At 38.3% G+C, this 57,671-nt stretch carries 56 protein-coding genes and 1 pseudogene (1 of these 57 running past the window's edge); 18 read left to right on the top strand and 39 right to left on the bottom strand.

Annotated features, from left to right (window positions below; genetic code table 11):
- Positions 1-54 precede the first annotated feature (54 nt).
- The 19 genes from ACHFIZ_RS07170 to mnmE all read right to left on the bottom strand — a co-directional run bounded on the left by ACHFIZ_RS07170 (position 55) and on the right by mnmE (position 19,258).
- Positions 55-753: a M48 family metallopeptidase gene (locus ACHFIZ_RS07170; RefSeq protein WP_410884295.1), complete on the bottom strand. Its 699-nt coding sequence runs from the start codon at positions 751-753 to the stop codon at positions 55-57.
- On the bottom strand, positions 750-3,965 hold the full coding sequence (locus tag ACHFIZ_RS07175; RefSeq protein ID WP_410884297.1) for a type I restriction endonuclease subunit R: 3,216 nt from the start codon (positions 3,963-3,965) through the stop codon (positions 750-752). Before ACHFIZ_RS07175 ends, ACHFIZ_RS07170 begins: the two co-directional genes overlap by 4 nt.
- A 116-nt stretch (positions 3,966-4,081) precedes the next feature.
- A complete protein-coding gene (locus ACHFIZ_RS07180; protein ID WP_410884299.1) occupies positions 4,082-5,161 on the bottom strand; it encodes a Fic family protein in 1,080 nt (359 codons plus the stop codon).
- Positions 5,162-5,165: 4 nt separating this feature from the next.
- Positions 5,166-6,263, bottom strand: a complete 1,098-nt coding sequence (locus ACHFIZ_RS07185; protein ID WP_410884301.1) for a protein kinase domain-containing protein — start codon at positions 6,261-6,263, stop codon at positions 5,166-5,168.
- 7 nt (positions 6,264-6,270) lie between these two features.
- A complete protein-coding gene (locus ACHFIZ_RS07190) occupies positions 6,271-6,696 on the bottom strand; it encodes a DUF3010 family protein (RefSeq protein ID WP_410884303.1) in 426 nt (141 codons plus the stop codon).
- Positions 6,697-6,706: 10 nt separating this feature from the next.
- Entirely contained in the window at positions 6,707-7,834 is a 1,128-nt protein-coding gene (locus ACHFIZ_RS07195; RefSeq protein ID WP_410884305.1) for a restriction endonuclease subunit S, read from the bottom strand.
- Positions 7,835-7,896: 62 nt separating this feature from the next.
- Positions 7,897-9,462: a type I restriction-modification system subunit M gene (locus ACHFIZ_RS07200; protein WP_410884307.1), complete on the bottom strand. Its 1,566-nt coding sequence runs from the start codon at positions 9,460-9,462 to the stop codon at positions 7,897-7,899.
- Entirely contained in the window at positions 9,463-10,023 is a 561-nt protein-coding gene (locus tag ACHFIZ_RS07205) for a restriction endonuclease subunit S (protein ID WP_410884309.1), read from the bottom strand.
- 370 nt (positions 10,024-10,393) lie between these two features.
- Positions 10,394-10,567, bottom strand: a complete 174-nt coding sequence (locus ACHFIZ_RS07210) for a nucleotidyl transferase AbiEii/AbiGii toxin family protein (RefSeq protein ID WP_410884311.1) — start codon at positions 10,565-10,567, stop codon at positions 10,394-10,396.
- A 70-nt stretch (positions 10,568-10,637) separates the two neighbouring features.
- Positions 10,638-11,438: a type IV toxin-antitoxin system AbiEi family antitoxin domain-containing protein gene (locus tag ACHFIZ_RS07215; RefSeq protein ID WP_410884313.1), complete on the bottom strand. Its 801-nt coding sequence runs from the start codon at positions 11,436-11,438 to the stop codon at positions 10,638-10,640.
- A 100-nt stretch (positions 11,439-11,538) separates the two neighbouring features.
- The gene (locus tag ACHFIZ_RS07220) at positions 11,539-12,090 is read right to left on the bottom strand and encodes a hypothetical protein (protein ID WP_410884315.1); all 552 of its coding nucleotides are present in this window, start codon (positions 12,088-12,090) and stop codon (positions 11,539-11,541) included.
- A gap of 3 nt (positions 12,091-12,093) precedes the next feature.
- On the bottom strand, positions 12,094-13,107 hold the full coding sequence (locus ACHFIZ_RS07225) for a relaxase/mobilization nuclease domain-containing protein (RefSeq protein WP_410884317.1): 1,014 nt from the start codon (positions 13,105-13,107) through the stop codon (positions 12,094-12,096).
- Positions 13,104-13,481 (bottom strand): plasmid mobilization protein, encoded by a 378-nt coding sequence (locus ACHFIZ_RS07230; RefSeq protein WP_410884319.1) that lies wholly within the window; start codon positions 13,479-13,481, stop codon positions 13,104-13,106. The genes ACHFIZ_RS07225 and ACHFIZ_RS07230 overlap by 4 nt, the downstream gene beginning before the upstream one ends.
- A 113-nt stretch (positions 13,482-13,594) precedes the next feature.
- Positions 13,595-14,527 carry a CHC2 zinc finger domain-containing protein gene (locus tag ACHFIZ_RS07235; RefSeq protein WP_410884321.1) on the bottom strand — a complete coding sequence of 311 codons (933 nt, stop codon included), beginning with the start codon at positions 14,525-14,527 and terminating at the stop codon, positions 13,595-13,597.
- A gap of 9 nt (positions 14,528-14,536) precedes the next feature.
- Positions 14,537-14,896 (bottom strand): helix-turn-helix domain-containing protein, encoded by a 360-nt coding sequence (locus ACHFIZ_RS07240; protein ID WP_410884323.1) that lies wholly within the window; start codon positions 14,894-14,896, stop codon positions 14,537-14,539.
- An 89-nt stretch (positions 14,897-14,985) separates the two neighbouring features.
- Complete coding sequence (locus tag ACHFIZ_RS07245; protein ID WP_410884325.1) at positions 14,986-15,948, bottom strand: hypothetical protein; 963 nt, start codon at positions 15,946-15,948, stop codon at positions 14,986-14,988.
- An 11-nt stretch (positions 15,949-15,959) separates the two neighbouring features.
- Positions 15,960-17,075 (bottom strand): site-specific integrase, encoded by a 1,116-nt coding sequence (locus ACHFIZ_RS07250; RefSeq protein ID WP_410884327.1) that lies wholly within the window; start codon positions 17,073-17,075, stop codon positions 15,960-15,962.
- A 4-nt stretch (positions 17,076-17,079) separates the two neighbouring features.
- On the bottom strand, positions 17,080-17,649 hold the full coding sequence (locus ACHFIZ_RS07255; protein WP_410884329.1) for a helix-turn-helix domain-containing protein: 570 nt from the start codon (positions 17,647-17,649) through the stop codon (positions 17,080-17,082).
- A 238-nt stretch (positions 17,650-17,887) separates the two neighbouring features.
- On the bottom strand, positions 17,888-19,258 hold the full coding sequence (mnmE, locus tag ACHFIZ_RS07260) for a tRNA uridine-5-carboxymethylaminomethyl(34) synthesis GTPase MnmE (protein ID WP_410884331.1): 1,371 nt from the start codon (positions 19,256-19,258) through the stop codon (positions 17,888-17,890).
- Positions 19,259-19,348: 90 nt separating this feature from the next.
- Between mnmE and ACHFIZ_RS07265 the strand changes: the two genes are divergently transcribed.
- A complete protein-coding gene (locus tag ACHFIZ_RS07265; protein ID WP_410884333.1) occupies positions 19,349-20,479 on the top strand; it encodes an AI-2E family transporter in 1,131 nt (376 codons plus the stop codon).
- On the opposite strand, the gene argS is transcribed toward ACHFIZ_RS07265, so the two are convergent.
- Positions 20,480-22,249: an arginine--tRNA ligase gene (gene argS, locus ACHFIZ_RS07270; RefSeq protein WP_410884335.1), complete on the bottom strand. Its 1,770-nt coding sequence runs from the start codon at positions 22,247-22,249 to the stop codon at positions 20,480-20,482.
- Positions 22,250-22,331: 82 nt separating this feature from the next.
- Here argS and ACHFIZ_RS07275 point away from each other — a divergent pair, with 82 nt between their 5' ends.
- The 3 genes from ACHFIZ_RS07275 (at position 22,332) to ACHFIZ_RS07285 (ending at position 26,171) form a co-directional block, all read left to right on the top strand.
- Positions 22,332-23,777, top strand: a complete 1,446-nt coding sequence (locus ACHFIZ_RS07275) for an arginine deiminase family protein (RefSeq protein ID WP_410884337.1) — start codon at positions 22,332-22,334, stop codon at positions 23,775-23,777.
- Positions 23,777-24,688, top strand: a complete 912-nt coding sequence (gene ctlX / locus ACHFIZ_RS07280; protein WP_410884339.1) for a citrulline utilization hydrolase CtlX — start codon at positions 23,777-23,779, stop codon at positions 24,686-24,688. Before ACHFIZ_RS07275 ends, ctlX begins: the two co-directional genes overlap by 1 nt.
- A gap of 91 nt (positions 24,689-24,779) precedes the next feature.
- The gene (locus ACHFIZ_RS07285; protein WP_410884341.1) at positions 24,780-26,171 is read left to right on the top strand and encodes an arginine decarboxylase; all 1,392 of its coding nucleotides are present in this window, start codon (positions 24,780-24,782) and stop codon (positions 26,169-26,171) included.
- Between the two features lie 2 nt (positions 26,172-26,173).
- Here ACHFIZ_RS07285 and ACHFIZ_RS07290 read toward each other — a convergent pair whose 3' ends face one another.
- Together ACHFIZ_RS07290 and ACHFIZ_RS07295 are read right to left on the bottom strand one after the other, a co-directional pair.
- A complete protein-coding gene (locus ACHFIZ_RS07290; RefSeq protein ID WP_410884343.1) occupies positions 26,174-27,313 on the bottom strand; it encodes a hypothetical protein in 1,140 nt (379 codons plus the stop codon).
- 98 nt (positions 27,314-27,411) lie between these two features.
- Positions 27,412-27,843, bottom strand: a complete 432-nt coding sequence (locus tag ACHFIZ_RS07295) for an Hsp20/alpha crystallin family protein (protein WP_410884345.1) — start codon at positions 27,841-27,843, stop codon at positions 27,412-27,414.
- Between the two features lie 71 nt (positions 27,844-27,914).
- Between ACHFIZ_RS07295 and ACHFIZ_RS07300 the strand changes: the two genes are divergently transcribed.
- A complete protein-coding gene (locus ACHFIZ_RS07300; RefSeq protein ID WP_410884347.1) occupies positions 27,915-28,406 on the top strand; it encodes an acyl-CoA thioesterase in 492 nt (163 codons plus the stop codon).
- On the opposite strand, the gene ACHFIZ_RS07305 is transcribed toward ACHFIZ_RS07300, so the two are convergent.
- Complete coding sequence (locus ACHFIZ_RS07305; RefSeq protein WP_410884349.1) at positions 28,403-29,800, bottom strand: FAD-binding oxidoreductase; 1,398 nt, start codon at positions 29,798-29,800, stop codon at positions 28,403-28,405. The genes ACHFIZ_RS07300 and ACHFIZ_RS07305 overlap by 4 nt on opposite strands.
- A 33-nt stretch (positions 29,801-29,833) precedes the next feature.
- Positions 29,834-30,208, bottom strand: a complete 375-nt coding sequence (locus ACHFIZ_RS07310; RefSeq protein ID WP_410884351.1) for a dihydroneopterin aldolase — start codon at positions 30,206-30,208, stop codon at positions 29,834-29,836.
- A 99-nt stretch (positions 30,209-30,307) separates the two neighbouring features.
- Between ACHFIZ_RS07310 and ACHFIZ_RS07315 the strand changes: the two genes are divergently transcribed.
- Both ACHFIZ_RS07315 and ACHFIZ_RS07320 read left to right on the top strand, forming a co-directional pair.
- Positions 30,308-31,498: an acyl-CoA dehydrogenase family protein gene (locus ACHFIZ_RS07315; RefSeq protein WP_410884353.1), complete on the top strand. Its 1,191-nt coding sequence runs from the start codon at positions 30,308-30,310 to the stop codon at positions 31,496-31,498.
- Positions 31,499-31,514: 16 nt separating this feature from the next.
- Positions 31,515-31,898, top strand: coding sequence for an SRPBCC domain-containing protein (locus ACHFIZ_RS07320; protein ID WP_410884355.1), 384 nt, complete (start codon positions 31,515-31,517; stop codon positions 31,896-31,898).
- 122 nt (positions 31,899-32,020) lie between these two features.
- On the opposite strand, the gene lysA is transcribed toward ACHFIZ_RS07320, so the two are convergent.
- Positions 32,021-33,169, bottom strand: coding sequence for a diaminopimelate decarboxylase (lysA, locus tag ACHFIZ_RS07325; RefSeq protein ID WP_410884356.1), 1,149 nt, complete (start codon positions 33,167-33,169; stop codon positions 32,021-32,023).
- Positions 33,170-33,350: 181 nt separating this feature from the next.
- Positions 33,351-34,664, bottom strand: coding sequence for an aspartate kinase (locus tag ACHFIZ_RS07330; protein WP_410884358.1), 1,314 nt, complete (start codon positions 34,662-34,664; stop codon positions 33,351-33,353).
- Between the two features lie 118 nt (positions 34,665-34,782).
- On the opposite strand from ACHFIZ_RS07330, the gene ACHFIZ_RS07335 reads away from it, so the two are divergent.
- A complete protein-coding gene (locus ACHFIZ_RS07335; RefSeq protein WP_410884360.1) occupies positions 34,783-36,516 on the top strand; it encodes a phospho-sugar mutase in 1,734 nt (577 codons plus the stop codon).
- Between the two features lie 20 nt (positions 36,517-36,536).
- On the opposite strand, the gene ACHFIZ_RS07340 is transcribed toward ACHFIZ_RS07335, so the two are convergent.
- The 3 genes from ACHFIZ_RS07340 to ACHFIZ_RS07350 are packed head-to-tail and all read right to left on the bottom strand — an operon-like array spanning position 36,537 to position 41,312.
- Complete coding sequence (locus ACHFIZ_RS07340) at positions 36,537-37,784, bottom strand: glutamate-5-semialdehyde dehydrogenase (protein ID WP_410884362.1); 1,248 nt, start codon at positions 37,782-37,784, stop codon at positions 36,537-36,539.
- An 8-nt stretch (positions 37,785-37,792) separates the two neighbouring features.
- Positions 37,793-38,824, bottom strand: a complete 1,032-nt coding sequence (proB, locus tag ACHFIZ_RS07345; protein WP_410884364.1) for a glutamate 5-kinase — start codon at positions 38,822-38,824, stop codon at positions 37,793-37,795.
- A gap of 58 nt (positions 38,825-38,882) precedes the next feature.
- Complete coding sequence (locus ACHFIZ_RS07350) at positions 38,883-41,312, bottom strand: AsmA-like C-terminal region-containing protein (RefSeq protein ID WP_410884366.1); 2,430 nt, start codon at positions 41,310-41,312, stop codon at positions 38,883-38,885.
- A 104-nt stretch (positions 41,313-41,416) separates the two neighbouring features.
- On the opposite strand from ACHFIZ_RS07350, the gene ACHFIZ_RS07355 reads away from it, so the two are divergent.
- Entirely contained in the window at positions 41,417-41,626 is a 210-nt protein-coding gene (locus ACHFIZ_RS07355; protein ID WP_410884368.1) for a zinc ribbon domain-containing protein YjdM, read from the top strand.
- A gap of 251 nt (positions 41,627-41,877) precedes the next feature.
- Here ACHFIZ_RS07355 and ACHFIZ_RS07360 read toward each other — a convergent pair whose 3' ends face one another.
- The gene (locus ACHFIZ_RS07360; RefSeq protein ID WP_410884670.1) at positions 41,878-41,949 is read right to left on the bottom strand and encodes a hypothetical protein; all 72 of its coding nucleotides are present in this window, start codon (positions 41,947-41,949) and stop codon (positions 41,878-41,880) included.
- A 191-nt stretch (positions 41,950-42,140) separates the two neighbouring features.
- Here ACHFIZ_RS07360 and ACHFIZ_RS07365 point away from each other — a divergent pair, with 191 nt between their 5' ends.
- Entirely contained in the window at positions 42,141-42,602 is a 462-nt protein-coding gene (locus tag ACHFIZ_RS07365; protein ID WP_410884370.1) for a DinB family protein, read from the top strand.
- A 6-nt stretch (positions 42,603-42,608) separates the two neighbouring features.
- Here ACHFIZ_RS07365 and ACHFIZ_RS07370 read toward each other — a convergent pair whose 3' ends face one another.
- The gene (locus ACHFIZ_RS07370) at positions 42,609-44,192 is read right to left on the bottom strand and encodes a M1 family metallopeptidase (protein WP_410884372.1); all 1,584 of its coding nucleotides are present in this window, start codon (positions 44,190-44,192) and stop codon (positions 42,609-42,611) included.
- Positions 44,193-44,311: 119 nt separating this feature from the next.
- Between ACHFIZ_RS07370 and ACHFIZ_RS07375 the strand changes: the two genes are divergently transcribed.
- Positions 44,312-44,770: a ferritin-like domain-containing protein gene (locus tag ACHFIZ_RS07375; RefSeq protein WP_410884374.1), complete on the top strand. Its 459-nt coding sequence runs from the start codon at positions 44,312-44,314 to the stop codon at positions 44,768-44,770.
- A 263-nt stretch (positions 44,771-45,033) separates the two neighbouring features.
- Positions 45,034-45,678, top strand: a complete 645-nt coding sequence (locus ACHFIZ_RS07380; protein WP_410884376.1) for a hypothetical protein — start codon at positions 45,034-45,036, stop codon at positions 45,676-45,678.
- Here the strand turns inward: ACHFIZ_RS07380 and ACHFIZ_RS07385 are convergent.
- From ACHFIZ_RS07385 to ACHFIZ_RS07405, 5 genes are all read right to left on the bottom strand, one after another.
- Positions 45,675-46,163, bottom strand: coding sequence for a pyridoxamine 5'-phosphate oxidase family protein (locus ACHFIZ_RS07385; RefSeq protein ID WP_410884377.1), 489 nt, complete (start codon positions 46,161-46,163; stop codon positions 45,675-45,677). The genes ACHFIZ_RS07380 and ACHFIZ_RS07385 overlap by 4 nt on opposite strands.
- Before the next feature lie 63 nt (positions 46,164-46,226).
- Entirely contained in the window at positions 46,227-47,240 is a 1,014-nt protein-coding gene (locus ACHFIZ_RS07390) for a carbohydrate kinase family protein (protein WP_410884379.1), read from the bottom strand.
- Between the two features lie 3 nt (positions 47,241-47,243).
- Positions 47,244-47,816, bottom strand: a complete 573-nt coding sequence (locus ACHFIZ_RS07395; protein WP_410884381.1) for a D-lyxose/D-mannose family sugar isomerase — start codon at positions 47,814-47,816, stop codon at positions 47,244-47,246.
- Positions 47,817-47,825: 9 nt separating this feature from the next.
- Positions 47,826-48,962: a Gfo/Idh/MocA family protein gene (locus ACHFIZ_RS07400; protein WP_410884383.1), complete on the bottom strand. Its 1,137-nt coding sequence runs from the start codon at positions 48,960-48,962 to the stop codon at positions 47,826-47,828.
- 2 nt (positions 48,963-48,964) lie between these two features.
- Positions 48,965-49,792 carry a class I fructose-bisphosphate aldolase gene (locus tag ACHFIZ_RS07405; protein WP_410884385.1) on the bottom strand — a complete coding sequence of 276 codons (828 nt, stop codon included), beginning with the start codon at positions 49,790-49,792 and terminating at the stop codon, positions 48,965-48,967.
- 88 nt (positions 49,793-49,880) lie between these two features.
- On the opposite strand from ACHFIZ_RS07405, the gene ACHFIZ_RS07410 reads away from it, so the two are divergent.
- From ACHFIZ_RS07410 to ACHFIZ_RS07420, 3 genes are all read left to right on the top strand, one after another.
- Positions 49,881-50,597: a GntR family transcriptional regulator gene (locus tag ACHFIZ_RS07410; protein WP_410884387.1), complete on the top strand. Its 717-nt coding sequence runs from the start codon at positions 49,881-49,883 to the stop codon at positions 50,595-50,597.
- A 13-nt stretch (positions 50,598-50,610) separates the two neighbouring features.
- The gene (locus tag ACHFIZ_RS07415) at positions 50,611-51,933 is read left to right on the top strand and encodes a murein hydrolase activator EnvC family protein (protein ID WP_410884389.1); all 1,323 of its coding nucleotides are present in this window, start codon (positions 50,611-50,613) and stop codon (positions 51,931-51,933) included.
- 128 nt (positions 51,934-52,061) lie between these two features.
- Positions 52,062-52,685 carry a hypothetical protein gene (locus tag ACHFIZ_RS07420; protein ID WP_410884391.1) on the top strand — a complete coding sequence of 208 codons (624 nt, stop codon included), beginning with the start codon at positions 52,062-52,064 and terminating at the stop codon, positions 52,683-52,685.
- Here ACHFIZ_RS07420 and ACHFIZ_RS07425 read toward each other — a convergent pair.
- Both ACHFIZ_RS07425 and ACHFIZ_RS07430 read right to left on the bottom strand, forming a co-directional pair.
- A pseudogene (locus ACHFIZ_RS07425) lies at positions 52,682-53,263 on the bottom strand (chemotaxis protein CheB). The gene ACHFIZ_RS07420 and the pseudogene ACHFIZ_RS07425 overlap by 4 nt on opposite strands.
- 489 nt (positions 53,264-53,752) lie before the next feature.
- Entirely contained in the window at positions 53,753-53,890 is a 138-nt protein-coding gene (locus ACHFIZ_RS07430; protein WP_410884393.1) for an endonuclease/exonuclease/phosphatase family protein, read from the bottom strand.
- A gap of 69 nt (positions 53,891-53,959) precedes the next feature.
- Here ACHFIZ_RS07430 and ACHFIZ_RS07435 point away from each other — a divergent pair, with 69 nt between their 5' ends.
- On the top strand, positions 53,960-55,999 hold the full coding sequence (locus tag ACHFIZ_RS07435) for an ATP-binding protein (protein WP_410884395.1): 2,040 nt from the start codon (positions 53,960-53,962) through the stop codon (positions 55,997-55,999).
- A 149-nt stretch (positions 56,000-56,148) separates the two neighbouring features.
- Positions 56,149-56,730 (top strand): RNA polymerase sigma factor, encoded by a 582-nt coding sequence (locus ACHFIZ_RS07440; RefSeq protein WP_410884397.1) that lies wholly within the window; start codon positions 56,149-56,151, stop codon positions 56,728-56,730.
- A gap of 17 nt (positions 56,731-56,747) precedes the next feature.
- On the opposite strand, the gene ACHFIZ_RS07445 is transcribed toward ACHFIZ_RS07440, so the two are convergent.
- The gene (locus ACHFIZ_RS07445; protein WP_410884399.1) at positions 56,748-57,101 is read right to left on the bottom strand and encodes a hypothetical protein; all 354 of its coding nucleotides are present in this window, start codon (positions 57,099-57,101) and stop codon (positions 56,748-56,750) included.
- 91 nt (positions 57,102-57,192) lie between these two features.
- Here ACHFIZ_RS07445 and ACHFIZ_RS07450 point away from each other — a divergent pair, with 91 nt between their 5' ends.
- On the top strand, positions 57,193-57,671 hold the 5' portion of the coding sequence (locus ACHFIZ_RS07450; protein WP_410884401.1) for an AAA domain-containing protein. Its footprint extends 1,444 nt past the window's final position; only the first 479 of its 1,923 coding nucleotides appear in the window; it begins with the start codon at positions 57,193-57,195; its stop codon lies off the right edge, out of view.

A 57,671-nucleotide genomic window follows, 5' to 3' on the forward strand; every position in this document is an offset into this window, starting at 1 on the left:
GAATGCATGAACCTGCCGCAGGTCGAAATATGAACCTCTTAAACCTTAATTAGATCAAGCTAATAGCGCTTCTAATTTCATCTTCCACTTTTCCCAATCTCGCATTTCTTTGGTCTGTAGATCTATAAATTTCTGAGTATGATTGTGATATATAAGATGACAAAGCTCATGAATAATTACGTATTCAATACATGGCTTTGGTGCTTTAATTAATTCGGGATTCAGAATTATTTTCCCTTTCGTTGTACAACTTCCCCAACGTGTAGGCATTTCTTGTATAAATAACCCTTTAGGCTCAACATTATATTTTTTAAAGCGCTGAATGAGCGGTTCGGCAATCTCGGCGAATTTGATTTTAGCCTTGTCTCTATACCATTGTTTCAATAAGCTCTTAGTGTTTATCTTATCCTTTGTAATTATCTCAATAAAACGCCCCTTATATTTAACCTCATTCTGATTTCCAATCGTAACTTCCAGCCGATATTGCCTACCTAAGTATAAATGAGTTTCACCGCCCACATATTTTCGTTCTGGCGTTTTTGGATGAAAGGACAAAAAGAAACTTAGTTGCTTGATGATCCACGGTGCTCGCTTTTTTACTTTTTCCTTGACTTTATCTAATGGCGTATCGGTAGGTGCTTTAACAAGCACTTCCATTTCTGGAGTTATTGTAATTCCGAGTGACTTTCTATCGGAATAAGTTAGTTGAAAGTCAATTTGTTTGCTGCCAAACTGTATAAATTCGTTAATCACATTCTTCTTATTTTTGCAATCTCTACAATACGTTCTGCAATTGTATCAATCTCTTCAAAGGTGATAGATAAATGGTATTTGTCTCTTGCTTCGTCAATTAGATAATCACCTATTAAATGTATCATCTTTTTTTGGATGTCGATATTACTTGGTGAATACCAGTCAACCTTAATCAATTTTTCAATAATATTTTCTGAAGCAATAGCAATTTCTGCCGAAATTATATTCAATATCTTCGTATCGCTGACTTTACTTGTAAGCAGTTCCTTTGTGACGCCATAAAATGCCTTAGCAACATCCTTATCGACAAGAGTTTCCGGAATGTCTGAATCTGTATGAGACAAAACAGATCCCATAATATCTTTAACCTTGTTGAGGTATTGTGATTCGGTGATCCGCTGTTCTTCGTAAGCTTTAATTGCATCTTTCAGCATTTCGGAAAATTTTTTATAAAATGCCGGATCTTCTTCCATCTTTTCACTAATGTATTTGGAAGTTCTAGATGCAATTTTATCTGCTTTTGCTGCTTCTCCTAATGTTTTCTCTACTTCTTCTTGAAATTTATCCTTATCAAAAATATTTACCAGATCAGTTATAACCGTAACTTCGTCAGTTTGAATATGAGTATCTATTAGCTTTTGAATCTGTCCTTCATATTGTTTGTAATCGATAGCATCAGAATACCTTTGTAAAACAGCACTTCGTAATTTTATAAAAAAAGATAAATCTTCTTTATAGCGATTAACGACTTTTTCCTCTGTGTCCTTGTGAAATTGGATAGATGAAAACGCCATTTTGAGGATTCTAGCAAATGCTGCTAACTTATCGTAAAAAACAACTCGTATGGCTTCATCCCGTAGCAAATGCTGATAGGCTTCAGCATCTCTTTTATTAGCTATAGTTTTAAATATATCCCATAACTCAGCATGTTTCTGTGGTAATTTTTTTATCTCCTCTATTATATTAGTTAATGTACCTTCCAAATCATCTGCATCAAATTCTTCAAAAGAGGAATATACTTCCAAAGCTTCATCTAGTGCACCTAATACTCCATAATAATCTATGATATATCCATAATCTTTATCAGGAAAAATGCGATTGACTCGTGCGATAGCTTGCAATAATGTGTGTCCCTGCAATTTACGGGTTAAGTACAAAACGGTATTTTGAGGAACATCAAATCCTGTTAGCAATTTATCTACGACAATAATAATTTCAGGGGCCTTTTGATTTTTAAACCTGTTGATTATATTTTTATCGTACCGCTTGGAATTGCCGTGTTCATCCATCATCTTTTTCCAAAATGATTTTAACCGATCTGATGTTTCACCATAAGCACTTTCTTCACCCTCACGTTCATCAGGTGGAGAGATTACTACCTCACAACTTACAAGTCCAATTTCATCCAGGAAATTTTTATATTTAATAGCAGCTTCTTTTGTTTGTGTAACTAATTGTCCTTTGAAGGGTGTTCTATCTTGAAAGTTATCTTTAAAATGCTTACTGATATCCCAACTTATGGCATATATCTTTTGATCTGCTATATTTAATTGATCTGCCCTACTAAACTTCTTTTTTAAATCAGCCTTTTGATATGGAGTCAATGGTTCTGAAACCAAATTGAAAAAATTATCTATTGGTTTTTCATTTACATGCTGAAATGCATGCCTACCCTCATATAATAGAGGAACTACAGCTTTATCCTGAACTGCCTTATCCACAGTATACCTGTCTATTTCACCTCCGAATATATCGGATGTTTTTTTATCCTTTTTAAACAGAGGTGTGCCTGTAAATGCAATGAAGCAGGCATTTGGCAAAGTCTTTTGCATGTCAATATTAAATGTGCCATGTTGTGTACGGTGCCCTTCATCTACTAAAACAAATATTTCAGGGCTAATTAGGGGAGCTGGTAACCTTTTTACTGCGGTTTCAAACTTGTTGATAATAGTTGTCACTACTGCATCACCTTTACTTTGGAGTAAGTCCACAAGGCGTTGACCTGTACTGGCATTTTCCACGAACATTCCACATTTGCGAAACGTACCGGTTATTTGTTCATCCAAGTCTGTACGGTCTGTAACCAATATTATCTTAGGATTTCGGATATTCTTATCTAATGCAATAGCCTGTGCAAGCATCACCATTGTTAAAGATTTTCCGCTTCCCTGGGTATGCCAGATAATTCCTCCTTTACGTTTTCCTCCTTCTAAATGCGTTAAACGCCGCATCGCTTTTTTAATGGCAAAGAATTGCTGATACCTTGCTATCTTCTTTTCTCCACTATCAAATAAAATGAAGTTATAAGTAAAGTCTAATAATCTTGCCGGGCTGCATAAACCAAATAAAAGCTCATCTTGCCTTACCGGCATAATATTCTCATGCTCTAAATCATCGAAATACTTGCGGACATATTTAAACCGATCTCCAAAGAGCTTTTCTTTTTGTTCTATCCTTAATGGTGTGTTTCGTAGTTGGCTTAATTCGGCTCTAAATGACTGCTCTTCTTCAGAGGAGTTAAATTTTTCCTCCCAATGTGCCCAAAATTTTTCGGGCGTTGCATTTGTCGCATACCTTCCTTCATTGCAGCTTATGCAAAGTAGCGTTTGTGTATAAACATAGAGGCTTCTTATACCATCCTCTTGTTGGCTTCTTAATTGCTGGCTTATTGCCTGAGCCATTGGATCTTTATTATCCGGGCGCTTACATTCAATGACACTTAATGGTATTCCATTTACAAAAAGTACTATATCAGGCCGATAATGCTCTTTACTTGTACTTCTCATTACATTGTATTCTTCGGCAATATGGAATACATTGTTGTTTATATTCTGCCAGTCGACATATTGAAGGGTAAAACTCTTTTTATCACCGTCAATGCTTTGCTCTAGTGCCTTGCCTAAGGTGATTAGGTTGTAAGCGATCTCACATGCAGAAATATATCCTTCGTTCATAGGTATATCCTTTAATGCCAGAATTCCATTTTCTATATTAGCATCACTAAAAATTGCGGTTTTGGTAGAACTTAGTTTAATGCTGTTTATTTCTTTTAGTTGCTTACGCAAAATATCTTCAAGCAATACATTGGTCGTTTTATTAGCCCGCAGAGCTAATGCTTCTTCCTGGCTTAGATATGTATAGCCTAACTTTTGCAAAAATTGCAGAGCTGGTATCTGACTAATGTGATCTTCCTTAAAGCTGGGTGTTTCCATTATACTTTTCTACGATTATTTTCTATACATGATGCCGCTATCATATATATAAAAATACAATTACCTATACACGACATAAAGTTCACACATAGAAACTCTTTCGTTTCTATACATGACTACTTGGTATTAACATCAGCTAAAAAATCGAACAACCCCTTATTTATATAGTAATTATCCTTCCATATCTTCTCTTTTTGCAGTATACCAATAGCGGTAAGTTCATCGAGGTAACGTGTAGCTGTAATTCTACTTACGCCTAACTCTTTCATTACGAAATCTATTTTCGTATAAGGATGCTTAAAAATATTGTTTAATAAATCCTGACTATAAATTTTAGGAAGTTCAGTTCTAATTTTGGATTTATGACTCAACATTAACTCCTTAATACCCTGGATAACGCGGATGGCCTGTAAAGAAGTCTGCTCTACTGCTTCCAGAATAAAAAGCACCCATTCTTCCCAGGCGCTTTCACTTCTTACTTTTTGCAAGAGTCTATAATATTCGCCTTTATTTTGATTGATAAAACGACTTAAATATAAAATAGGAATATTTAGCAATCCCTCGTTCACCAGAAAAAGAATATTAATGATTCTTCCAGTTCTACCGTTACCATCATAAAAAGGGTGTATGCTTTCAAACTGATGATGAATAACAGCCATTTTAACCAACGGATCCCAATCGCTTAAGCTGTTGTCATTTATAAACTGTTCAAGGTTATTCATCAGCTCTTGAATTTCCGCAGGGTGTTGAGGTGGTGTATATATTACTTCACCGGTTTGTTCATTTTTTAGAGCTGTACCGGGTAATTTCCGGAAGCCTGCACTGTTTTCTTCAATAGTTGCCTGAATCTGTAAAATATGATTATTAGAAATAAACCCTTTCTGCTTTACAATTTCAAACCCAGTACGTAATGCCTGGGCATAATTATGAACTTCTTTGGCAGCCAGATTTCTAAAGCTTTTTGATATAAAATCCGACTGATACAACTCATCATGAGTTGTAATGATATTTTCAATGGCAGAGCTGTCTTTAGCCTCTTGTAAACCAAGGGTACTAATTAAAATATTTTCATTGGGAATGCTGGCGGCGGCTCCTTTCATTTCTGCTAAAGCACTTCTTGCAGACGCTGTCTTTTTTAACACAGCTTTGGTTTCAATTTCTAAACCTATAGGAAGTAAGGGTATTTTGTATGCCATATACTTAATTTTTTCTTGCTATTTCTAAAGCAGATTCTATTGTTCCTTTATGGCTATTATCTTTTCGCCATACGTTCTTCGAAACACTCTTTTCGAGCACGACAGCTTTCCTGTTGTTTTCATAAATCTTAAACTGCTTCCCATTGTCGTGGCTAATATTTAATAGATCATTTTCAAACAAATAATTTGGAGTTTCCCGCAATGCTTTATGAATTTCCTTCAAAAAAAATGATGGATTCTTATATCTCTGCTTATAGTTTACATGGGTAGCTTTGTCGATAATTCTTTTATAAATCCCGTCCAAATACTTTGGCATTGTTGATGAATTTATTAAAGAACCTTTTGTGATTTTATTTCCTATTATTTCATCGAATTTTAAATTTCTTTGACTGGAATTTCTAATAGCGATTAATTGATTCTCTTGTCTTTTTGACAACCATCTTGTGGGGTCGTTGATCGGAAAAAACCCATTTAGTAACTGAAAAAGAATTATCCCTACCTGATATATATCTGATTCAAAATAGTACTCATCCTTTTTTACAGATTCGGGTGGTAGAAACAAATAAGTGGATTTTGAAGCTGTAACGAATCCATTTGCCTGATCTATTTTTTTTACAGCTCCTAAATCCGCAATAATAGGCTTATTTGTATCTGCATCGATTAAAATATTTCCGGGTTTTAAATCACGATGAACCAAACTATGGTTAGAATGCAACTCTGTTAATCCAATTAATACACCTGCAACAATTTGCAATGCTTCTTTAGAGGATACCGGTCGGGAATCTATAATCCCTTGTAAGTCGCCACCGGATATTTTAGGAGTTAAAAAATATGCAAAATTTGGAGGCAGAAAGCGACATTCTTTTATCTCTAAAACATTCTCACTTTTTATTTTATGCAGTATCACGCACTCTTCTGTCTCATCATAATTCGGATGTGACCAATAAAATTTCAATACAACATCATCTCCAATCTTCTTTCTTTTCCCAAAATAGACATCACCATTACATCCCCTGCGGATATAATCATATACTTCTATATCAGGATTACTCCTAACAAATTGTCGAATGGTTTCTACACAGTCTTCATCATTTAACTCCATGGTTATCTCATTTACTTAATAAATAATGAGCTATATCGTATGCATCCTGCTGATACTTATTTTTTGATGCTGGGATAGCACCATTTTTCTTTTTAAAAGCCGTAATCGTCTGAGACCAGACAAATTCAATTGGACATTTGGTATATAGTTGAATAATACCTTCAAGTTTAAAAGAAACGGGCGACGGGGGCCTAACCTTTCCAGTGGCAGTAGCTTTTGCATTTCGCATTTTAACCCCTATTGTAGTAGGCGCAATTAAATCAAATGTACTATTTACTTGATCTCTGAACTGTTGCACTTGGGTTGAAATAGTATGGTCAGCAATATTGAATTTAACACATCCATCTGTCTGTGTAATAATGCCAGTTGCATCACGGTTGAGCACCACTAAAATGATCTCATTTGCATCAATTTGTATTCCTATTGATCTCATGCTTATAAGTTTAGTTTAATCTTTTTTTACCTGTTAACAATACTTGCATCAAGCCTTTTTTTTGTTCTTGAAGCTGCTCGGTTTTAGCCTTGAGAAGGTGTATTTCTTTATCGGCAGCTTGCAAGACCCTGCCTATAGCCCTTTGTTCTTCTAAATTTGGTAAATGGAACTTAGCTTCCTTTAGTGCATTTATAGATAGAACAAGCTGAGAAGTGCCTATAGCATACTTGGTCAGCTTTTGACGGTAGTAATTGATATACCTCCAGATAAAATCAATGTCACCATTGATTATGGTGAACACCGGATAATAACCACTTATTAAACCAGTTAACCCGGAATCATTTTTATTAAAGGTAAATAAGCCGTCATCGCTTCTTGAACGATAGGTTAGATGGTTTGGGGGAATTACATTATAGTCAGCATCATCTCGATTGGTAATTCTATTATCTCCATAATAATCTGTTTGCATTATTAAGCCAGCTTTTGCAGATGTTAAAATATTATAATTATGAAATTCACTAGGCTTTTGTTTATACTCTTTAATAAAGTATTCAAGTTTGTTTTCCTTCCACTCCCCATTAAACCCCATCAACCTTTTCTTCCCTGTAAGCAACTGTTGCATCAGCCATTTTTTTCGAAGTTCTTTTTGTGCGATGAGTTGGTTGTTTTTTTGAATAGCTCTGTCAATTAAATCCAGTATATGCGTTATGGCTAGCTGTTCTGGAATTGGTGGAATGAGAAAAGGGAAGGATGAAACATAACCCCAATCCGCTCTCGGCATTTTGGAGCCTGATGAAACATTTGCAACTTGAATAAAGCGGCCTGATTGAACTATACGAAACAGAAAATTATTACAACATTTCTTATTTTTAGAATTCAATACCCAAACTTCGCTTGAACACACACCATCATATTGTGCAAGCCAATATTTCTGTAAATATGGTCTGAGTTTCCCAAATAGTACATGTCCATTTTTGAATTTATTTTTTGTACTCTTCTGCTCTGATGAATTAACCCATCCCAGAATATGACCTGTTCCCTGTTCAAAATGTTCCAGTTCTAAACAGCGGAAATGCTCATTAGCAACAGGAACATATTTGCCCTTCTCAAGTTCCGCAAATTCACCAAATTCTATCACTTCCCAATTATATGGAATAACTGTGTTGTGAAAAGTCTTTGAACGTTTTTTCAAATTGCTCATCAGTCCGTTAACTCTTTTAAATATCGATCCATCTCCATTTGCACAGATTTCAATTCCTCCTCCAGTTTTACAATTTCCATTTGTACAGCTGTGATGTCCACCTCTTGCTCTTCCACAAACGTATCCACATAGCGGGGAATATTCAGGTTGTAAGCATTTTCAGCAATTTCTTCGACAGTAGCCACATAACTGAATTTATCTTCCAGAATACCGGGAACTAAATTGCCTGAAGTAAAACTGCTATAGGTGTCAATAATATTTTTAATTCCCTTCTTATTAAGCTTGTTTTGATTTTTACCCGCATCGTAGTTGCCTTTACTGCTGGCATCTATAAAAAGTACGTTCTTATTCTTTCCCTTCGCCTTGTTGAAGATTAAAATAGCGGCCGGTATGCCAGTACCGTAAAATAAATTAGATGGTAAACCTATAACAGCTTCCAGCAAATTTTCTTCAATTGTTTTCTGTCGTATTTTCCCCTCACTGCTGCCTCTGAATAATACACCGTGTGGTACTACTACACCAGCTTTCCCATGCTCGTTAAGTGTCTCAATCATATGGGTAATAAAAGCCCAATCGCCCTTGCTTTTAGGTGGTATGCCCCGCCAGAAGCGATTGTATTTGTCTGACTCAGGGTCGAAACTGTTACTCGCTTTATTTTCTTCCTTATCATCTACCTTGCCCCATTTATCCAAAGAAAAAGGAGGATTAGCTATCACGGTATCAAATTTCATCAATGAATCACCCTCTTTAAGCTTTGGATTGCGAATCGTATCTCCCCAGCGAATGGTTGCATTATCAAAGCCATGCAAAAACATGTTCATTACCGCCAAAGCCCAGGTGCTTCCGTTCGCTTCCTGGCCATATAACGAGAAGTCATTGGATCCAACTTCTTTACCTGCTTTGATCAGTAATGATGCTGAGCCACAGGTAGGGTCACAAATTCTTGATCCCGGTTTAGACTTTGTTAATTTTGCTATAAGTGTGGAAACTTCACTTGGGGTGTAAAACTCTCCGGCCTTTTTACCCGCATCACTAGCAAAAAAAGAGATTAGATATTCATAGGCATCCCCAATAACATCGTTGTTCTCTAAATGGGATGGTGTTAAATCGATAGCATTAAAATCGTTCAACAGGTTTTTTAGGCGACTATTTTTGTCCTTAGCGTCTCCCAGGTTATTGCTATTAAAGCTGATATTACGGAAAATTCCACTGCCGTCTTCGCTACTTAGTTTTTCCCGGTTAGCCTCTTCTAAATCAGTCAAGGCAATATCTATCACCTCTCCAATATTTGTATCGTTACGATGCTCATAAAGATAATCAAACGTACTATTGTGTGGCAAATTGAACCTTTCCATTTTCATTGCTCTGTGTGTACGCTCTATATCTCCTTTGTATTTTTCAAGATGTTGTTTGTAAATATCCTTATGCAAATCACTCACATACTTTAAGAATAGCATAGTAAGGATGTAATCCTTATACTGGCTTGGATCGATTACGCCACGGAATGTCCCACATGCTTTCCATACTGTCTGATTGATATCCTTAGAGGTAATTTTAGTGCTCATTTATTTTAATGTATTTAATATTAATTGTTGAATATATTGCTCCTTCAGAGCGCCTATTTGCTTTTGTATGCCTATTGCCTGCTTCTGTAGTGATTGTATTTTAATTATACTCTGTTGCTGAGAAATTAATGGAATCGAAATTTCTAAATTACCTATATCAACTTTGCTTATAGAGGGCAGGGAAGTGCCTTTAGAATTTGCTAACAATATATTTTGCGTAGAAGAATGATTAATAAACCAAGCCAAGAAATCGGGCAACAGCATGTTCGCCTTTTCAATACGGAGCACGATAAACATAGATGAAGCAACTGCTGGCTTGATAACCCCTTTATAGGCTACTGCAAAATGATCATAGCCTTTTGAGGCAACTATTACATCACCCACGGTCAAATAATGCTTTTCCCGCTTCATATCCCCAGGCAAATCTGGTTTAACAGATGCTAGAAACTCTCTGTTTTTATCAAAATGCCTGGCTTGAATATAGTAAACTTCACCCTCAAGTTGGGGCTTTGCATATACTCCAGTATGCATTTGAACTAATTCATTTATCTTTTTTTTCACTTTTTTGTCAGTAGTCCGCCTACAAATGTAAATCAATTATTGATATTTACAAAAAAAGTTCAGTAATCAGGCTACAAAATATTTAATTTTTGCTAATGGGGCTATTCTTCCAGGCTCCTTTCAGCTTTTTATATCATTTATAAATTGATCAATGCCGGTGAATTCGAGGTTTTTAAACTTCATCTTTTCATAAAATGCTTCAACTATTACAGGCCATTCTATATCTGCCAGGTTGCTTGACAAATAAATAATCTCGGGGTGCTGAATAAGAGCGTTGTATCAGGGCTTAGCTTTTCAGACATTACTTCCTTTAAATTATAGCAGGGAATCTTTTGGTCTGTATTTGCCAGTTTATCAGAGGATTGATGAGTTATTGGTTGTTGCTCTGCGTCCAAATGAAAGCCGGCTTTATTGCCGTAAAATCCAGATCTTCAGAAAAACAGTAATCAGGAATGAAGCATTTTTTCAGACAGGTTCCTTTAAATACCAGGCTTTCTGGGCAAGCCGGAATTGAATAGATAGCATCAATAAAATGCCCTAACATCCAATCTTTATCTAGTGGAACGTGTTACATTTTTGTAGGGCAATCCTTTTTATCTCCTTTCTTAAAATCATCAGTACTGTTTTTCTGAAAGATTAAGTAATTCGTCCCGGCTAATATTTAGCCGCAGTTTCCATTCAGCCAAAAACTCACCCTTTTCTGAAACCTGAGGATCTATAAGGTTGTACTTTTCGTTCGCTTGTTGCTTTGCAAAACCAATAAACCCCTTTAGCTCCTGCTTGCCAAACAGCTCTACCAGAAAGCCAATACGCTTGGTTACTGCGGTATTACCAACAGCTTTGCAATAACGAATCATCTTTTCAGTACTTAAATCTGCCTGGCTGAGAGCATGTATCAGCTCGGCATATCCGCCCGAATATTGGGGTTGGTCAAAACAGTCTATAATTGTTTTCTCGATATCTGTTAAAGGATACCTGGTGTTTCCATAACCATTGGTAATTATCCCGGTACGCTTACTTTCTGAAATTGTCACAAATTTATAGGCGGTGCCTAAAAGAACTTTATCCTTTTTTCTGTGGGGGGTTTGTATAAATATGGTATTGGCAAATTGTTCAGTCAATCCGTGTAAGTTCAACGCAGACCAGTAAGCGACCGCACCTTGCTTTACAACGAACGTTCCTATCACGTTTTCATCACGGAAATTTGCACGACAAAACTTTCCTTTTTCAATTCTGGATAGTAATTCCTTATGAACCAGATTCTCCAAGATCTCATTAAGATTTTCGAACTTTTGGTTTAGCTGATTTTCAATCTCCTCAAAGCGAAATATATCTATTTCATGCTCTTCAAGCAATTTCATAAATTCCAGTTGCTGTTGAGTTAAATTCAGAGATATATATACACTGTCTGCCATTACCTTTATTGTAATCAAAAGACCTAAAAAATGGGTCTTATCGTTACACAGGAAGTAAACATACAAATAAATCGGACAAACAAAATTTGAAGGGAACTGTCTATTCGCTTTTCAAATACGCTTTTTCCATCGTCGCCTTAACTTTTTTACTATTATTCAAATACATATACGTCCAGGCTCGTCTTATTCTATCATTTTCTAATTGCTGCAGTTTAATTTCCTTTTGGGTATCAGTGTAATGAATACTCCAGTTATATACATTCAGAATAAACAGAGCAATTACTATCATTAAAAACCAGCGGCCAAACACTATCTTATAGAATAACTTAGCGTCTTGTTCAGGGAACAGCAATATTTGAAATTTGCGGATAATGTTTTTTGGTTGGGAGCCGAGCATTATTTTTATATCTGTTATCCCCTTTTGTATACTATGTTGGATAGACTTTGTATCAGCAACTACTGATATCGATTTTGGCTTTTCCAACTCATTTTTGAAAGCATCTACCTTGTTGCCTAAACTATTAACTGCTGTTACTAAATCAGCAATAGTTTGATTTGTAGATTTCTGTTCCTGAGTTAACTCCTCCAGTACCAAGCCTAATATTTCTGTTCCAGGTTGTTCGTTATTTGTTGTAGTTCCCATAAAAAGCATTTTTTAACGGCTTATAGATATACTTCTTCTCTTTCTTTTCACCTCTTTAATTAGTTCCGGGTTCACATGGTCACCCCCATATTCCGGCTTCATCAATTGATATAAGATTCCAGAAATTTGCTTTTCAATTATCTCAACCAATTCATCTGTATGATGATGTCCGACAGATGACCCCGACCGTGCTTGTACGGAGTTATTAAAGAGCGTATTTTCATGGCCTTTACTTTGCCGTTCGGACCGATTCATCTCGAGCTGCTGTTTCAGGCTTAATATCTTTTCAATCTTTCCCAATGAAAAACCAACCTCACTCCCTTTGATTTTTACCTTTTTATTATCTATGAAAGATATTCCACGACCTTTAATTACTTTATATCCCCGGGTCTTCATCTGTTGTTCAAAAGTTGAGTATAAAGTTGCCTTCTCTAAGGCATTTCGGATATCTGTTTTTAACTTCTCCTTCCTGTTATCGTACCTGGGCAATGCTCTGTCTTTAGCAGATAAAAAGGCACGGGGGCTCAACACCTCCTTTAAATGATACTGCTTTTCCAGGTTGCGGCAAAGAGCGGCCATGCGTTTATAACTATTGCTATCACTGGCTACTTTCCCATCAAAGCCAACTCTATTGGCCGCAATGTGTATATGCTGTTCTTTGGTATCTTTATGCAATACGCAGATATATTGATTTTCGGCTATGCCGAACTCCTTGGCACATGACCTGCCTATCTCTATCAATTGCTCTTTGGTCAGCGATTCACCGGGAGCTAACCGAAGGGATAAATGCAGCACCGGCTTCTCTATACGCCTGCTTAGTTTCTGAACATCTTTGAATTGTTCCGTCAACTCATGTTTGTTTCCAAAGCATTTATTGTATTCTAGAACCTCCGCCCTTTCCCGATGTTGTAAAGCATCATTTTCAGATAACCGCTGTTTTTGCTCTTCTGACAACTCCCGCTTATCTTCCAGGCAATAACTGATGCAGTGATAAAAAGACGCTCCTATTGAAACATGACCGATCATCGTAAGTAGTTTTTAATTTCTATTGCCAGCTCCTTTACCTGTCCTGATTGCACCTTCAATCCGGCACGTTCCAATGGACTGAGTTCATCGGTTCCATTTCGCTTCCGGGCTATCTGGTTCAGATTTGCCGCCATGTGATTCAAAGTAGCGGTAAAACTTAAAACCTCTTTTGGCAAAGCTTTATTCCGGCTGTCGATTTTCCCGGTCAGTCCAAGTTCCCGAAGATATTCTGACACGGAGAGGTTGGCACTTTTGGCTCGGGTTTCAATCACTTTCCGTTCGTACGATGTGCATTTTAAAGCCATTAGCTGTTCCCTTTTTATTGTTTTCTTCGGTCGGCCTCCCTTGCTTTTGATTACATTTTGCTTTTCCATAAGCTCCCTCCCTTTTTTGAATCCGCTAGAGGCGGATGAAAAACCATCAGTGAATCCGCTGCTGCGGATGATTGATACAGCGTTTTGGTTTTACCAAAACATAGCTGGCTACCCTAACGCCAAGAAGATCTTTGTATCTGAGGCAGGTGTTTTATGTCGGGCTTATGATGAGTAAGCCACTCATTCAAATCCTTATAATCATGGTACAAATTGCTTCGATCTGTATATCTCTTATTATCCCAATGCAAAGCTTCGAGAGTATGTTTAACTCCGGCTTTATCCCGGTCCAGATAGAGATTAACACGTTCATGTTTTTCCATGAGTGGACGAGAAGAATGAAAAAGTGCGAGCGAATTAAGTACGAGAAAATTTGTCGATAGATTAGTAGCCCGTTGTTTCATTGAACGGATTGACAGGTAATTAAAGAAGCCTTCAAAAACTGCAAGTGATTTCATTCCAGAATTAATAAAAGTGACCGCTTTAGGCGAGCTGCAACCTTTAAAATCCCGACTTCTTAATTCATACCCTCCCTCGTTATTTTGAAAACCAATAACTGTTCTCGTTTTACCGTATAGCAGAAAATCGACTTCTTTACAATGAAGTTTAGCTATATCTGGCGAGATACACCGGCTCTTTAGATAGTCGAGTAATATTTTGTCTGTTAATGGCCGGGCTTCAAGAATTATTATTTTTCCGCCATCATTATTTTTCTTTTCATCAGCAATGAGTTGCTGATGCACCGGCAAACCTTCCGTATGCAGAGGCGGGTGAAAAGAAAAAGATGGATGTTCTTCTGGGTACTTCTTTAATAAATCACTAACAGAGCAATTAAAATGAAGGACTGCAAAATCAATCAAGTTCCCACCCTTGCCTATTCCGTGATCATACCACACATTCATTTTTTGATTGACCTTGAAGGAAGGTGTTCGTTCATCCCGGAAAGGTGAGATATACCAGTAATCATTACCTTTTATAAATTTAGGGTCAATTCCAACCGACCTGAGAAAATCGACTATCGACCACTTTTTTAATACCTGAATATTCATTTCTGTGGATCAATAAGGTTCATTTATGCGATTTGCCCTGCGTTTATTTAAGGTCAGTATTTGCTCTGCCTCCTGCCGAATTTCAAAAGCAGTTTTCCTCCTGCCGGATTTAATCCAGTTGATAAGTTCTGATTTGTAAAAATAAAGACGTTTACCCTGCTTATTTACAGGTATTTCTTTTCGGCTAACCTTACTATAAATAGTTGGCACCGAAAGATTGATGAACCGGGCAGCTTCTGAAATGCTTAACAGCTCATCAGTATCCTGTGGCTGGTGCTGCCCTTCTTTTAGCAACTGTTCAATACTGTTCAGTTTCTCATGCAGTTTACTCACTGCCTGTGGTAATTGCTCGAATGTAAATTGTTCCATAACGGCATTATTTAAGTTTATGCCGCAATGATATAATGATGCTTTGCAGGGTTACAAGGGGGTAATCCTATAACCCTCCCAGAACCCTATTATTTTTTGTGATTTCTCTTATTTCTTTGTGAGGGGAAAATTCCAAACTGTCCGTCATCTTTTTTCTTCACATCTAATATCGGAGATTGACATTGCTTTGTTGTGGAAGAGATGATATTGTTCAGATATTTTTCAGTGAATTTCTTCGGTTTTCCTTTATCCCGGTATAGAAAATGATTAAGTATCCAATTTTCCAGTTCTCCTTGGTTACACCCCACAACCAGATTAGAATCAAGCAATTGTTTAAATGCATCCGCAAGCTGATTACCAAAACCGTTAAATAAAAGCAGGCCGGTTTCTGTAGAGTTTGTTTGCAATAAGTTCGCAAGCTGCTCCCGGTCTTCATTTAAGAAATAAGGCTTTAGAATATCATAAAATGCCTCAATGATTTCCGGGGATTTAAAACTAGGCGCACCTTTTCCCGATTCATATTTAGTCGCCCATTTAATATCTTCTTTCTCTTCCGAGACTGTTACTCTCTGAACGGTTTGCTCCAGCTTTTTTATAGCTTCTTCTTTGGCTTGTACGGAGTCACATAAATCATCCAAGAACTGATCTGTTATCTGTATAGCTGTATCCTCCGAACTAAGGCCTAGCACTATGAAATTTTCTTGTAGCTGTAGGTTCGAAAAAAGCAATATCCTGTCGTTTTGAGAAAAAGGGGCACGACTTCCATAATATTTCTTCCAAAAATCTTGAAACCGACCCTTGATCTGTTCCAGACGTTGCACATGATTGCGTATTTGTTCATCAGAGAGCATTAAAAGATCTGTAACTGCCAGTTCTGTTAATTCTGTTAACCGATTCCTAAAATCGGAGGACAAATAAGGGTTCTCATTACTTAGATCGTAGTAACTGGTACCCGGTACTATGGTTTGAATTCCACCTGATATGGTATTTCTTTGCTTACGTTGAATATCAAAGGTGTGAAGCCTGATAATAAAATCCTTAAAATGTTGCATAGGGCAGATGCTTAAAGTAAATCCAGCTTTATTCTGTTGGCTGCTTCCTTTTTCTTTGAATCAACAATCTTTGTATAAACTTGTGTGGTTTTCAGGTTACGATGCCCCAACATCTTAGATACTGTATAAATATCAGTGCCTGACGCGAGTTGTAAAGTTGCATAAGTGTGTCTGAAACTATGAAAAGTTACATGCTTTTCAATTTTTGCTTTAAGCAACCACTTCGGAAGAAACGCATCGATATGTGCATACTTCAAACCTATAAATACTTTTTCGTTCGCTGATGTGCGTTCGCCTAACAAGGACACCGCCTGATCAGATAACGGCAGGTTTTCTGTCCCTTCTGTTTTCTCCTGCCTGAATTGGAGATAATAATTATCCTCTGTGCCTCTTACTTCGCTCCAGGTAAGCTTTTCGATATCGGAGAACCGTAGCCCTGTCAGCGACGAAAACAGCGATGCTTTTTTTATGACAGGCGATTCACATTCAGTTTTTGCCAGCCGCTGAAGTTCTTCAAGCGATAAATATTCCCGATGGGTTTCCCTTGCCTTGATACCATCAATGCGTTCTCCCAAATTGGTAGAAATATATCCTGCTTTGAAAGCAGCTTTTAAAGCCGCCCGGAATTTGCCAAAATAGCTTACTGAGGTATTGGTTGATATGCTCCTTCCGGCTCTCCCGATACTTTGGGCTTTCAATAAGTAATCCCGGTAATCTTCACACAAAATCTCGTTAAGATCTGCAAAGCGTAACTGCTGACCAGCGAAACTGATAAAATATTGAACCGCCATATTCCAGTTATCTGCATTGGAACCACTGCGCTTTATAGCTGTTTCTTTGAAGAAATTAATAAAATCGGCGTTGCGTTTACTATCAGACAGAAAACCGAACCTCAAATTCTGAATCTCAATCTGCCGCATCGCCCGCAGGTTTTCTGCCAACTTTTGCGTTTCTCTGTTATGTTCTTTATCTATCTCCGTTCGTGGCCGGTCAAACACATAGATTTTAAGATATTCCCTCCGGACTGGCTTCCCGGTATCCGGATGCATTATGGGAGGATAATAATCTAGGTACAAAGCTTGCCTGCCCTTTGTGATTGGCTTCTTTCTTAACGTGACCTTTGCCATATTATCAATTTTTAGCTGCTAACAATTCGTCAATTATCTTTTTGGATGCATATACATATTTGCCCTTTTGAAACTTCGGGACGTTATTTCTTTTTATCAGGTTATATAATGCTTTGTCCGACACCCCGAATTTTGTTTGAATCTCAGACATTGAATAACATTCATTTTCATTAAGCTGCCTCACTTTAGATTCCCTTTTCGCAACCGGAACTACTTCCGGCAGGTTAAATAAGTTATCTATCTCAGAACGTTTGATCAATGTTTTTTTGACCTTAATGTTCACCGCATAAATAATCCCTGAATTAATGAGATTATAAACCGTTTGCTTTGAACTATTAAGCAGAAGGGCAACATCACGAACTGTAAGAAACTCTTTCGCTTTTAAATCTTCTAATGGCCTGTCCTTAATAATCTTCGTTTCCCGTTGACTTCTTTCAACCTTATTCTTTCGCAAATTGGCCTTATAAGCTCGTTTACCACATGGCTCACTGCAAAATTTCGTAACCGTTGTTTTAGCTTCAAACGCTACTCCGCAATGCTGACAAATTCTGGCTACCCGAATATTAGAACTCATGTAAAAAACCGGTTAAAAGTGTATTTTTTTGTAATAAAGTGTTTAAAAGTGTCCAGTTATCTCCCCCCTCAAAATCCATGAGGAACAAATCAACTTTTGGGGAACAAATAAGGAACAAAATTAACCAAAACTAACCGATAGTTCCAAAAAATAAAGCCAACAAAAAAATCGCTATAATGGTTAATTACAGCGATTTAAGTCGATTTATTATGTGCTTATTTTGTGATTTTTTGTGCGATTATTTGCCGATACAAAACTTACTAAAGATATTATCCAGTAAATCATCTGTAGTGACCTGTCCGGTAATCTCACCTAGATAGTACAGCGCCTGCTTAATATCCATCGCCAAGAAATCTGAAGTAACTGGGTTATCTAATCCGTTCATCACGCTATCTAACGCTGTTCTAGTTTTTTGCAGCGCCTCAACGTGCCTGATGTTCGTTACCATGGTATGGTTATCAGAAAGCTTATCGCCTACTGCTGACTCATAGATCAACTGTTTCAGTTCTTCAATCTGGTGGTTTTCTTTAGCCGAGATCGCCATGAATTTAATATCTGAGGGTAATTGCAACTCTTTCAATCGATCATTGTAAGATAAATCTATCTTATTTGCAATTGCCAGCATCGTTATTCCTGGTTTGTACAACCTTTCTATATCCTCCCTGATTTCGGAAACGGACAGGTTAACTACGTCAAATAAATAAACTAACAGTGCAGATTGATTGATCTTCTGCATTGTTTTCTCCACGCCTATCGCCTCTATCGCATCAGTTGCTTCACGGATTCCCGCCGTATCTATTAATCTAAAGTTAATACCTCCGATATTTAAGACTTCTTCAATAGTATCCCTCGTTGTCCCTGGTATCTCACTAACAATCGCTCTATCGTCGTTGAGTAACGCGTTCAGCAAAGTGGATTTACCAGCATTAGGGCGACCGGCAATTACGGTGTTGATGCCCGATTTAATTACGTTGCCAAGTTCGAAGGATCGAATCAGCTTATTGATCACTAAATTGATCTTGGAGATCAGATCTTGAAGTTGATCGCGGTTCGCAAACTCTACATCCTCTTCGGCAAAATCAAGTTCCAGTTCAATCATCGAAGCAAAATGGATCAATTGATCTCTTAGAATGTTCAACTCCGTACTAAAACCGCCTCTTAATTGATTCATTGCTACCTGATGCGCAGCCGCCGAATCTGAAGAGATCAAATCTGCTACGGCCTCCGCTTGTGAAAGGTCTAATGATCCATTTAAAAACGCCCGTAGTGTAAATTCGCCCGGCTTAGCCGCACTAGCCCCTTTTTTAATCAACAGGGAGATAATCTGCTGAATAATGTAATTGGATCCGTGACAAGAAATCTCCACAACATTTTCCTTTGTATATGATTTCGGTTCAACAAATAAACTCACCAAAACCTCATCAATTACTTGATCACCATCCTTAATTGTACCAAAATGTATGGTGTGTGAGGCTTGTTTTAGCAAGTCCCTTCCAGAAAACACATTGTTAGTAATAGTTATGGCATCCTTCCCGGACAAACGGATCACTCCTATCGCACCGATTCCTGGCGGAGTGGATAAAGCAACTATAGTATCATTTGACGTCATCACCAGATTTTTAGCTTTTATAAAAGACAAAACTAGCCAAACATTTGATACCTTTCAATGTTAAAAAATTGAAAAAACAACAAATTACTAATGAAAGACATGCCCCTAACCGTCCGAAGGTCAATTGAATTGCTTGGTTTAGTTCTAGTTATTGCAGTTCTGGTTATCGGAAACCAAATTATAATGCCTGTGGTCATGGCTTTCTTCATCAGTATTCTGCTGTTGCCAGTCTTCAGATTCTTTATAAGAATAAAGTTCCCGGAAGTTGCGGCAATTATCATCCCAATATTAGCGATGTCAATTTTTCTTGGTCTAATAGTCTGGTTCTTTTCTTCTCAAATTGCTTTGCTGGTTAGCGACTTTCCGCAGATTAAAAGCAATGTGAGCACTCACTTAACCTCTTTAAGCAAATGGATAGGTAGAATCAGTTCTTACTCTACTACTGAGCAGGTTAAGTTTATAAACGATAAAAGCAATGACCTTCTAGGTATGGCTGGTAAGGCAGCAAGTGGCGCGGCAGTAACGCTAAGTTCACTTTTTGTTTTTGTAGGCTTATTGCCTATTTACATTTACTTAATGCTTTTTTATAAGGACATCTTGCTGAGATTCATTTTCATGTGGTTTAAGAAAGAACACCATGCCCGAGTTAAAGATGCGATCTATGAAACTGAGGCTATTATAAAAAACTACCTTTTAGGCTTATTGATTCAGGTAACTTATATGACCATTTTATTAGGGGGCATTTTATTCTTTCTAGATATAAAGCATGCCCTCCTAATCGGTGTAATTTTCGCTGTGCTGAACCTTATTCCATATGTAGGTGCATTAATTGGAAATATTATTGGTGTCCTTCTTACCCTTACCTCTTCGACTGAAATGGGCCCGGTTTTAACAGTATTAATTGTAATCGCAGTTGTTCAATTTCTAGATAACAATATCTTAATGCCTCGAATAGTAGGATCTAAAGTTAAAATAAATGCATTATTTGCCATTCTTGGCGTAATAATAGGAGGAAGTATTGCGGGAATATCCGGAATGTTTCTGTCTATGCCAATCATAGCCGTATTGAAAGTAATCTTCGATCGTACAGAAACCTTCAAACAATGGGGTGTTTTACTTGGAGATGAAAGACCATCCAAAAGCCCAATGACATTCCCTATTTTCCGCAGAAAATCAATTGTGGAAACTAAAGCTGGAACTGAACATACCAAACAAAAGTAACTACATTCTTTCTGGGACAGTAATTCCAAGAATATGCATTCCTCTTTTTAAAAGGTCTGCCGTTACAGCACTAATATTTAATCTAAATTGCTTTAGCTCTGCATCTTCTTCTTTAAAAATTGGTGGTGCCTCATGATAGAATTTATTAAACAATTTCGCTATTTCATATAGATAGTTTGACAATGTTGCCGGACTATATGCCTTAGCAGCTCCTTCTATTTCAATTGGATATTTAGACAATAAAATGATCATGTCAGATTCAGTCTCTGAAAGCGCCATGTCATTTGAAGTTTTAGCCGTTACATAGGAAGCTTTAGCTAACAACGATTTAATCCTTGCGTGCGTGTACTGAATGAACGGACCTGTATTTCCTTGAAAATCAATTGACTCTGCAGGATCGAACAGCAATCTTTTTTTAGGTTCTACTTTAAGCAAGAAATACTTTAGCGCTCCCATCCCAATCTGATAGTATAAACTATCTTTCTCATCTTCTGATAAGTTATTGACCTTACCTAATGCTTCCGTTTTTTGTCTAGCAGTTGATACCATTTCTGATATTAAATCGTCCGCATCAACTACGGTCCCTTCCCTAGACTTCATTTTACCACTTGGTAGATCTACCATGCCGTAAGACAAATGGTGTAAGCCTTTAGCCCAGGTTTTACCTAATTTATCCAGTATTAAGAACAAAACCTTGAAGTGGTAGTCTTGTTCATTTCCAACAACATATAACGACTCATCCATATTGAAATCATCATATTTCATCTGAGCAGTTCCCAAATCCTGGGTAATGTATACTGAAGTTCCATCTGCACGCAACACCAGTTTTTGATCTAATCCATCATTGGTAAGATCTATCCAAACCGACCCATCAGGTTTTTTGAAAAATACTCCTTTCTCCAGACCTTCATCAACAATCCCCTTACCTAACAGATAGGTGTTGCTTTCATAATAATATTTGTCGAAGTCGACACCAAGGTTCTTGTAGGTAACATCAAAACCTTTGTATACCCAACCATTCATCTTCTCCCAAAGCGAAATAACTTCAGCATCGCCTGCTTCCCAATCGAGCAACATCTTTTGCGCCTCCTTAATTAATGGCGCATTCTTCTTTGCCTCTTCTTCTGTTTCGCCTGCAATTTTTAACGACTCAATTTCCTTTTTATACTCTTTATCGAAGATCACATAGTACTTGCCGACAAGATGGTCGCCCTTCAACCCAGTGCTTTCCGGCGTCTCTCCATTTCCCCATTTCTGCCATGCCAACATAGATTTGCAAATATGGATTCCTCTGTCATTAACCAGATTAACTTTGTAGACATCATATCCACTAGCTTTTAGAAGTTCTGCAACAGAATAACCCAAAAGATTGTTTCGAACGTGACCGAGGTGCAGAGGTTTGTTGGTGTTTGGCGAAGAATATTCTACCATCACCTTTTTGCCATTCGGTTTGAATGTTCCAAATGAGGGATCAAGTAGCTGACTGTTCATCAAGTCAAACCAGTAAGAATCTACTATACTCAGATTCAAAAAGCCTTTTACGACATTGAATGCGATCACCTCTTCTACATGCTCAACAAGATAGGATCCCAGATCATTTGCGGTAGCTTCTGGTGATTTTTTTGAAAATTTAATAAGTGGGAATACGACAATAGTGGCCTGTCCTTCAAATTCTTTACGGGTATCTTGTATGTTAATTACACTCTCGGCAACGTCTTCATTGTAAAGTTGTTTAACGCCATTGAGTGCAGCTGTAATGATAAAATTCATGGTCAAAAATAACCAAATTCGACACAATGAGCGAATATTATATTCTAAAAAATAGATAGCTTTGTAATTGGACAATCAACATATGACGGATAAAACTGAGACCTTTAAAGTAAATGTAAGCACTGAAATTGGCCGTCTGCGGAAGCTTCTAATCCATAGTCCCGATAGCGGCCTCGGTAAAGTTGTGCCCTCAAAAGCTCAGGATTGGCTTTTTGAGGATATTGTCCACTTGGACACCATAAGAAAAGATGAGTACGATTACTATGTAAAGCTGCTCATGTACTTTTTAGATCCCGAAAAAATCAAAGGCAAATTGGCCGTTATTGATGCTGATACTTCCAACCGATCATTTTTTAAGCCCAATCATCCCGATTTTCATAATTCTCGCGCCGTTATTGAGATTCAAAATCTACTTTCAGATATACTGGAAGATGCTTCAACAAAGAAAAAATTAGTGGCAGCAGTATGTGCCATTGAAGGTTGTACCTATAAATTGCAACTACAGATGCTGGAAACTGACACGAAGATATTGGCAAAGATCTTCATTTCAGGGAGTCTGGAAAATGACTTGATGATCTTTGCCCCCATTCCCAATCTAATCTTTACAAGGGATGTTGGAATCACCATTAATAATTACATCCTTTTAAATAAGCCTGCAAAAAAAGCTCGAAGCAGAGAAACACTGCTTATGAGGTACATATTTTTTAACCATAATATTTTTAATGAATACAAGGACCATGTATTAGAAATTCCTGATCCAATTCAGCACTTTCTTAGACCCGGTGAAGAAGATGAACACCGTACAACTTTGGAGGGTGGCGATGTGATGACGGTTAGTAAAAATCATGTTTTGATTGGTTGCAGCGAGAGAACTTCTGCATACGGCGCCAATGAAGCAATCAGGTTACTGTTTGAAAACGATGTGGTAGAAAAGGTGACGGTAGTGAAGGTGCCTAATAAACGTGATTTTATGCACATCGATACTATATTTACTCAGGTAAAACGGAATGTATGGACGCTGTTAAGTTCCATTTCAAAATATCACCTGATAAATCCCCTGGAGCCAATTGACTTTTTAATTGCACCAGATAATAAGGAAATTACCGAGATTCTACAATTCAATAAGAAGTCCACCGGGGCTCCTAAAAGCTTCGAAAGTATTGAAGCACTGCTAGACGATATTAGTCAGACTGACCTTAACAGCAAGGAACCTACAAAATTCATCTATAGCGGAAATGGCACCTTCCCATATGATGCAAGAGAACAATGGACGGATTCCTGTAACCTGCTCGCCTTAAAAGAAGGTGTAGTTCTGGGTTATGATAGGAATGATAAAACCATTGAAGCTTTCAAGGACAACGGATTCGCGGTAGTTAATGTGAAAGACCTCATTAATGATCTGGAAAACGGCGCAGTGGATGCGGAAACGATAAAGGATACACTAATATTAATGCCTTCTGCTGAATTATCTCGCGCGAGAGGCGGTTTCCATTGCATGAGTTTACCTATTCTAAGAGACGACATATAATGCAGACTACCAGTCATTTGTTAATGATAAGGCCGGTCGACTTTAAATTCAATCAAGAGACGGCGAGCAATAATAAATTTCAGCAGAAAACTAATGATGATGGTGTTCAGCTAAAGGCACTTCTGGAGTTTGATGCTTTTGTAACCAAACTTCGCGAAAACGATATCGACGTAACGGTAATCAGTGACACATTGGATCCTGAAACTCCCGATTCTATATTCCCTAATAACTGGATCTCTTTTCATGAAGATGGAAAGGTCGTGCTCTATCCGATGTTTTCTAAAAATAGAAGATTGGAGCGACGGAAAGATATCCTCGAAGAATTAAACAGAAAGTTTATCATCAGTGAACTGGTGGATCTTAGTACCCATGAACTTAATAATAGCTTTTTGGAGGGTACCGGAAGTTTAGTGTTAGACCGTAACGCTAGGATTGCATATGCTTGTAGATCACTTAGAACCGATGAAAAGGTTATAGCGGACTTTTGTGAGCAGACCGGATACAGCATCGTATTATTTAATGGTATTGATCAAAGCGGTTTTCCAATCTATCACACCAATGTGATGATGTGTATTGCAGATCAATTTGCAGTGATCTGTTTAAATGCCATTCCTGATTTAAAAGAGAGAGATAAAGTAGTTGTGTCACTTAAACATAATGAAAAAGACGTTATTGATATCACCCTCGACCAGATGAATCACTTCGCGGGGAACATGCTCCAGGTAGAAAACAAAAAAGGTGAACTCCTGTTAGTTATGTCTGAACAAGCATTTAACTCGTTATCAGAAGAACAGATTGGGCGCTTAGCGAAATATAATAAAATTGTAAACGCTCCTATATACAATATAGAAAAACACGGAGGAGGAAGCGCACGTTGTATGTTGGCAGAAATACATTTAAACGAGCGCTGAAAATGTACATTTGTTTAACAATAAATATTATTCATTAAAGACCAATTCTCAATTTAAAATTACATTTTTGCAAAAATTATAATAACTGTAAATGCAAAGCTATTCCGAATTTCTTGATCTAAGTGTTGGTTTTCCTCAGGAAGGATACAGCGTTATAGACGACGAATTATACTTTCAGGATCTTAATTTAATGGAGATGATTGAGACTTATGGTACTCCATTACGCTTCACTTACCTTCCAATGATCAGTAAGAAAATCCAGCAAGCTAAGCTTCTGTTTCAAACTGCAATCATTAAAAACGACTATCGTGGGGATTATAAATATTGTTATTGTACCAAGAGTTCTCACTTTAAACACATCGTAGAAGAAGCTTTAAAAAATGGCATCCACTTGGAAACCTCTTCAGCCTTCGATATGCCAATGATTGAAGCATTAGAGAAAAAAGGTTCTCTAACGAAAGACATCACAGTTATTTGTAACGGCTTTAAAACCTATCAATACAAGCAGTATATCATTGATATGTTGCATGATGGATATAAGAACATCATACCAGTTCTTGATAATAAGGAGGAGTTCAACCTTTTTGACGATGAGGTGGAAATGGATACTCCATGTAATCTTGGGATTCGTATCGCCGCAGAGGAACAGCCTGATTCTCAATTTTATACCTCCAGATTAGGGATACGTATGGAAGATGTCATTGATTTTTATAACAATAAGATCTCTACAAATCCAAACTTTAGGGTAAAGTTGCTACACTTCTTCATCAACTCTGGTATTACCGATTCACCATACTACTGGAATGAACTTGAAAAATATGTAACGTTATACTGCAAATTCAAAAAGATCAATCCAGAGTTAGATACGCTCGATATTGGTGGTGGCATGCCATTCAAAGACTCTTTAGTATTCGATTTCGACTATGAATATATGGTTAATGAGATCGTTAAAAGGATCAAAGAAATCTGTGCAGAACACGACGTTGTTGAACCTGATATCATCACAGAGTTTGGAAAATATACTGTTGCTGAGGCTTCCGGTATTCTTTACAAAGTACTGGGCAGAAAGCAGCAGAACGACAGAGAGAAATGGTTGATGCTTGACGGTTCTTTCATCACAAATTTACCAGATGTTTGGGCTTTAAACCAGAAATACATCTTGTTACCAATAAACAACTGGGATGCAGAATATGAGCGTGTCAATTTAGGAGGTATCACTTGCGATGGCCAAGATTATTACAATCAGGAAGCGCACATGAACAGTGTATTCATGCCGAAAACAAGAAAGGTACAATACCTTGGTTTCTTCAACACCGGGGCGTATCAGGAGGTATTAAGTGGATATGGTGGAATACACCATTGTTTGCTACCTAGTCCGAAACACGTAATCATTCGCCGCAACCGCGATGAGACTTTCAACTTCGAGGTATTTGGAGAAGAACAAAATAGCAAGCAGGTTCTAAAAATCCTGGGTTACACCTAAGATTACTGTTCTATAACTTTACCGTCTTTTATAAGCAGGCGGGCAGAAAACACCAAATCCAAATCTAAGCGTTTAGCAGTTGTTTGAATCAAGGCAAGTTTTCTGTCCGCTTTATTGTTATACACGGTTTTTCCATTTAATACCACTTTTATCTTCTTATCTAGATTTAGAAGCTGGTCATTTAAGTAGATATATAGTTGAGCGTTGTCGTTACGCTCAATGGTAATTGTATTTTTAGTTATAGACACCACAGCTTCTTTACCTGTTTCAGGCAGAGGCGTTCCCAACCAGTAAAATTGTTGGTGGTGGCGATCGTCTTGATGCCAGGCAACTTTCGAAGGAAGAGCTTTCCTTGTAAAAGATGCCATCCATTGGATAGCATTCGTATCCCTCCTGCTCATCCAATGCGGCAACCCCTCATAAATATGCACGTCATGCACATAACTTCCAGGATTCTTAGTTTGTAAACTATCTAATTTTTCAGCCCAGACCTTCGCTAGTTCGTTGCGTTTGTAGGCGGAATCTGCTCCTCCCATATAAATTGCGAAGGGCAGGTTTCTCAGACTAAGTGCCGAGGCATCGCCAGGATGACCAGCCATCATTGACGCCGCAGCCCAGTAGTCAGCCATTCTAGGCGCAAGTTGAAATAAGCCGTCGCCCCCTGCAGAATACCCTAATAAATAAACTTTATTTGGATTAACACCTTCATTCAAGACAGCAGCCTTCACTATTTCAGCAAACATATCATCAATATGATCTTCATGCCAAAGATTCCAGGTATTTGTAGGTGCTCTTGGCGCCAAATAAACACCCTCCTTTGGCGTATAAAGGTTAATCTGGTTTTTCCACTGTTGATCGTTTGCCGCTGAAGAGGTGTTACCACCGCCGTGTAGTGAAATATAAAGACTTCTTCCATCGGCTGGTTTTTCTCCTAGAATCCGATACGCAAATTTCATCTCAAAAGCTCCCTGTGTTACAACCTTCTGACTCCAGATCTTTTGTAGTTCCAACTTTTGGTTTTCAGTTTCAATTGCGATAGCTTTTTTCGAAGCTTCAACAACAGCTGCCTTGGACACACCTTGAGAAAAGGAGTTGGTTATTGAACAAACAAACACGAATAGCAACAACAGTCTTTTGATCATACAAATCTTATAGATGAGCTGCCAATTTAAGAAATTGAAATAAAAAAAGGGCATGTCTTACGACATACCCTAACCTTAAAACCAAAACTCACTCTTACTTATGAAACTTTAATCTCTTTTTCTTGTGATTTTGCTACGTCTTTGCCAATAGTAATGTTTAAAATACCATTTACATATTCTGCAGAAATATTATCAGCATCTACACTTTCAGGAAGCACAAACGATCTTGCGAAAGAACGATAATCGAATTCAACTCGTGAGTATTCTTTGTTATCGGCTCCCTCATGTGCTTTTTTCTCCGCCCAAACAGATAAGGTATCCTTTTTTAGGTTGATTTGAAAGTCTTCTTTCGTCAACCCTGGGGCAGCAAGTTCGATCTTGTAGTTACCTTCAGTTTCTAAAATATTAACACCAGGAACTTTATTGATCGTTAAATTTTTATTTATTGCTTCATTAAACAATGAGTCGAATACGTTGTTAAAGTAAGGCGCACTGCTTCTGGTTCTGTTGTTGAATTTTACTAGTGTCATTTTATATTTTCCTTTTAATTTGTACGTTTATACCAACCACATATTCAACTCTTATACCAACCCATTTATCTATGATTTTCAAGACTTTTTGGCGCAATAAAACCAAACATACCGACAAAACGGCAGATATAACCAATCAAACGGACAGTTTTGTGTTTAAAACAACGATCGAAACCAGGTTTGCAGATTTTGATATGATGGGTCATGTTAACAATGCGGTATACTTTACTTACATGGAAATCGCAAGAACGAAGTATTGGTCGAACGCCATTAAATGGGATTGGAAAAAAACGGGTGTAGTTATAGCGAAAGCCAATATTGATTATATCAAACCTATATTTATTGAAGACAAAATAAGCATGTATGTCAGAACATCCAGAATAGGAACCAGTAGTTTCGATCTGGAATACCTGCTAGTCAAAATAAAAGATGGGGTAGAAGTTGTTTGTAGCAAAGGGAAAACAGTCTGCGTTGCTTTTGATTATCAAACCAAAAGCTCTGCACCCATACCAGAAAGCGAGAAGAATAAGATGTTAATTTTTGAACAATTAAGCCGCAACTAAAATATCTTCCCGGGATTCATGATTCCATTTGGATCAAACACCTTCTTTATCCCACGCATTAGGTCTAGACTTACCTCACTATATTTAATAGGCATAAATTCCTTTTGAACCAGTCCAATACCATGCTCGCCAGAAATTGTACCACCCAAACGCGTGGTAAGTTCGAAGATCTCCACAATACCATCCTTGAGCTTATCCTTCCAGTCTTGATCACTCATTCCTGCCTTAATAATGTTAACATGCAGGTTTCCATCACCTGCATGACCGTAGCAAACACTTTCGAAACCATACTTTGAACCAATTTCTTTGATACCGTTAATCAGTTTCGGGAGCGCTGCTCTGGGCACAACAGTATCTTCTTCTTTATACACGGAGTTTGATTTAATCGATTCTGCCATAGTGCGCCTCATCCGCCAAAGTTCCTCTTTCTGTTGAGCGGTATCAGCAAATAATACATCTATGCAACCAAACTCTTCAAGCACCATATTTACTTTCTCGCAATCTTTAAAGATGTTATCCAGGTCATCACCATCAAATTCAATCATTAGAAAGGCATTAACATCGTTCTTAAGATCAAACTTAATGTCATCGAATTTTATAACCCATTCCACTCCTTTTCTTTCCATGAACTCGAGTGCAGAGGGAGTAATTCCAGCTCTAAATATTGCTGAAACGGCAGCACAAGCTTTTTCGTTTTCGGTAAACGAACCCAACATTACCACACTTTGCTGAGGCTTTGGAATCAGCTTAGTTACAATCTTGGTTACCACACCCAAAGTTCCTTCTGAGCCTATCATTAACTGTGTCAAATTATAACCAGATGCGTATTTAAGTGTATTTGCTCCAGTCCAAATTACCTCACCTGTGGGCAAAACCACCTCGAGGTTAAGAATATACTCCCTAATTGTTCCGTACTTTACCACCCTCGGACCACCAGAGCCATGCGCTACATTTCCACCAATAAAGCAGGATCCTTTACTAGAGGGATCTACAGGATACAACAGACCTTTCTCCGCAACTGCATTAATGAACTCCTCAGTAATTACTCCGGGTTCAACGGTAGCCTGGAGGTTGTCAATATCAATTTCAATAAGGGCTTTAAACCTTTCCATCGACAATAGAACGCCGCCAAAAACAGGTAAAGCCGCCCCACTCAATCCAGTTCCTCCTCCCCTTGGGGTTACCGGAACGTGATGTTCGTTGCATATTTTCATCAAAGCCGATATAGATGCGGTGTCTGCTGGCTTAACTACCACCTCTGGAAAAAACTTAAGATCCTCGGTTTCGTCATGACCATATCTCTGAAAAGATTCCTCATCTGTAAAGACATTATCTGCCCCTATCGCTTCTCTAATTAAATCTAAGATACTTATATTGATTTTGTTGAATTCCATTACTTGCAATCAGTTGTGTAAATGTTGGTTGAATTATACTGCGTTATAGCTTAGCTGCACAAACGAGTGACCTACCTGCCCTGGCATAGGCGGGTTGAGTTTTTTAATGCTAACTTCTGCCGTTTTCAGATAACTGTATTTGGCTATTATTTGATCGAGGATGTTTTTAACAACAGTTTCCAGAAGCTTTTTCGCGACAATCATTTCATTAAGAATGATACTATTCAACACCTCGTAATTGACTGTCTTGTCCAGATTTTCTGTTTCCTGATCCGGAATGAATGTAACCGTCACATCTAGAGAAAAATAGATACCAGTTAATTGCTCCTCTTCGTAAAAGCCGTGATAGGCGAAACATTTAACATCTTTCAAGGCAACGGTCTGCAGATAGTTTTGAGGTCCAGTCATCCAACAAATTTAAATTATTGATTGGTAATAACCAGCCATTGCCTTAAATTATTAACTTTGAAATGAGCATATTTTCTTTACCCAACTTATCCCGCGAATATGGAAAAATCTATCAGGAAAGATCCTTACGAAGCACCAGACTACTACCTTTTAGATGAATTGCTTACTGATGAGCATAAGCTGATCCGAAGCACTACCAGAGACTGGGTTAAGAAAGAGGTCAGCCCCATCATTGAAGACTTCGCACAACGTGCAGAATTCCCAAAACAGTTGATAAAGGGTCTTGGAGAAATTGGAGCTTTTGGGCCAACGATCCCAATCGAATATGGTGGCGCAGGTCTTGATTACACCGCCTATGGAATCATTATGCAGGAAATCGAGCGTGGTGATTCTGGAATACGTTCTACAGCATCTGTTCAGGGCTCATTGGTGATGTATCCTATCTATGCCTATGGGACGGAACAGCAACGTAAAAAATACCTTCCTAAGCTTGCTACCGGCGAGCTAATGGGATGTTTCGGACTAACGGAACCTGATCATGGGTCTAATCCTGGAGGCATGACTACCAACATTAAAGATATGGGCTCACATTATCTTTTGAATGGCGCAAAGATGTGGATCTCCAACGCCCCTTTTGCAGATATCGCTGTGGTATGGGCTAAGGATGAGGCAGGAAAAATAAGGGGACTAATCGTGGAGCGGGGCATGAAGGGTTTTAGCACACCGGAAACTCAGGGCAAATGGAGTTTAAGGGCATCAGCCACCGGTGAGTTAGTATTTGATAATGTCGAGATACCTAAAGAAAACATCTTTCCTGATATAACCGGGCTAAAGGGTCCTTTAGGCTGCTTAAACCAAGCACGTTATGGCATCGCCTGGGGAGCACTTGGTGTAGCTATGGATTGCTATGACACCGCTTTAAGGTATTCCAAAGAAAGGATTCAATTCGGAAGGCCTATTGCCGGCTTTCAGTTGCAACAGAAAAAACTGGCTGAAATGATCACAGAGATCACCAAAGGACAATTATTAGTTTGGAGATTAGGTGTTTTAAAATCTCAAAATAGAGCATCTGTTGAACAGATCTCCATGGCTAAAAGAAATAGTGTGGAAGTTGCAATCGAGATTGCTCGCAATGCGAGACAAATGCTTGGCGGTATGGGAATCACGGGAGATTATTCTATCATGAGGCACATGATGAACCTGGAATCAGTAGTAACCTATGAAGGCACACATGATATTCATTTATTAATAACAGGAATGGACATAACAGGCATCAATGCTTTCAAATAATAACTAGATTTGATTAATGAAAACCTTTAAGAAATATTACTACTTACCCGCTCCTCCTGAGGAAGTTTATCTGGCTTTAACAAAACCGCAAAGCATTCAATTGTGGACAGGCGCAGAAGTTGAATTCACTGAAGAACCAGGTACTGAATTTTCCTTCTGGGATGGAGACATTACCGGTAAAAACTTGGAATTCGAGTTCGGTAAGAAAATAATACAACAATGGTATTTTGGAGAAGATAATGAGCCGTCTATTGTGACCATAAAACTTCATGAAGACAAGAAAGGAACATCGCTTGAATTTGTGCAAACCAATATCCCTGATGGCGATTATGAAGATTTCACCTCCGGACTAAATGAATTCTACCTAGGCGGCTTGGGTGATTTCTTTGAAGAGTCCTAATCATACTTTACCCAATGAGTGTGCTCGGAGTTCCCTACCAGTTACCTCTGAGCTACGGTGCAAACACAAATTTTCTCTTGTGACTAGATTAGCTAAAATGCCATACTATTAATGGAAGATTCTTAGGAATATACCGCTCTAATCTCGTCTCGTAGATTGTAATGAGAAGCCATTACTTCTCCATATGCCCCTGTGCTTCGTAGAGCTATCAGATCGCCACGAAATGTTTCTGGGAGCTCCACTTCTTTACCGAAACAATCTGTGCTTTCACAGATCGGACCAACAACGTCGTATTTTACTTCATTTAAATCCGTTAATTTGGAGATATTCTGAATTTTGTGGTAGGCTTGGTATAGGGCTGGTCGCATGAGTTCCGTCATTCCCGCATCCAGAATAATAAAGTTTTTCTTCTTACCATTCTTAACGTAAAGAACCTTGCTAATTAATGAAGAACATTGACCCACAAGTGCTCTTCCCAGTTCAAAGTGTACCTCTTGGTTGGGGCGTTTCTCCAGAAAATCGTTAAATATCTTGAAATACGCTTCGAAATCAGGAATCTGGTGATCTGGATTATGGTAATCAATACCTAAGCCTCCGCCCACATTCAATACTTTTACGGTAAAACCTCTTTCTTCAAACCAAACTGCAAATTCATTTACACGAACGCAGAGATTTTTGTAGACATCAAGGTTAGTGATCTGAGAACCAATATGGAAATGAATTCCAATGAACTCGAGGTTAGCAGAATTTTTTAAGGTTTCCGCACAGGCAGGTAAATCCCATGAGTTGACACCAAACTTATTTTCGTCAAGACCTGTAGTGATGTTATGGTGGGTATAAGCATCGACATTCGGATTGATCCGGATAGCCACCCTCGCTCTCTTACCCTTAAGACCGGCCAGTTCATTAATTACTTCCAACTCTTGGACAGATTCTACGTTAAAACAAAAAATATCATTGTCAAGCGCGCCGTTGATCTCCTTGTCTGACTTACCAACACCGGCAAAAACTATTTTCCCCTTATCAAACCCTACTTCCAAAGCTTTAGATACCTCGCCTCCACTTACGCAATCTGCACCGAAACCAATCGCTTGAATCTTTTCCAGAACACGCTGATTGAAGTTAGCTTTCATTGCATAATGCACATGAAAATTATATAAATTTGCTGCGTTAGCACACTTTTTTAAAGTCTCCTGCAACAATGAAAGATCATAGTAGTAAAAAGGAGTTTCAGCGTTTGATAATGGCGTGATATCTATATTGGTAAACATAATGATAAAGTATCTTATAATAATTTGTGGTATTTTTTTAGGGATAATTTACTTCGGTAATTACATTGACTACAGAAATAATAAAATCGGGAAAAAAGAATATGACAAGAGGATAAAACTATTCATCGTACTTGTCATAATCGTAATTCTTTTCGCTCTTTGGCTTAGAAAAAGATATTAGTTACTCAAATATTCTTCCGTGCAAACTCTTCAGTGCTTCCGTTTTATCAGAGGTATTGATTAATAAGGAGATGTTGTAATTACTGCCTCCATAAGAAATCATCCTGACAGGTATGTGCTTAATCGAGTCAAGTACACGTGCAGCATAGCCATGTTTCTCTGCGCTAAAATCTCCAACCACACAAACGATAGACTGGTCCTTATCAACCTCCACACTTCCAAATGCATGTAATTCTTCGATAATTTTATCAAGATTATCCAAATAATCTATAGTTACTGAAACCGCCACTTCAGAAGTAGTGATCATGTCTATCGGCGTTTTATATCTTTCAAAGATCTCAAACACCTTTCTTAGGAAACCGTAGGCTAACAACATCCTGCTAGATTGAATCTTTATTGCTGTAATACCATCTTTAGCTGCTATGGATTTAATCTTACCTTTTTCGCTTTCAGCGGAAATTAGTGTTCCTGCAGCTTGGGGCTCCATAGTATTGAGCAGGCGAACAGGTATCCTATACTTTTGAGCGGGGAATACAGATTGAGGATGAAGAATCTTCGCTCCAAAATAAGCCAACTCAGCAGCTTCATCGAAAGATAATTGAGCGATAGGTTTGGTGCCTTTTACAATTCTGGGATCGTTGTTGTGCATCCCATCAATGTCTGTCCAGATCTGAACTTCTTCTGCCATAATCGCAGCTCCTAATAAAGAAGCGGTGTAATCGCTGCCTCCGCGTCTTAAATTATCGACCTCACCAAAGCTGTTGCGACAAATGAAGCCCTGAGTAATAAAGAGTTTATTGTCTTTATGCGCGGCTAAAATTGGCATTAAATGTTCGGTAGTAAAAGGAATATCCGGTTCATTGTCCTCATCAATTTTCATAAAATCAAGGGCAGGTAAAAGAACAGAAGAAACCCCGATCGACTTCAAATAAATATGATATAATGTAGTAGAAAGCAATTCGCCTTGAGCCAGCACAACCTTTTCTTCAACTGGAGTGAAAATATCATTAGCCAACGTTTCTAAAAACCCAAAGTGATAGCTAACAACCTCCTTACCCTGCTCAAGAAACTTGCCTTCAGACAAAAGCTCAATCACAAACTCATTATATTTTTCGTGTAACGCGTTAATGAGACTTAACGCAGACTGTTTATCTTCCTTTAAAAGTTTGGCTGAAATTTCTACTAAACTATTTGTTGTACCCGACACGGCCGACAATACTACGATTTGTTCTTCGGCTGGATCTATGATATCCAGTAATTTTTTCATCCGCTCAGGGCTTCCTACAGAAGTGCCTCCAAACTTTAATATTTTCATCGTTTAATCTTTAGTTTTTATGGAACTTTTTAGTCTCTAATTGTTAATATACTTATATTAGGCCGTGAAATTAACTAAAATTTGTTTCAATAGTATAAATTAAATACCTACGAATTATATGCAATTAGAACCCTCAACTTTAGCCACCATCAATGAATGGCTCAATGGAAATTATGATCAGACCACTAAAAAAGGGATTCAGTCTTTAATGGATAGCGAGTCGGCTTTAGAGCTGACGGATTCATTTTACAGAAGTCTTGAATTTGGCACTGGCGGATTGCGGGGAATTATGGGAGCAGGATCAAACAGAATCAATAAATATACGATAGGTACCGCTACGCAAGGTTTGGCCAATTACCTATTAAATAAGTATCCTGGCGAAAAGATAAAAGTTGCGATTGCGCACGATAGCAGGAATAATTCAGATTACTTCGCAGGAATCACGGCTGATGTATTTTCAGCGAATGGTATTTATGTATATTTTTTCAAAGCACTAAGACCTACTCCTGAGCTGTCTTTCGCTGTTAGGCATCTTGGTTGTCGCAGTGGTGTAATGCTTACCGCTTCTCATAATCCTAAAGAGTATAATGGCTACAAGGCCTATGGTGCTGATGGTGGGCAGTTTACCTCTCCCGATGATACCATGGTGATGGATGAGGTTGCAAAAATTAAAAATATTGATGAGGTTAAATTTGACCGTAATGAAGCCTTTATCGAGCTAATCGGGGAAGAAATTGACCAATTATATTTGAATAAGATCACCGAGTTATCAGTCTCTCCAGAGGCAATTGAACGTCAGAAAGCCCTTAAAATAGTTTATTCCCCAATCCACGGCACAGGAATTACTTTGGTTCCTAAAGCATTGGAACAGTTTGGATTTACCAACCTGACATTGGTAGAAGAGCAAAGTACACCGGATGGTAATTTCCCAACCGTGGTTTATCCTAATCCTGAAGAAAAAGAGGCACTAACACTTGCGCTAAAAAAGGCAAAGGATATTGATGCTGACCTGGTAATGGCTACAGACCCTGATGCCGACCGTGTCGGTATCGCCGTGAAAAACAATGAAGGTGAGTTTGTGCTTTTAAATGGAAATCAGACAGGAAGCTTGTTGATCAATTATTTGCTGACTGCTTGGGAAGAAAAGGGGAAACTTGATGGTAACCAGTACATTGTAAAGACGATTGTAACGACCAACTTGATCGAGACTATTGCTAAAGCAAAAAACGTAACTTATTACAACACCCTTACAGGCTTCAAGTGGATCGGTCAATTAATGACCAGCCTTGAAGGTAAAAAAACCTTCATAGGTGGTGGAGAAGAAAGCTATGGTTATTTAATCGGCGAGCTGGTTAGAGATAAAGATGCTATTGTATCCTGTGCTTTCATTGCAGAGATGACTGCGTTTTACAAAGATAAAGGAAGTAGTCTTTATGACGCGCTTCTTGACATGTATGTGGAATACGGCTTTTACAAAGAAGAGCTTGTTTCTATCACTAAAAAGGGTAAAACAGGTGCTGAAGAGATCAAAGCGATGATGGAGAAATTTAGAAACAATCCACCTGCAACATTGGGGGGTTCAAAAGTAGCAACATTGAAAGACTATGAACTCGGTTTTGAAACAGACCTGGCTTCAGGGGAGAAAAAACAATTAGAACTGCCAGTTTCCGATGTACTTCAATTCATAACAGAGGATGGAAGTATTGTTTCTGCGAGACCCTCAGGAACAGAACCTAAGATCAAATTCTATTGTAGTGTAAATACGCCATTGAAAGACAAAGCAGCATTTAAGGAAATCAATCAAAAATTAGCTGATAAAATTAAAAGTGTAATGAATGACTTAGCGGTTTAATCCCTAAGTCATTTGTTATTTTACCTAATCTGGCCTGTACCTTTTACAATCCACTTTTCTGTAACCAGCTTCTCCAGCGCAAATGGGCCACGCGCATGAAGCTTTTGTGTCGAAATGCCAATTTCGGCACCTAAGCCAAACACTTCGCCATCAGTAAACCTTGTGGATGCATTAAGGTATACAACCGCAGCATCAACCTGCTTCAGAAATAGCTCAGCTAATTCTTGATTCTCAGTCAATATGGCTTCCGAATGCTTGGAAGAATACTTATTGATGTGCTCGAGGGCCTCCTCTATTCCCGAAACAATTTTTATCGAACACTTATAATCTAAAAACTCTCTTCCGAAATCTTCTTCTGCTGCCCTATTTAAACGATTGAAGCCAAGTTTGTCTAGGAGCTGGTAAGATTGGTCATCTGCAAAAACCTCAACATCATATTTCTCCAATTGAGCTGAAAGTAATTCAAGGAACCTTGCAGCTATAGCTTGATCTATTAGTATAGTATCTAGTGAATTGCAGACCGAGGGTCTGGAAACTTTGGCATTGATGACGATGGCTACCGCAGCATTTAGTAAAGCAGTTGACTCAACATAGGTATGGCATACACCTGCCCCTGTTTCAATTACCGGCACGGTTGCATTCTTACGAACAAACTCAATCAGCTGGTTTGATCCACGGGGAATGATGACATCGATGTACTTTTCTGCAGTCAGTATGTCAATGATGAACTCTCTTTCAGGTGGCAATTGTTGAACTATATTGGGATCCAAAGAGGACTCCGATAGGACTTGCTGAATAATACTCACAAGTATTTGGTTGGTTTGGTAAGCATCTTGTCCTCCCCTCAATAAAGCTACATTTCCTGAACGTATACATAGTGCTGCAACATCGAGTGTAACATTAGGTCTGGATTCATAAATGACTGCAACTACGCCGAGAGCTACAGTTACTTTGCTTACCTTTAAACCGTTCTCCAAGATCTTCTCGCTTAAAAGCAATCCTGTAGGATCTGCTAAATTAGCAACAGCCCTAAGGCTTTTACAGAGGTTTAGAACACGTTCCGTATTTAGGAGGAGTCTATCAAGTTTAGGATCATTGGGATCTAATTTTATAACATCTTTTTGATTCTCCACTATAATTTCGGCTGATCTTGCCGTTACTGAATCCGCAAGATGATTAAGCAACTGTTGCTTCTCCCGATTGTCCATTGCCAAAATGGAACTTTTAGCCCTTTGTGCATTAATTAATATATCCTGAATAGCTGACATTTTTATATCTATAAAATAACGATGTCGCTCGCATTTGCGACTTCCAAATTGTGTTGTTTTGAATCCTGAGTAATTGCCGCAGAGAAAACCTTCGACTTGGCAACTGCCACAATGCTCCCCTCCTGATCAATGATTTCGAATATTTCCGCTGCATTGAAAGGATTTTGTATTGATCTTACCCCGACTGCAAGCAGGCTTTTTCTATCACGTATAGCCTTGCATGCTCCATCATCGACAGTTAACCTACCTGTAACCAGACTTCCACTGGCAAGCCACTTGTTTCTTGCCGGGATTGAGCAGACTTTCGGCTCACATACAGTTCCTGTTTGCTCAGCAACGGCCTTAAGAATGCCATCCTCAGTCCTAACACCAAATATCACAACTTTAATGCCCATCGATGTTGCAAGGTTGGCAAATGTTAGTTTCGATGTCATGCCACCTAATCCTACTTCAGATGTGTTTTTTGTAGCAAGGGAAAACACATCACTATTGATCAGATCGATTCTATTAACTACTTCACCTTTTTTATCCAACACGCCGGGCACAGAAGTACCGAGAAGTATCAAAGAAGCTCCAAATCCAACCCCAAGCAAGGTAGCCAGTTCATCGTTATCAGAAAACTTAAGTTCAAGATTACTCACAACATCATTCTCATTGGCAATTGGGATTACGTTATTCTTCCATAATTCTTCGTAGGTTTCTTTGAGCTGCAAAAATTGAGTTCTATTTGAAAAATGTTGCCGTTCACAAAGGCTTTGTGCAATAGAAATTCCATAAGGCTGGAAATATCTCGAGTAAGTTCCAAGCAATAATGGGTTTCCTATAGCTGCTGCAGCTTTACGCTCTGTCATTTTACCCTTATAGTTTTTCAAATATTTCTTGCCGGCAGCAACTGCTCCTGAAGAAACTAGTATAATATGGTAATTTTCGGTGAGCTTGGCTACTTGTCTCGTAATGTCTGCGATTATAGCTTCGTCAATTTCGGCATTTGTGGTTATTGATGCAGACCCTAGTTTTAGGACCAGAATGGATTTCGTCATTTAGCATTGGTTTTCGTAGTTCTATAAAGCGCACTAAAATACGTAAAAAAAATATTCCCTAACCCTTATCCCGATTCTTATTGAGCTTAATTTTTATCTTCCCGTTTTCGTCCTCAGTTGCCAATAAATGCAACACGATTCCCTTCATTCTTCTCGATCTAATCTCCTTCCTATCTGTAATTTCTTCGTCCTTTTTTGGGTTTCTAAGTGGCACATCCAGTGCGATACTAGTGCCGGCAGACATTGAGTAGATCCCTGCTATATCCATATTTAATAGACTTGAGTTGATTTGCATAGGATTGATCGTGATCTTTTGTCCCCTTATATCGAACTTTCCATTAAGATTGTTAAATGTGATGTTGTCAAGATCTCTAAATGGGAATGCAAATTTGCCTACGTCTTTAATTGCAGCAAAACTTACTAATGCACCTTTTTTTAAATCGAAAACAATATTACCGTTTAAAGAATTAGGCAGCAATTTACCCTGGTCATTGATGCTTCCCGAAATATTTGTTTTGGAGAAGAGGTATCCACGAAGATTTTTAGAGGTTAGGGATGTTAATCCAAAATTATCAAATGAATAGAAAAAATGCTGAATGTCTACATTGCTAATATTCGCATTTAGAGCAAACCTGTTAACAGAGCCACTTTGAGTCACGGTTCCCGCAAGGTTTACAGAACCGCCTCCATGTTTAACACTTACATTTTTAATGGAAATTCCCTTTTCGGTTAGTAACACGTCCGCTTGGGCATTAGTAGCCAAAAATTTATTGTAATAAACCTTGTCAACCTGCAAATGCATGTTTACCATACTTTTTTCAAAGACCTGATTCAAATCATCAGAAAAACTAATGTTTTTTGCTGTCTTCTTTTTAATGGTTTTTCTTGAACCAAGAAAGCCAAGGAACTCACCTAAATGAAGCTGCGGACTTCTAATCTTCCAATTCAGTAATATTTTTTCGGGGTCGCTATAATACAAGTTCAAGAAATTGCTAATAGAACCGTCCATGTAAACCACGCTTTTTCCACTTTGCAACCTAATATTTTTAATAAAAAGGTCACGATCTGTGAAGTTTAACGAGATATTAGTGTTGGTAAAATTTACATGGCGGGGCACGTAACTCACATCGGCATTTTTTATCTCAACTAATCCCTTCACAAATGGTTTAGCTAATTTAAAGTCGACAATATCTGCACGATAGGCAAGTGATACATTTGCAGTTCCTTTACCAAACTTTAAAACGTCATCACCCATCGCATTATTGAGGTTCTTAATGTCAAAATTAGATTTGAACATTCCGGTAGCAATTGGTCTATTAAGGTCATTTATAAACGCAGTATCAATCGAAAATGGCATGTTTTCATAAGCTCCTTTAAAGCTTAAAAGCTTGATTGCCGAATTCTGATCATTGTGGCCTTTTCCTTGTTCGAAATTGTTTGTAAATATGCCAGTAAAATTACAGTTTGAAACAATTCCCCCTGGAGTGGTCAATTTATTATTCTTAACGAGAGCTTTGACGTTAATTTCCGGATCACCTCCAGGCCCCATATTCCCTGCAATTGTGCAGGTTACGTCGATGGGTTTATCCAAATTAAACATGTTTAATCTTGAACTGATGTTTGGGGCTAGCAATCCCGCGGCGTTCTTCCACATGATATCATTGGCCTGGATATTTATAGAAAAGTCAGTATTATCCTTTGCCATATCAAATTTTGCACCAATAACGAAGAAGTCCTTTCCAATATTAAGCGTGTTAGGAGCAACAGTGATCAGACCTTTGGCGTCTTCATAAGTAAGTTTAAAAGGTCCTTCCAGGAGCTGATCCTTAATAAAACTACCTCTTTTAGTATTAAACGCAAGGCTTTTTGCAATAGCTTTTAGGTTTACTTCTGCTTCCCAATCAGACCATGAATAATCAATATTGCCATCCAGGTCATCAACAACAAAATGAAATAGCTTATTCCCTTTCTTATTGTCCATCAAGAAATTCACATTGTTTAACGAAAATCTCCGAATTTCCAAGTCAGACGTGCTGTTCTCTTTTTTTTCAACCTTGATATTCGATTTCTTCTTAAAAATTGCTGTGTTGCTATACCCATTGCTATCTGTATATAAGTAAATGCTGGCATTGTTTATCCCCATCTTCTTTATCTGAATAGTTCCGGTCAACAATTTCAAAGCATTAACCGAAACTTCAATATCCTTAGCTTCTAAAAGGGAATGCTTGTGTTGTTCCCAAAGGCTGTCTCGGACAATAACGTTATTTAAACGCATTGAGACGCCGGGAAATCCTTTCAAGAAAGTTGGTTCCATACTTTCTATAGTAATCTGTCCACTAATGCCTCCGTTAAGTTGCTTTGTAATTGTAACCAGCAACTCCTTTTTGTGAGCATTAACATACCAGGCGAGACCGATAAAAACCAGTATCACTAATCCAACTAATATTCCGAAAATTCTGAGTGCGATTTTAGACCAGCGAGGCATCATTTGTAGTTTAAGATTAGGTTGTTATGTTTTTCTAACTCAATAGGTATGCCAATTGATTACATCTTTATCCGCAGAATTGTACCTTTAACAATTAATCACATCACATGGTAGTAAAAGATAGTAATGGCAATCAGTTAAATAACGGCGACTCCGTAATTCTTATAAAAAGCTTACCTGTAAAAGGAACATCAATCACTCTAAAAAAAGGCACGGTAATAAAAAATATCAAACTTACTGAGGATGATGCTGAGGTCGACTGCAAGGTAGAAAAAATGAGAATCGTACTTAAAACTGAATTCCTTAAAAAAGGTTAGTCTGCCAACTCAGACACCTTAAGTCCCAAAACCTAGCTAGTCTCGGTTCTGATCTCACAACCTTCGTACCTAACTCAAAGGCATCTCCATGTTTTACGTCTTTCTTGATCACCTAAACACGTTGTCCTGCGGTCTCCAATTCCCAGTCTTGCATTTTGGTTGTTGGAAGGCACTAGCGAAGCGCTAACCTATCTTGAGGAGATTGTCTCACCTGATCAATTAAATATTTCATTAGTTGCAGATTAGGCAACTTAGCAACGATCATTGGTCGAATATTGGTCAGGCTGTAATTCCTTTAACAAAAAGCTAAGGGTTGCGCTCATAATACCAGCACCAATCAATACTACATCCACGGTTTAAGCTGATTTGCTTTTTTTATCGGCCATTTCTGAAATTTTGTGCAGAAGTAGTAAACGTGAATAACTTCCACAGGAAAATAACAGATGAAAATTCTATATATTGCAGTTTTAAATGTACTTATTTCATTTATTAGACGAACGTTTTTGAAGTTACTATGAATACCTATCCTCAAATTACTACTTTACGCAAAATCAGACAATTCACATTAGCTACAATTGATGGCTTATCGGAAGCTCAGTTCAACCAAACTCCAGAAGGATTTAATAATAACATCATCTGGAATGTAGCTCACATGGTGGCAGCAGAGCAAGGTGTTTGTTACTTAAGAGCAGGATTAAGAACTGTAGTTGAAAAAGACTTCTACAATGCATACAAACCAGGCGCTAAACCTGAAAAACACATTGCAATGGAAGAGATTAATGAAATCAAATCACTTTTGCTTGCTTCACTTGAAAAATTAGAGCATGATCTTCAAGAGAATATCTTCGGTGAATATTCGCCCTGGGCTACAAGATATGGAGTCGAGATAGGTAACATTGATCAGGCACTTTCTTTTCTTCCTTTTCACGAAGGGATGCACCTAGGATACATTATCGCGCTAAAGCGCTTGATATAGACGCTGCTACTTAAACTGCCCTTTCTTATTCAACAATTCAAAATACTTTGTTAGGTCTAAGCCAAGCGACTTCTCGAAGGAGGCCTTCAAGTCTTCAGGCTGTGGATGCTTGTTTTTCCAGGTCTCAAAATATTGCTTGAATGCTCGATTTATTTTGTCGGTACCTACCTGACTTTCCAATAAGTATAACCAAAGCGCAGTTTTCACATAGGAAATTAATCCGTACTCATCGGAGGACTTGAACTTATCAGAAGGGGTCTCTATCGGGGATTCCATAGGTATTTCGATCATTGCTCCATATAAGCTAGCTAGAAAATCTTTCGCAGGAAGTGCTTTAATTTCTGCAGGGATCATAGCTTCTCCGAAAACCGAATTTGTCCGATACTTTTCAGCTTCATACCTAAACTCAAAAAAAGTATTTAAACCCTCATCCAGCCAAGTGTGCTGGCGCTCATTACTGCCCAACATACTCATAAACCAATTGTGGCCAACTTCATGAGCGATTACCGCATCTAAGCTTTCCTTTTTAGCATCCGGACTGGTAATCAATGTAATTGTTGGGTATTCCATGCCGCCACTAGCATTATTCTTTGGACCCTCAACCACTTGAACTACAGGGTATTCATACTCACCAACCCAATTGCTGTATTTTTTGACCGCATCTTTTGTATAATCAATGCTGTTGTTCCAGATTGTACCTGGTTTATTGTGGTAGTAATTGAAGGCTTCAACCACTTTTCCGGAAGCGAGCTTCAGAGTATCGTATTGGACCACGAAGTTTTTGTCGGCAAACCACGCAAAGTCTGGAACATTATTCATGACGTAAGTAAGTTTCTTTGTGCCCGATTTATCTTTAGGTACGTATAATACTGGTTTTCCAGTTCTATTCTTCGAATTCTGTGTACCTGTACTCTTATATTGAGCTAATTCATATTCAGTTTGAAGGAGACCGGTTGCGCCAACAATATAGGCTGAAGGCACAGTAATATTAACTTTAAACGATGAGTAGTCGCTATAAAATTCACCCATATCTAAATAGGGAAACTCGTGCCATCCAGTTTTATCGAATACTGCAGGTTTTGGATACCATTGGGTGACCATAAACTCTCCTTCCGCGTAACCTGAACGCGAAAAATAAGATGGAAGTTTTACGTTAAAGTCGGTCGCTATAGCTACAGAATCTCCTGATTTCAATGGTGCGGCAAGCTTCACTTTAATTATGTCTATAAACTGCGGGTTAGGATGAGGTTCAGTTGTCGCCTTTTTGCCATTTACTGTAAAATTTAGTCCAGTGATACTTCCAAATTCATACTTTTCCAACTTAGATACCCTGGAGGTATCATTCTTTATCTGCTGAAATAGTGCGGTAGATTCATTCTTGTAAGCGTTGGGCCAGATGTGAAACCAAATGAAATCAAGAGTTGATGGAGAATTATTCTTGTAGACTAGACGCTCAGTTCCCACCACCGTTTTGTTCTTGTCGTTCAACGTTGCATCGATTTCATAACTTACATGTTGCTGCCAATAGCGCTCCTGAGCGAAGGTAATATTGCTGACCAAAATCAGCATAAAAAAGATCTTAAACTTCATAATGGATAATATCAATATTAAACTCCATATCCTGAAATTTGTTTTGTACGCGTTTTCATTTTAATGAAAACTTTTCAGGCATGCTCTTGTTCTTTCCATACATCAAAAAACCTAATACAATGGAAACTACAATTGTAAATAAGGAGATCTTACATGATCTTATTGAAATCAACAACGACAGAGTAGCTGGATACCAGAAAGCAATGGACGAACTAAAAGACGGGGATGCCGATCTTAAATCTGTTTTCGTAGAAATGATCGGTCAAAGCCATAAGCTTAAGGCTACTTTGGCACAGGAAATTCAGGTTTTAGGGGGAGACGCGCAGACAGGCACAACCACTTCTGGAAAAATATACCGTGCATGGATGGATGTTAAAGCCGTGTTTACAGGACATGATAGAGAAACGGTTTTGAACAACTGTGAATTTGGAGAAGATGCTGCTCAAAAAGCATACAAAATGGCCTTAGAAACGGAAGGATTATCAGCGGATCTAAGATCAACGATCACAGAACAAAAAGCCGATTTGCTAACATCTCATGATAAAGTCAAAACATTAAGAGATTCAGTAGCAAGTTAAGTTGCTATAAAGTAATTAGTAAAACCGGCTCAGCAGCCGGTTTTTTTGTTTCATCGTTCCAGCGGTTATCCATCGTCATCTTTACTTTTACCCCATCGTCCCAGCCGAAGTACAGGACCTCAAATATGCATATCGAGGTCCTGAAATAAATTTAGCACTGCATGATACCTTGAGTTGTAAGCTGTTTATCAAATGTTTAGCTCAGCCATGCAAGCATCAAAATTATTTCGTAAATTGTTATGAACACATAAACGCTAAGCCATATGAAAACATTTTTTAAAACTGCAGCTCTTGCGATTTTTGCAGCATTTGCATTATTAACCTCTTGCTCCAACACCAAACTTTTGAGTTCTTACGCTGCCCCCAATTCTAAACTCCCAAAGAGCAGTAAAGTCCTTGTAATGGCTATGATGGGTGATCAAGATAAAAAGCTTCGGGCAAATATGGAAAAAATAATGGTTGAAAGCCTTCAGGACAGAGGGATTAATGCAGGCTCTGCAATAGAAGAATTTGGTATTGATGCCCTAAAATCGCTTGATGAAAAAACTGCCATGAAGAAAATAAAAGATCAGGGGTTTGACGGTGCATTCACAATCGCATTACTGGATAAGACCAAAGAATCCAGTTACAAAAGGGGCGGAATAGGAATAGCCCCATATCCATATAGATTCTGGGGCTACTACAACCACTATTACAGTAATTTTTATGGTAGAATTTACACGCCTGGGTACATTTCAGATGATAATAGATTTATTTTGGAAGGTAGCGTATATGGCTTACAGGCAGATAAACTTCTCTATTCGGCTAAGACAAAAACTTTCAATCCAAGCAGTCCAAAGGCGCTAGCTTCAGAATTCACGAAGAAATTGCTCAATGACATGTACAAAAATGGAGTAATTGCAGATTAAAAGCTGATTCTATCATGTTTACCCTCATCAAAAGTGGTAGCAGTAACAATTGCTTTAAGCATATTGAAAGCTACTACCATTTTTGATGAGCTGCTATCCCAATATTCAGCTACCCTAGGCTCAACTTTTATAAGAATCAAACGCGGATCCTCCAAGCCATCAGGAAACCAAGCTTTTATCGCTGCTGAAAAGTACGCTTCCTTTTTAGCTTTGTCATCAACAAGCTCAGCTTTTCCGTTTACCGAAACATAAGTATTGCTAGACGGATCGCTATAACCTAATGTAACCTGATTTTCCTTTGAAATTTCTTTAGTTTTAAGAGAGTACTCATTAGTAAAGAACCAAATGCTTCCGTCATCTTCTACCTTTACAGTACCCATTGGTCTGCTGGAAAACTCATCTTTCTCAGAAAGCGTCGTGAACATACAAATGCGCACTTCATCTATCATATCTTTTAATAAGGCAATGTTCTTTTCGTTTTTCATAATGTTTAATATTATTTAAATAACAAACACCGGCTAATGCCTTTTGTTTGATTGCGAGGTTGCTCAAAAGCCGCTTCTATACCCAAATTTATTGTCTAAAAAAAGACATTCCGTGTATGTTAATATCCCGTCGGATGATGTTGAAGCAAACAAACTTGATGCAGCAGCACAAATACCTAACTTTAAACTCTTTTCCATCGACTGTTCGTTGTGGACGCCCAATAATACCCCGGCAGCGAAAGCATCACCGGCGCCAACAGCCCCAACAACCATTTCTTCAGGAATGTTGATACTTGGTTGGAATATAACCTGACTGGTACTGCTTACCGCAATGGCGCCACTGGGAAAATGGACGACAACCCATCGGTTAACCCCCATTTCAATGATTTTTAAAGCTGCTTGTTGACAATACGCTCTATTGGGTTCCCCACCTATTGATGTGGCTATTCCGGTAATCATGCAAGCTTCATATTCATTAACAAAAAGATAATCAATATACGGTAATGCGGGTGGAATTAAGCTACTGAAACGATCAGAATCTTCGCTCACTACATCCACGGATGTAATAAAACCGAAACTCTTTGCACGCTTGAGTACTCTGGCAGCTCTGGTCAAACCGTCGGATTCTAAAATATCCAGCTTATCTAACAGCAACAGATACCCTAAATGAAACATCTTTGCATTCGAAATAGAAAAATCAAAATGATCAATATCCAAAAGCGCATTGGCACCTCGTTGGTGAAAGAATGTCCGTTTTCCACTAGATTTTACAGTCATTACATCGGTATAAGATGTATAAGCAGACAAAATCTTCCTTAATTGAGTAGTGTCGATTTCCAATTCTTCACACTCATTTATGATATACTCGCCACGTTCATCATCTCCAACTAAACCAAGACCACTTAACGGAAAATCTGCTTGTAGTTTTACAAGATCTTTCAAAATATTGTATGCAGAACCACCATTACTCAAGCATTCAGAAAATATCGTCACTAACTTCTCTTCCTCTGGAAAAGTATCTATGATTTTCACCTGGTCAATTATCCAGTTTCCGCCGACTAATATTCCGTTTCTCATTTTTTAGTTTTCACTAAGTAACTTAACGATTCTTAATTCGTCTTCTATAATTTCAGTGTACCTTCCAATTTCTTCGTTCGAAAAGAAATTATCGCTGAGGTCATCGTTGGCGGTGGAGACTTCACCAATTACACATTTTTCTGAGTCCGGGTAAAACTCATGCCACACGCCGGGATCAATGGTCACCCTATTTCCTGCATGAAGTTTTATTTTCTCTCCAGATGTAATCAGGCAACTTTGCCCATTTATTTTAACATTAAACCTGCCTCTAGTTTTTTGTATTTGCGGATTCTGGCTCCAAAGCTGAACTACCAATACTCCTGTTCTGCAGATGATATCTTCCTTCTTCTTTTGATGTGTATGAGCTGGCGTAATCTGGCCTTCAATAGCATACATGACTTTCTCGCAGTATTCTTCTTCTTCAGCAAGGTTAACCAACACCAGTCCACAGTTTAAGAAAGATCCCAGCCCGAAGTCTGTAACATCCCATCTTGGATTTGGAGGCAGCGTCCAGCAGTTCTTCTTAAAAAAGATACCCGCATCACTTATTGCCTTATTAATTTCCGATCGTTTCATGTCGATAGTTTAATTGTAAGTAATATTTTGCACTCTACTCACTGCATGAGATTTTAAAGCAGCATCAAATAAAGAATGACTGGCAACGGCTTCCTGCGGTGTCACACAGCCAAACCTACCAGATAGCTTTCCGGCTCGCTCGGCAAAGTATGCAGCAAGCATTTGCATAAAGCAATCAGAGAAACCAGCTTCAAAAATACCGCCTGTTATGGTTGGAAACACCAAACCTTTAAATCCAAGATCTGTTCTTTGCCAATACTGTTCTTCATTTTGCAAACTAAAGTTCCAAAGCGCTTTTGTATCTTTGGTGCTATATTTAACTCCCCCATTTGTACCTAAAATCTCAATATACCAGGTATTAGTTTCTCCAGGAGCAATTCTTTTCATTTCCAAAGTCATTGGCACATTATTTCCTTCAATTTCGACCTCAGTATTCAAAGTGGCATTATTCCAGGTGTCACATGTTGCTGTCCCGCCTTTGCCATCCGGTCTTTCTGTTATGATTTTCTGAAGTTGCGCATAGACCAGGTTAGGCTTCCAACCTAAACGTAATGGAACATGTAAAACATGCATGCCTAAATCTCCCATTACCCCTATCTCTCCGCAAAACTTATTTTGTCGCTTCCAGTTAATTGGTTTTTTTCGATCAAGATCACTTGAATGTAGAAAACCTGCTTTTACTTCAATAATCTCACCCAACCTTCCGGATTGAACTTCATTAATCACACGTTGTGGTCCGGGTAGAAACGGCATCTCAGAGCTACACCTAACAAATCTTCCCAAGCGCTTAGCCACTTCTTCAATAGCTAAGGCAGCGTTGAGATCAATACCGAAAGGTTTCTCGGCCAACAAATCCTTCCCCGATTCCAACACCTCAATATAATATTCTTTATGCAAATTATGAGGCAATGCCACATAAACAACGTCAATTTCTGAATTAGCGAGCAGCTCCTTGTAATTCGTAGTAAGCACCTTTACTGTAGGAACTTTTCTATACCAATCTAAAACGTGTTCATTTAAGTCGCAAACTGCTACCAGTTCAACCGCCACAGGAAAATCATTTAATGCAAACCATCTTCCAAAAGCACTTGCAGCCTCCTTACCCATCAAGCCACCGCCAATAATCCCAACATTAACCTTTTCCATTACTAAATAAATTTGAACGCCTGTTCAGCAGTAGCACCCTCATGAACTATTGACATCAACGCTTTAATCATCCCGGCAGGACTGTGATGTTGGATTACATTACGACCGTAAACAATCCCTTTTATTCCTTGCTGCATCAATCTATAGGTTCTATCTAAGATCTCGTGATCACTTGCTTTTCCCCCACCTCTTACCAACACGGGTATATTCCCTGCTATTTCAACTACACGGTGATAATCATTTACGTCGTTTGTCGGATCAGCCTTTATAATGTCGGCCCCCAATTCAACACCCTGCCTTACCAGCGGAATTATTTTATTTGGATCGCCATCCACCATATAACCACCAGCGGTATTATTTTCTTGAAAAACCAAAGGTTCAATCATCAATGGCATGCAATAATGCTCACAAACGGGTTTGATTTTTAAGATGTTCTGGATGCATTGATCCATTACTTCAGGTTCATTTGGTATACTGAATAAATTGACAACCACGCAGGTAGCATCTAGACGAACAGCCTGCTCTACCGGATTTTCTATCATTCTACTAAACAACTTGGAGGGCAATTCCTTTCCGTAAACATTGGCTACATCAGTTCTCAAGACAAGAGAGGGCTTATGGCGCCCTGGGATAGACTGAAGATATTGCGCTTGCCCGATAGTCAACTGAATAGCGTCTGGGGCAGCTTCTACCAATTTATTAACTGCCCGCTGTATATTTTCTATACCACTCAAAAAACTACTCTCATTGAAGAAGCCGTGGTCAATCGCGACATCAAAGCAATTTCCAGATTGGCTATTGAAGAGTCTGTTTAATTTATAGGTTTTCATAATCAAATATATATTTTACTACTTGTATATACAAGTGGAAACATGAGGAAATATTTTATATTTGTTAAACACCCCAAGACGCTGCTTAATGATCAGGAAAGAAACAACTCCACTGTATAAAAAGGTTATAGACAACCTCAAAATGTCAATCGATGACTCTAAATATAAAAAAGGTGATCTGCTTCCATCAGAGAATGACTTGTGCAAAACCTATAACACTACAAGGGCAACCATTCGCCAAGCACTTTCCGGGTTAATAAATATGGGTTACATCACTCGAAAGCACGGCAAGGGCAGTATTGTAATTGAACCAAAAAAAGGGCTTGGCATTCTTTCCTTTGCAGGTGTAAGCGCGGGTATTGGTGACCAGTCCTTAAGCACTCAAATATTACAAAAGCAAACTAAGCAGCGCTGGCCATTGGATTTCTTTTATGAATTGAATGAAATCGAATTGCAAAAAGGTTGCATCTATTTTAGTCGATTACGGCAGATTGACAATATTCCTGTGCTTTACGAGGAAACTTACATTACAAATCTTAATCTTCCACGATTTGTGGGAAAGACTTTGCAAAATGTCTCACTCTTTAAAACTATAAAAGAGCACTACAATATCGAAATCGCTACAGGTGAGCAAAAGATATGGGCAGTCAATGGTGACAAGCAGGTGAGTAAATTACTAAATATCAAGGCATCAGAACCATTGGTACACATGAAGCGAAGGCTTCAAACAAATATAAAAGATCTTAACATTTACTCCTCTATTTACTGCAACACTCAGGAATACTTCTTGCAGGATTATTTTTGATACTTTTGCGGCAATGATGTTAAAAAAACTGCTGTTCGTCCTACTCACTACAATTCTCTTCGGAACTCTAGCTTTTGGACAAAGTAACCCTGTCGATCTGAAGAAGAAGAAACAACAGTTGCAACGCGAGATTGATGAGCTTCAGAGAAATGCAAATAAGGCAGCAAGCAACAAAAAACTTACTATCAGGCAAATTGCTGATCTAAATAAAAAGATCTCTTTAATGCAGGACAAAATCGAAATCATTAATTCTGAGATGAGGTCATTAGATCTTGAAATCCATAAAAATTCCAAGACCGTCAATAATCTAAAGGGGCAACTAGGTCAGCTCAAAAAAGAGTATGCAAGCATGATCCGCTTCGCTCAAAAAAATCAAAACTCTTATACAAAAATGATGTTCATTTTTGCTTCGAGTGATTTCCACCAAGCTTACATGAGAATGAAGTACCTTCAGCAGTTTGGCAATTACCGTAAAAAGCAAGCAGGTTTTATTCAAGGAAAAGAGAAAAACCTAAAATACAAGATTGTAATCCTTGATAAAAACTTGAAAGAAAAAAGTAGCCTGATGAAAGAGCAGGAATCAGAAAAAACCAAGCTTGGGCAAAATAAAGAAGTGCAAGATAAAGCACTTAGTAAGTATAGCACTCAGGAGAAACAATACCGCCAAGGTATCCTGGAGCGAAGAAAAAAGCAAACAATAATAGACGGTCAGATTCGTGCAGCTATTTTAAGAGACATTGCGATTGCTAAGAAAAAAGCTGAGGAAGCCGCTAGACTTGAATTAGCCAGAAGGAAAGCTGCTGAGGAACGCGCAAGAATTACCCAGGCGAAAATAAGAGCCGCGGAGATAGCAAAAGCCAAAGCAGCCAATAAGCCAATTCCACCGGCACCAAAAGAAATTGTAAAAGAACTTCCAGTTGCTATTCCAACTGTTCTGACTAAACTATCCTCAGATTTTGAAAAAAACAGAGGTTCACTACCGAGACCGGTCGCTGGCAGAATTACTGAGGGTTTTGGAAAGCACACCGAGGGTCAAGCGGTTTATTATAACGATGGAATTAATCTGGAGCCTGAAGAGAATGCTGCTGTGCATACGGTATTCGACGGAACAGTGAAACAAGTGGCTAGCCCATACGGCAAGTATTATGTTCTGATCAGCCATGGCTCATATTACACCGTATACCATAACCTAAAATCGGTAAGTGTTTCAGTTGGTGAAAAAGTAAGCACAAACCAAGTCATAGGTGTCGTTGGAAATGAAGCTGGCAAACCACACTTGCAGTTCCAAATCTGGAAGGGTATTAAAGCGCAAAACCCAGCCGGCTGGATTAGATAAGAATCCATTCAAACAACACTGTTATCAAATTGTTAAGCTATATAACTAATTAAATATGCCAAAGTATCTTTGATACACATAAAACCATCCAATTATCTCCTAAACCCAGTAAGTATTAAAAGCAATTGATGAGCAACAAAGAAAGTAACAGTCTTGGCGGAGCGCATATACCGGAACAAAAGGTCGGCTCGGAAATAAATGCAAGTTCAACCGCCACATCCGCAACAACAAAAGAAGCAATTTCACATTATGATGTCGTGAAAAAACGGTTACTTGATGTAAATAATTGGTTTGAATTTGCTAATCTACCAGTATCGTCTTTCAAACTTTTTGACCATAGCTGCAGAGTGGCTGAAAGATCGGCAATTGAGGGTGATTATATTAGAATTGATATTCCGGGTCCGGGCACAAAGACGGTTCAGGGTTATTATTGGGTAGTTGTAGAGGCTATTCTAGAAGAAAGCAGCAACTACGCTTCTGTCTTGACTATGAGGGTAAGACCCTCCGCTCATCCATTAAGCGACGATCAACATACCGCTCATTTTTTAACTGATTTAGCAAGCTCTACATTCCAGATTAAAAGAAGCGAAGCAATTGTAATTGCCGAACAACACGGTCGCAACGAAATCCCCAATCGGGATACACCACATACTTTTGATAATTTAGGGAATACCGTTGTTGGCTGGAGTTCAAAGATTGGTTTCTCTTACCCACAGTGGAAAGGGTTGGTAAAAGGATTGGTAAAACCTTAACTAATTTCTTGTTCAAATGTGCACAATCTATTTAATTGTTGTGCAAGCTCCTTGGGATTAAGTATTGCTACTGGATAATCAAATCTAATAATTGAAACGGGCATTCCATCAACTTGCGCAGATTCTGGATCTTGTACCATGACATTTCCTCCCATTTTATTTATCAGTTTTGATCCTTCAAGGCCATCATTACCACCTCCAGACATGATTATTCCTACCGCTTTTCGACCAAAGTCTTTAGCGAGTTACTCGAAGAATATATCTACAGCGGAGTTTACAATTGCCGCATCCCGAGTAGTAACAATAAGTCTCCCTTCTTTGACTTTGATTGTTTTATTTTCTATCAAAATATAAACATTTCCTTAAATAAGATTCATATCCCTTTCCACTCTGATAACCTCCATCTTGGTATGTGGCAACAAGAGCGTATTTAGTAAACTAGTGTGATCTCTGGACAGATGAGTTACTACAACGAAAGCAACAGGAAGGTCAATACGGACCGCATCAAAGAAAATTTTCAATGATTGGAGTCCACCTGCGGAGGCCCCTATTCCGACTGTAAAGAAATTTTTATTCATCTTTTAAAAAGAAGCAATAATTGTGCTGGATTTACTGACTGTTTGTGTTTGAAGCCCAAACGTTTCCCTATCACAACATTGAATTCCAAAATTAATGATGAGGATGACCTATTCGGCCCAGTATTAGCCCACCAATCTCGGAGACAAAGAAATTTCTGACCCATTGCGCACTGACGTAGAGCGCTTTCTAATCATTCATCAAAGATAAGATAAAAAATAGTTGTGTATACAAGATGAATGTTTTACATTTGTCCTGAGAGCGTTAATTTAAACGGGGGATTTTGGTCTTTTAAGACTATGCCCCCGTTTTCTTTTTTCTTCATTTTCTAAATAACCCTTCAATTTTGTCGCTATCTTCCAACATTAACATCGTCAACAACTAAAGATTACGATCTACCAGACTCGGAGTGCAGCCCACTAGAACCCCGAGATAAAATTGCTACACCGTTCCAACTTTTTTGTCCTTATCATATTGCATTCTATCCCGCATCAAAGAATTGCTTGCTCATGAAATTTTTCCTGAGGTACCTTTAACTCTTGCAAGCAAAATATATCTGGTTGCTCTTGTTTAAGCCATTTGAGCAAAACTGGAAGCTTACCATTAACATTGTAAGTAGCTGTTTTCATGAATTAAATCTAATAAAAATCACGACAGATCTTATTAAATATTAGGTGAAAATATTGTACTTTAGTTATATGTCATTAGCTGAAGAACCTCAACATCAAAATCATCCATTTCTAAATAGCGGGGGAGAAATGGGAACGCTATTACGTTCATTTGATTGGTCTACGATCAGTTTAGGCAATCCCCATAGGTGGGAACAAAGCCTTAAAACAACTCTTGGAATTATTCTAAATTCAAAATTCCCTATGTTATTATTTTGGGGTAAGGAACTGAATTGCTTTTACAATGATGCATTTATTTATATTTCAGGTGACAGCACATTAAGCTCTTTAAATCCGGGGGCGACCGGAGAATTAGTCTGGAAAGAAACCTGGGTGAAGATACAGCCTATGATAATAGATGTTATGAAGGGCGGAGACGCTGTCTGGGTTGAAGACCAGATGTTGCCCATTTATCGACGGGAAAAAAGAAAAGATGTTTACCTTACGCTAAGCGCTAGCCCAGTGAATGATGAGCTAGGAATCGTTGCCGGGGTTTTAATGACTTGCAACGAAACTACGCAGAAGGTTCTTCAGCAAAAGAAAACGAAAGAAAACGAAAGAAATCTAAGGTTGATCATTTTACAAGCCCCGGTAGCTATCGCTATCTTGAGAGGACCTGAGTATGTGGTAGAGATTGTGAATTCCAAAGCATTAGAACTCTGGGGCCGGAAATCTGCTGATGTTTTCAATAAACCAATTTTGCAAGCTATGCCCGAGCTGCTATCTCAAGGTATAAAAGATCTTCTAGATAATGTATATGAAAGCGGTGAGCCATTTGTGGCAACAGAGCTTCCAATAGAACTTTTCAGAAAAAACAAATTAGAAACGGCCTACCTTAACTTTGTTTATGAACCATTATTTGATTTGGAGGGCAACATAAATGGGTTGATAGCGATCGGAACAGAAGTATCTGAACAAGTTCGGACGCGGCATCAAATTGAGGAAACAGCAGAAGAATTACAAGCGATCAATGAAGAAATGTTATCATCAAATGAAGAACTTGCGTTATCAAACGAACGACTGGAACGCGCAGAAGAAATGTTGCGTTTTTCAGTGGAAGCTGCCGAAGCTGCGACGTGGCATATGGAGTTAGAAACACGTAAATTTATAACTTCGAACAGACTAAAGCAGTTGTTTGGGCTGACAACGCAGGCAGAAGTCAGCTATAAGGATGTAATAAATAAGATCCCGGAAGACCATAGGTCAGTTGTCAGAGCTGCCATTTTGTTATCCTTTCGCGAGGGCACAAGCTATCATATGGAACATCCAATTATCGGCTTTCAAGGTAAAAAAAGGTGGGTCAGGGCTCTTGGAAAACTTTATCCCGCAAATGGAAGGCAGCAAGGCCACTTTTCGGGATTGATCATCGACATTACTGAAGAAAAGGAAAATGAGCTACGTAAAAATGACTTTATCGGGATGGTGAGTCATGAATTAAAGACACCCCTTACATCTGTGATGGGTTACATTCAGTTACTTACGAATAAAGCGAAGATAGCCGAGGATACTTTTGGCTACAGTCTTTTGCAGAAAACAAATGTACAAGTCAAGAAAATGAGTTCTATGATTAATGGCTTCCTCAACATTTCAAGATTGGAGTCTGGAAAAATTCTTATCGAAAAGCAGGTTTTTAATATAGATGAATTAGTGAAGGAAATAATTGAAGAGCTTCAATTTACGATAACTAGTCACAAAATTAACCTTTCTTTGTGTGAAAATATTCAGGTTAACGCTGATAGAGAAAAGATTGGCTCCGTCGTTTCCAATTTGATAAGCAATGCGATTAAATATTCTCCTGGTGGTGGTGAAATTGTTGTCAAGTGCGCGCAAAAGGAAAATGTTATGGAAGTTACTGTGGAAGACGACGGCATTGGAATCAATTCGGAGGATCTTACTAGGTTGTTTGACAGGTTCTACCGAGTGGAGAACCTAAATACAAAACATATATCCGGATTTGGAATAGGCCTTTATCTAAGTGCAGAGATTATTGAACGTCATAACGGTAAAATTTGGGCCAGTAGTGAGCCAGAAAAAGGGTCAGTTTTTTATTTCAATTTACCTTTGTCGTGAAAAAAATAACAATCAGCTAAGCATAAATGATTGAAATACCGCCTTAATACATCTTTGAGTACAGCTTGAGGTAATTTTCACACTCCGAATAGGAATAAGGAAAGTTATAGGCGCACCGTTTGTAGAGAGTAAAGCATATTGATAAAATTATGATTGCTTCTTACAAACTTCCTGCTACCAGTAACAACCTGATTCTCCACGTCAATTCCACTGAGCGGAATTTAGTTAATTCTTTAAAATCCGGAGATCAAAAAGCAATATCCATCCTTTATACCATGTATTCACCGGCATTAATGGGAATAATTTCTAGAATTATAAAGTTCGATGAAATTGCGGAAGATGTTTTACAGGAAACCTTTGTCAAAATATGGAAATCTATCGATCAATATCAGGAATCGAAGGGAAAGTTATTTACCTGGATGGCTCGGCTAGCGAGAAATACGGCGATAGATCAGTTAAGAGGAAGAGGCTATATTAACAGTCGTAAAAACTCTGATCTTGAAGATGTGTTTGTAGAAGTGGATATGAACAATCAAATGGTATACAACCCTGAAACAATTGGATTGAAGAAGCTTACCATGAACTTATGCGCACCCCAAAAGGCCATTCTGGATCTAATCTATTTCAAAGGATACTCGCAATCTGAGGTTGCCCAAGAGTTGAACATACCTTTAGGAACGGTAAAAACTAGGCTTAGAATGGCGATTGCTACACTTCGCAAATATTTTTAAGCTTTTATTTGCCTGAACTACTCGTAACGCTCCTCCCCTGTCAAACTAATTCCCCCTGTTTGTACGTCTATTTGAAAATTCAAGAGCATTTTATATTCTCCTGTGTAATCCAAAGCTGAGCAGACCGAAAACTCATTTATGTCGTAACTAACTTTCAGTATTCCCCCATACGCTGAAGTAAATATCAAACTATCATCAACGAGCTCCACATTCTGTAGGTTTCCTTTCCCATATTCATAATCTAATATCAAAGTATAAAGCACTTTTGAATCTGAGAGAATTGCTTCCAATTTTTTTGAATCAAGATTGCCTTCTTTAATATTTGCAATCGACTTTGCGCTTAATTTTATCTTCTCGGTATAGGAAATCATAGAATTGATTGACTGTTTAAAAGTTTAAACTTACTATTAAACCTGTTTTATTTGAAACTGTTTATTACAATAAGCATTAGTTTTGCAGCCAATGGAATATTTCGACCAACTTATGCAGCTGCTTAAAATTGAAAAAAATGCAGACCTTAAAGCATATAGCGACCTAACTGTATCATCATCGGCTGCCGAAAGGCGTACAAACGGCCTATCATGGTATCCAGTTGCAATTAGGGGCAACGAGATTGGCAGAGGCGATTATTTGATGGTAGAATTAGAACGAACCACCCATCAGGACATAAATCATCAGTTTCGATTCGGATCCTCTGTCGCCCTGTTTTCAAACCATAACGCAGAAAATGATCGAATAGAGGGTGTAGTAAACTTTGTTGGAGACAGCAAACTAAAGATAAGCCTACAAGTAGACGAGCTTCCTGAGTGGAGCCGCCAGGGAAAACTTGGAGTGGACCTGCTATTTGACAACTACACCTATGACGAGATGAATCTCGCGTTAAAAAATGCCGCATCATTATTACAAGATTCAGCAGTAAGTAGGGCGTTGAAGTTACCAGT

Source organism: Pedobacter sp. JCM 36344, assembly GCF_046546555.1.
Lineage (GTDB): Bacteria > Bacteroidota > Bacteroidia > Sphingobacteriales > Sphingobacteriaceae > Pedobacter.

What these genes read in the sequence shown, in the direction of transcription:
- ACHFIZ_RS07315 (WP_410884353.1), top strand. Translation starts at nt 30,308, where the DNA reads ATGGAAAAATCTATCAGGAAAGATCCTTACGAAGCACCAGACTACTAC.
- ACHFIZ_RS07200 (WP_410884307.1), bottom strand. Translation starts at nt 9,462, where the DNA reads ATGAGCACTAAAATTACCTCTAAGGATATCAATCAGACAGTATGGAAA.
- ACHFIZ_RS07370 (WP_410884372.1), bottom strand. Translation starts at nt 44,192, where the DNA reads ATGAAGTTTAAGATCTTTTTTATGCTGATTTTGGTCAGCAATATTACC.
- ACHFIZ_RS07350 (WP_410884366.1), bottom strand. Translation starts at nt 41,312, where the DNA reads ATGATGCCTCGCTGGTCTAAAATCGCACTCAGAATTTTCGGAATATTA.
- argS (WP_410884335.1), bottom strand. Translation starts at nt 22,249, where the DNA reads ATGAATTTTATCATTACAGCTGCACTCAATGGCGTTAAACAACTTTAC.
- ACHFIZ_RS07415 (WP_410884389.1), top strand. Translation starts at nt 50,611, where the DNA reads ATGATGTTAAAAAAACTGCTGTTCGTCCTACTCACTACAATTCTCTTC.
- ACHFIZ_RS07365 (WP_410884370.1), top strand. Translation starts at nt 42,141, where the DNA reads ATGAATACCTATCCTCAAATTACTACTTTACGCAAAATCAGACAATTC.
- ACHFIZ_RS07400 (WP_410884383.1), bottom strand. Translation starts at nt 48,962, where the DNA reads ATGGAAAAGGTTAATGTTGGGATTATTGGCGGTGGCTTGATGGGTAAG.
- ACHFIZ_RS07355 (WP_410884368.1), top strand. Translation starts at nt 41,417, where the DNA reads ATGGTAGTAAAAGATAGTAATGGCAATCAGTTAAATAACGGCGACTCC.
- ACHFIZ_RS07435 (WP_410884395.1), top strand. Translation starts at nt 53,960, where the DNA reads ATGTCATTAGCTGAAGAACCTCAACATCAAAATCATCCATTTCTAAAT.
- ACHFIZ_RS07245 (WP_410884325.1), bottom strand. Translation starts at nt 15,948, where the DNA reads ATGCAACATTTTAAGGATTTTATTATCAGGCTTCACACCTTTGATATT.
- ACHFIZ_RS07295 (WP_410884345.1), bottom strand. Translation starts at nt 27,843, where the DNA reads ATGACACTAGTAAAATTCAACAACAGAACCAGAAGCAGTGCGCCTTAC.
- ACHFIZ_RS07180 (WP_410884299.1), bottom strand. Translation starts at nt 5,161, where the DNA reads ATGGCATACAAAATACCCTTACTTCCTATAGGTTTAGAAATTGAAACC.
- ACHFIZ_RS07405 (WP_410884385.1), bottom strand. Translation starts at nt 49,792, where the DNA reads ATGAAAACCTATAAATTAAACAGACTCTTCAATAGCCAATCTGGAAAT.
- ACHFIZ_RS07185 (WP_410884301.1), bottom strand. Translation starts at nt 6,263, where the DNA reads ATGGAGTTAAATGATGAAGACTGTGTAGAAACCATTCGACAATTTGTT.
- ACHFIZ_RS07440 (WP_410884397.1), top strand. Translation starts at nt 56,149, where the DNA reads ATGATTGCTTCTTACAAACTTCCTGCTACCAGTAACAACCTGATTCTC.
- ACHFIZ_RS07300 (WP_410884347.1), top strand. Translation starts at nt 27,915, where the DNA reads ATGATTTTCAAGACTTTTTGGCGCAATAAAACCAAACATACCGACAAA.
- ACHFIZ_RS07385 (WP_410884377.1), bottom strand. Translation starts at nt 46,163, where the DNA reads ATGAAAAACGAAAAGAACATTGCCTTATTAAAAGATATGATAGATGAA.
- ACHFIZ_RS07225 (WP_410884317.1), bottom strand. Translation starts at nt 13,107, where the DNA reads ATGATCGGTCATGTTTCAATAGGAGCGTCTTTTTATCACTGCATCAGT.
- ACHFIZ_RS07190 (WP_410884303.1), bottom strand. Translation starts at nt 6,696, where the DNA reads ATGAGATCAATAGGAATACAAATTGATGCAAATGAGATCATTTTAGTG.
- ACHFIZ_RS07395 (WP_410884381.1), bottom strand. Translation starts at nt 47,816, where the DNA reads ATGAAACGATCGGAAATTAATAAGGCAATAAGTGATGCGGGTATCTTT.
- ACHFIZ_RS07330 (WP_410884358.1), bottom strand. Translation starts at nt 34,664, where the DNA reads ATGAAAATATTAAAGTTTGGAGGCACTTCTGTAGGAAGCCCTGAGCGG.
- ACHFIZ_RS07305 (WP_410884349.1), bottom strand. Translation starts at nt 29,800, where the DNA reads ATGGAATTCAACAAAATCAATATAAGTATCTTAGATTTAATTAGAGAA.
- ACHFIZ_RS07250 (WP_410884327.1), bottom strand. Translation starts at nt 17,075, where the DNA reads ATGGCAAAGGTCACGTTAAGAAAGAAGCCAATCACAAAGGGCAGGCAA.
- ACHFIZ_RS07410 (WP_410884387.1), top strand. Translation starts at nt 49,881, where the DNA reads ATGATCAGGAAAGAAACAACTCCACTGTATAAAAAGGTTATAGACAAC.
- ACHFIZ_RS07215 (WP_410884313.1), bottom strand. Translation starts at nt 11,438, where the DNA reads ATGGCAGACAGTGTATATATATCTCTGAATTTAACTCAACAGCAACTG.
- ACHFIZ_RS07340 (WP_410884362.1), bottom strand. Translation starts at nt 37,784, where the DNA reads ATGTCAGCTATTCAGGATATATTAATTAATGCACAAAGGGCTAAAAGT.
- ACHFIZ_RS07420 (WP_410884391.1), top strand. Translation starts at nt 52,062, where the DNA reads ATGAGCAACAAAGAAAGTAACAGTCTTGGCGGAGCGCATATACCGGAA.
- ACHFIZ_RS07290 (WP_410884343.1), bottom strand. Translation starts at nt 27,313, where the DNA reads ATGATCAAAAGACTGTTGTTGCTATTCGTGTTTGTTTGTTCAATAACC.
- ACHFIZ_RS07390 (WP_410884379.1), bottom strand. Translation starts at nt 47,240, where the DNA reads ATGAGAAACGGAATATTAGTCGGCGGAAACTGGATAATTGACCAGGTG.
- ACHFIZ_RS07275 (WP_410884337.1), top strand. Translation starts at nt 22,332, where the DNA reads ATGACGGATAAAACTGAGACCTTTAAAGTAAATGTAAGCACTGAAATT.
- ACHFIZ_RS07265 (WP_410884333.1), top strand. Translation starts at nt 19,349, where the DNA reads ATGAAAGACATGCCCCTAACCGTCCGAAGGTCAATTGAATTGCTTGGT.
- lysA (WP_410884356.1), bottom strand. Translation starts at nt 33,169, where the DNA reads ATGTTTACCAATATAGATATCACGCCATTATCAAACGCTGAAACTCCT.
- ACHFIZ_RS07220 (WP_410884315.1), bottom strand. Translation starts at nt 12,090, where the DNA reads ATGCTTTTTATGGGAACTACAACAAATAACGAACAACCTGGAACAGAA.
- ctlX (WP_410884339.1), top strand. Translation starts at nt 23,777, where the DNA reads ATGCAGACTACCAGTCATTTGTTAATGATAAGGCCGGTCGACTTTAAA.
- ACHFIZ_RS07380 (WP_410884376.1), top strand. Translation starts at nt 45,034, where the DNA reads ATGAAAACATTTTTTAAAACTGCAGCTCTTGCGATTTTTGCAGCATTT.
- ACHFIZ_RS07230 (WP_410884319.1), bottom strand. Translation starts at nt 13,481, where the DNA reads ATGGAAAAGCAAAATGTAATCAAAAGCAAGGGAGGCCGACCGAAGAAA.
- ACHFIZ_RS07445 (WP_410884399.1), bottom strand. Translation starts at nt 57,101, where the DNA reads ATGATTTCCTATACCGAGAAGATAAAATTAAGCGCAAAGTCGATTGCA.
- mnmE (WP_410884331.1), bottom strand. Translation starts at nt 19,258, where the DNA reads ATGACGTCAAATGATACTATAGTTGCTTTATCCACTCCGCCAGGAATC.
- ACHFIZ_RS07335 (WP_410884360.1), top strand. Translation starts at nt 34,783, where the DNA reads ATGCAATTAGAACCCTCAACTTTAGCCACCATCAATGAATGGCTCAAT.
- ACHFIZ_RS07430 (WP_410884393.1), bottom strand. Translation starts at nt 53,890, where the DNA reads ATGAAAACAGCTACTTACAATGTTAATGGTAAGCTTCCAGTTTTGCTC.
- ACHFIZ_RS07175 (WP_410884297.1), bottom strand. Translation starts at nt 3,965, where the DNA reads ATGGAAACACCCAGCTTTAAGGAAGATCACATTAGTCAGATACCAGCT.
- ACHFIZ_RS07255 (WP_410884329.1), bottom strand. Translation starts at nt 17,649, where the DNA reads ATGAGTTCTAATATTCGGGTAGCCAGAATTTGTCAGCATTGCGGAGTA.
- ACHFIZ_RS07240 (WP_410884323.1), bottom strand. Translation starts at nt 14,896, where the DNA reads ATGGAACAATTTACATTCGAGCAATTACCACAGGCAGTGAGTAAACTG.
- ACHFIZ_RS07235 (WP_410884321.1), bottom strand. Translation starts at nt 14,527, where the DNA reads ATGAATATTCAGGTATTAAAAAAGTGGTCGATAGTCGATTTTCTCAGG.
- ACHFIZ_RS07375 (WP_410884374.1), top strand. Translation starts at nt 44,312, where the DNA reads ATGGAAACTACAATTGTAAATAAGGAGATCTTACATGATCTTATTGAA.
- ACHFIZ_RS07320 (WP_410884355.1), top strand. Translation starts at nt 31,515, where the DNA reads ATGAAAACCTTTAAGAAATATTACTACTTACCCGCTCCTCCTGAGGAA.
- ACHFIZ_RS07285 (WP_410884341.1), top strand. Translation starts at nt 24,780, where the DNA reads ATGCAAAGCTATTCCGAATTTCTTGATCTAAGTGTTGGTTTTCCTCAG.
- ACHFIZ_RS07310 (WP_410884351.1), bottom strand. Translation starts at nt 30,208, where the DNA reads ATGACTGGACCTCAAAACTATCTGCAGACCGTTGCCTTGAAAGATGTT.
- ACHFIZ_RS07210 (WP_410884311.1), bottom strand. Translation starts at nt 10,567, where the DNA reads ATGTTAGGGCATTTTATTGATGCTATCTATTCAATTCCGGCTTGCCCA.
- proB (WP_410884364.1), bottom strand. Translation starts at nt 38,824, where the DNA reads ATGACGAAATCCATTCTGGTCCTAAAACTAGGGTCTGCATCAATAACC.